General features: G+C 72.0%; 48 protein-coding genes and 1 pseudogene (2 of these 49 cut by a window edge). 33 read left to right on the plus strand and 16 right to left on the minus strand.

Annotated elements, in window-relative coordinates; translation table 11 throughout:
- From B7C62_32295 to B7C62_32385, 19 genes are all read left to right on the plus strand, one after another.
- On the plus strand, positions 1-231 hold the final stretch of the coding sequence (locus B7C62_32295) for a hypothetical protein (protein ARF76447.1). Its footprint begins 426 nt before the window's first position; 231 of the gene's 657 nt are visible here — the last part of the coding sequence; its start codon lies beyond the left edge, outside the window; the stop codon is at positions 229-231.
- Between the two features lie 305 nt (positions 232-536).
- Positions 537-2,042, plus strand: a complete 1,506-nt coding sequence (locus B7C62_32300) for a hypothetical protein (GenBank protein ARF76448.1) — start codon at positions 537-539, stop codon at positions 2,040-2,042.
- Positions 2,043-2,156: 114 nt separating this feature from the next.
- Entirely contained in the window at positions 2,157-3,155 is a 999-nt protein-coding gene (locus B7C62_32305; protein ARF76449.1) for an ABC transporter ATP-binding protein, read from the plus strand.
- Positions 3,152-4,030, plus strand: coding sequence for an ABC transporter permease (locus B7C62_32310; GenBank protein ARF76450.1), 879 nt, complete (start codon positions 3,152-3,154; stop codon positions 4,028-4,030). The genes B7C62_32305 and B7C62_32310 overlap by 4 nt, the downstream gene beginning before the upstream one ends.
- Positions 4,031-4,033: 3 nt before the next feature.
- Entirely contained in the window at positions 4,034-4,837 is an 804-nt protein-coding gene (locus B7C62_32315) for an ABC transporter permease (GenBank protein ID ARF76451.1), read from the plus strand.
- Complete coding sequence (locus B7C62_32320; GenBank protein ARF76452.1) at positions 4,837-6,117, plus strand: ABC transporter substrate-binding protein; 1,281 nt, start codon at positions 4,837-4,839, stop codon at positions 6,115-6,117. Before B7C62_32315 ends, B7C62_32320 begins: the two co-directional genes overlap by 1 nt.
- Positions 6,114-7,145, plus strand: a complete 1,032-nt coding sequence (locus B7C62_32325) for an MCE family protein (protein ARF76453.1) — start codon at positions 6,114-6,116, stop codon at positions 7,143-7,145. The genes B7C62_32320 and B7C62_32325 overlap by 4 nt, the downstream gene beginning before the upstream one ends.
- Complete coding sequence (locus B7C62_32330) at positions 7,142-8,158, plus strand: ABC transporter substrate-binding protein (protein ID ARF76454.1); 1,017 nt, start codon at positions 7,142-7,144, stop codon at positions 8,156-8,158. Before B7C62_32325 ends, B7C62_32330 begins: the two co-directional genes overlap by 4 nt.
- 1 nt (position 8,159) lies before the next feature.
- On the plus strand, positions 8,160-9,329 hold the full coding sequence (locus tag B7C62_32335; protein ARF76455.1) for an ABC transporter substrate-binding protein: 1,170 nt from the start codon (positions 8,160-8,162) through the stop codon (positions 9,327-9,329).
- A 101-nt stretch (positions 9,330-9,430) separates the two neighbouring features.
- Positions 9,431-10,612 carry a virulence factor Mce family protein Precursor gene (locus tag B7C62_32340; protein ARF77470.1) on the plus strand — a complete coding sequence of 394 codons (1,182 nt, stop codon included), beginning with the start codon at positions 9,431-9,433 and terminating at the stop codon, positions 10,610-10,612.
- Positions 10,609-11,883 (plus strand): ABC transporter substrate-binding protein, encoded by a 1,275-nt coding sequence (locus B7C62_32345; protein ID ARF76456.1) that lies wholly within the window; start codon positions 10,609-10,611, stop codon positions 11,881-11,883. Before B7C62_32340 ends, B7C62_32345 begins: the two co-directional genes overlap by 4 nt.
- Entirely contained in the window at positions 11,880-12,428 is a 549-nt protein-coding gene (locus B7C62_32350; protein ARF76457.1) for a hypothetical protein, read from the plus strand. The genes B7C62_32345 and B7C62_32350 overlap by 4 nt, the downstream gene beginning before the upstream one ends.
- Positions 12,425-13,114 (plus strand): hypothetical protein, encoded by a 690-nt coding sequence (locus tag B7C62_32355; protein ID ARF76458.1) that lies wholly within the window; start codon positions 12,425-12,427, stop codon positions 13,112-13,114. The genes B7C62_32350 and B7C62_32355 overlap by 4 nt, the downstream gene beginning before the upstream one ends.
- A gap of 20 nt (positions 13,115-13,134) precedes the next feature.
- Positions 13,135-13,665, plus strand: coding sequence for a hypothetical protein (locus tag B7C62_32360; GenBank protein ARF76459.1), 531 nt, complete (start codon positions 13,135-13,137; stop codon positions 13,663-13,665).
- A 49-nt stretch (positions 13,666-13,714) separates the two neighbouring features.
- Positions 13,715-14,464, plus strand: coding sequence for a hypothetical protein (locus B7C62_32365; protein ID ARF76460.1), 750 nt, complete (start codon positions 13,715-13,717; stop codon positions 14,462-14,464).
- Between the two features lie 51 nt (positions 14,465-14,515).
- Positions 14,516-15,847, plus strand: coding sequence for a hypothetical protein (locus B7C62_32370; protein ARF76461.1), 1,332 nt, complete (start codon positions 14,516-14,518; stop codon positions 15,845-15,847).
- 247 nt (positions 15,848-16,094) lie between these two features.
- Positions 16,095-17,675, plus strand: coding sequence for a serine/threonine protein phosphatase (locus B7C62_32375; GenBank protein ARF77471.1), 1,581 nt, complete (start codon positions 16,095-16,097; stop codon positions 17,673-17,675).
- A complete protein-coding gene (locus tag B7C62_32380; GenBank protein ID ARF76462.1) occupies positions 17,672-18,763 on the plus strand; it encodes a cobalamin-binding protein in 1,092 nt (363 codons plus the stop codon). The genes B7C62_32375 and B7C62_32380 overlap by 4 nt, the downstream gene beginning before the upstream one ends.
- Positions 18,760-19,167, plus strand: a complete 408-nt coding sequence (locus tag B7C62_32385) for an anti-anti-sigma factor (GenBank protein ID ARF76463.1) — start codon at positions 18,760-18,762, stop codon at positions 19,165-19,167. The genes B7C62_32380 and B7C62_32385 overlap by 4 nt, the downstream gene beginning before the upstream one ends.
- 15 nt (positions 19,168-19,182) lie before the next feature.
- Here the strand turns inward: B7C62_32385 and B7C62_32390 are convergent, their stop codons facing one another.
- Together B7C62_32390 and B7C62_32395 are read right to left on the minus strand one after the other, a co-directional pair.
- Positions 19,183-19,611 carry an ATP-binding protein gene (locus tag B7C62_32390; protein ID ARF76464.1) on the minus strand — a complete coding sequence of 143 codons (429 nt, stop codon included), beginning with the start codon at positions 19,609-19,611 and terminating at the stop codon, positions 19,183-19,185.
- 118 nt (positions 19,612-19,729) lie between these two features.
- On the minus strand, positions 19,730-20,791 hold the full coding sequence (locus tag B7C62_32395; GenBank protein ARF76465.1) for an ATP-dependent DNA ligase: 1,062 nt from the start codon (positions 20,789-20,791) through the stop codon (positions 19,730-19,732).
- 88 nt (positions 20,792-20,879) lie between these two features.
- Here B7C62_32395 and B7C62_32400 point away from each other — a divergent pair, with 88 nt between their 5' ends.
- Positions 20,880-21,902, plus strand: a complete 1,023-nt coding sequence (locus tag B7C62_32400; protein ARF77472.1) for an ATP-dependent DNA ligase — start codon at positions 20,880-20,882, stop codon at positions 21,900-21,902.
- Positions 21,899-22,969, plus strand: coding sequence for a hypothetical protein (locus tag B7C62_32405; protein ID ARF76466.1), 1,071 nt, complete (start codon positions 21,899-21,901; stop codon positions 22,967-22,969). The genes B7C62_32400 and B7C62_32405 overlap by 4 nt, the downstream gene beginning before the upstream one ends.
- Before the next feature lie 16 nt (positions 22,970-22,985).
- On the opposite strand, the gene B7C62_32410 is transcribed toward B7C62_32405, so the two are convergent.
- On the minus strand, positions 22,986-25,226 hold the full coding sequence (locus B7C62_32410) for a glycosyl hydrolase (GenBank protein ARF76467.1): 2,241 nt from the start codon (positions 25,224-25,226) through the stop codon (positions 22,986-22,988).
- On the minus strand, positions 25,223-27,673 hold the full coding sequence (locus B7C62_32415) for a transcriptional regulator (protein ARF76468.1): 2,451 nt from the start codon (positions 27,671-27,673) through the stop codon (positions 25,223-25,225). The genes B7C62_32410 and B7C62_32415 overlap by 4 nt, the downstream gene beginning before the upstream one ends.
- Positions 27,674-27,955: 282 nt before the next feature.
- Here B7C62_32415 and B7C62_32420 point away from each other — a divergent pair, with 282 nt between their 5' ends.
- Positions 27,956-28,996 carry a copper oxidase gene (locus B7C62_32420; GenBank protein ID ARF76469.1) on the plus strand — a complete coding sequence of 347 codons (1,041 nt, stop codon included), beginning with the start codon at positions 27,956-27,958 and terminating at the stop codon, positions 28,994-28,996.
- A gap of 51 nt (positions 28,997-29,047) precedes the next feature.
- Here B7C62_32420 and B7C62_32425 read toward each other — a convergent pair whose 3' ends face one another.
- The 3 genes and pseudogenes from B7C62_32425 to B7C62_32435 form a co-directional block, all read right to left on the minus strand.
- Positions 29,048-31,222 carry a helicase SNF2 gene (locus tag B7C62_32425; GenBank protein ID ARF76470.1) on the minus strand — a complete coding sequence of 725 codons (2,175 nt, stop codon included), beginning with the start codon at positions 31,220-31,222 and terminating at the stop codon, positions 29,048-29,050.
- 162 nt (positions 31,223-31,384) lie between these two features.
- Entirely contained in the window at positions 31,385-32,545 is a 1,161-nt protein-coding gene (locus B7C62_32430) for a hypothetical protein (protein ID ARF76471.1), read from the minus strand.
- A pseudogene (locus tag B7C62_32435) lies at positions 32,530-33,476 on the minus strand (hypothetical protein). The gene B7C62_32430 and the pseudogene B7C62_32435 overlap by 16 nt, the downstream one beginning before the upstream one ends.
- A gap of 397 nt (positions 33,477-33,873) precedes the next feature.
- On the opposite strand from B7C62_32435, the gene B7C62_32440 reads away from it, so the two are divergent.
- The 6 genes from B7C62_32440 (at position 33,874) to B7C62_32465 (ending at position 41,392) form a co-directional block, all read left to right on the plus strand.
- The gene (locus tag B7C62_32440; protein ARF76472.1) at positions 33,874-34,689 is read left to right on the plus strand and encodes a DNA-binding protein; all 816 of its coding nucleotides are present in this window, start codon (positions 33,874-33,876) and stop codon (positions 34,687-34,689) included.
- Positions 34,686-34,883: a DUF397 domain-containing protein gene (locus tag B7C62_32445; GenBank protein ARF76473.1), complete on the plus strand. Its 198-nt coding sequence runs from the start codon at positions 34,686-34,688 to the stop codon at positions 34,881-34,883. Before B7C62_32440 ends, B7C62_32445 begins: the two co-directional genes overlap by 4 nt.
- A gap of 241 nt (positions 34,884-35,124) precedes the next feature.
- A complete protein-coding gene (locus B7C62_32450) occupies positions 35,125-35,946 on the plus strand; it encodes a hydroxylase (GenBank protein ARF76474.1) in 822 nt (273 codons plus the stop codon).
- 46 nt (positions 35,947-35,992) lie between these two features.
- Positions 35,993-36,247 (plus strand): transcriptional regulator, encoded by a 255-nt coding sequence (locus tag B7C62_32455; protein ID ARF76475.1) that lies wholly within the window; start codon positions 35,993-35,995, stop codon positions 36,245-36,247.
- A 59-nt stretch (positions 36,248-36,306) separates the two neighbouring features.
- Positions 36,307-37,902, plus strand: a complete 1,596-nt coding sequence (locus B7C62_32460) for a choline dehydrogenase (protein ARF76476.1) — start codon at positions 36,307-36,309, stop codon at positions 37,900-37,902.
- A 109-nt stretch (positions 37,903-38,011) separates the two neighbouring features.
- Positions 38,012-41,392 (plus strand): hypothetical protein, encoded by a 3,381-nt coding sequence (locus tag B7C62_32465; protein ARF76477.1) that lies wholly within the window; start codon positions 38,012-38,014, stop codon positions 41,390-41,392.
- A gap of 75 nt (positions 41,393-41,467) precedes the next feature.
- On the opposite strand, the gene B7C62_32470 is transcribed toward B7C62_32465, so the two are convergent.
- From B7C62_32470 to B7C62_32495, 6 genes are all read right to left on the minus strand, one after another.
- Positions 41,468-42,442, minus strand: coding sequence for an acyl-ACP desaturase (locus B7C62_32470; GenBank protein ID ARF76478.1), 975 nt, complete (start codon positions 42,440-42,442; stop codon positions 41,468-41,470).
- Positions 42,443-42,613: 171 nt separating this feature from the next.
- Entirely contained in the window at positions 42,614-44,923 is a 2,310-nt protein-coding gene (locus B7C62_32475; protein ARF76479.1) for a daunorubicin resistance protein DrrC, read from the minus strand.
- Positions 44,924-45,045: 122 nt separating this feature from the next.
- Complete coding sequence (locus B7C62_32480; GenBank protein ARF76480.1) at positions 45,046-46,677, minus strand: ABC transporter; 1,632 nt, start codon at positions 46,675-46,677, stop codon at positions 45,046-45,048.
- Positions 46,678-46,916: 239 nt separating this feature from the next.
- A complete protein-coding gene (locus B7C62_32485) occupies positions 46,917-47,333 on the minus strand; it encodes a regulator (protein ARF76481.1) in 417 nt (138 codons plus the stop codon).
- 229 nt (positions 47,334-47,562) lie between these two features.
- Positions 47,563-49,230: a hypothetical protein gene (locus tag B7C62_32490; protein ID ARF77473.1), complete on the minus strand. Its 1,668-nt coding sequence runs from the start codon at positions 49,228-49,230 to the stop codon at positions 47,563-47,565.
- Positions 49,231-49,268: 38 nt separating this feature from the next.
- Positions 49,269-50,054: an ABC transporter ATP-binding protein gene (locus B7C62_32495; GenBank protein ARF76482.1), complete on the minus strand. Its 786-nt coding sequence runs from the start codon at positions 50,052-50,054 to the stop codon at positions 49,269-49,271.
- A gap of 125 nt (positions 50,055-50,179) precedes the next feature.
- Here B7C62_32495 and B7C62_32500 point away from each other — a divergent pair, with 125 nt between their 5' ends.
- Together B7C62_32500 and B7C62_32505 are read left to right on the plus strand one after the other, a co-directional pair.
- Positions 50,180-51,583, plus strand: coding sequence for a hypothetical protein (locus B7C62_32500; GenBank protein ID ARF76483.1), 1,404 nt, complete (start codon positions 50,180-50,182; stop codon positions 51,581-51,583).
- A gap of 56 nt (positions 51,584-51,639) precedes the next feature.
- Positions 51,640-52,326 carry a DNA-binding response regulator gene (locus B7C62_32505; protein ARF77474.1) on the plus strand — a complete coding sequence of 229 codons (687 nt, stop codon included), beginning with the start codon at positions 51,640-51,642 and terminating at the stop codon, positions 52,324-52,326.
- Here B7C62_32505 and B7C62_32510 read toward each other — a convergent pair.
- A complete protein-coding gene (locus B7C62_32510) occupies positions 52,323-52,622 on the minus strand; it encodes a hypothetical protein (protein ID ARF76484.1) in 300 nt (99 codons plus the stop codon). The two genes, B7C62_32505 and B7C62_32510, sit on opposite strands and share 4 nt — an antisense overlap.
- 78 nt (positions 52,623-52,700) lie before the next feature.
- Between B7C62_32510 and B7C62_32515 the strand changes: the two genes are divergently transcribed.
- Positions 52,701-53,393, plus strand: a complete 693-nt coding sequence (locus tag B7C62_32515; GenBank protein ARF76485.1) for an endonuclease V — start codon at positions 52,701-52,703, stop codon at positions 53,391-53,393.
- Between the two features lie 45 nt (positions 53,394-53,438).
- Here B7C62_32515 and B7C62_32520 read toward each other — a convergent pair whose 3' ends face one another.
- Both B7C62_32520 and B7C62_32525 read right to left on the minus strand, forming a co-directional pair.
- On the minus strand, positions 53,439-54,026 hold the full coding sequence (locus B7C62_32520; GenBank protein ID ARF76486.1) for a hypothetical protein: 588 nt from the start codon (positions 54,024-54,026) through the stop codon (positions 53,439-53,441).
- 282 nt (positions 54,027-54,308) lie between these two features.
- Positions 54,309-55,499: a saccharopine dehydrogenase gene (locus tag B7C62_32525; GenBank protein ID ARF76487.1), complete on the minus strand. Its 1,191-nt coding sequence runs from the start codon at positions 55,497-55,499 to the stop codon at positions 54,309-54,311.
- 234 nt (positions 55,500-55,733) lie between these two features.
- On the opposite strand from B7C62_32525, the gene B7C62_32530 reads away from it, so the two are divergent.
- Both B7C62_32530 and B7C62_32535 read left to right on the plus strand, forming a co-directional pair.
- On the plus strand, positions 55,734-56,870 hold the full coding sequence (locus B7C62_32530) for a carnitine dehydratase (protein ID ARF76488.1): 1,137 nt from the start codon (positions 55,734-55,736) through the stop codon (positions 56,868-56,870).
- 8 nt (positions 56,871-56,878) lie between these two features.
- On the plus strand, positions 56,879-57,671 hold the 5' portion of the coding sequence (locus tag B7C62_32535; protein ARF76489.1) for an acyl-CoA dehydrogenase. The gene runs 350 nt beyond the window's last position; 793 of the gene's 1,143 nt are visible here — the first part of the coding sequence; its start codon is at positions 56,879-56,881; its stop codon lies off the right edge, out of view.

Consider the following 57,671-nt stretch of genomic DNA (forward strand, 5'->3'; position numbering starts at 1 on the left):
CTGCTGGGCCCGTGCACCTTCGACGTCGCGGGCAAGGTGGCGGGCAAGTACAACAACCCGAGCACCGGCGGGAGCAACGGCACGCTGAACACGGCGGGCGGCGGTCTCACGCTGACCATCAGCAACAAGGTCGGCGGCGGCTGCGGCATCGTCGGCACCACCGCCGGATTCCAGGGCCTCTACACCATCAAGAACACGGCCTCCGGCAAGTCACCGGTCATCAGCGGCTGATCCGACGCCGATGATGCGCGGTTCGTGAGCGTGGTGCCCGGCCGTGCGGTCCGGCGGCCGGGCACCTGCCTGCTTTTCCGCTCACTCGCCGACAAGTCCGCGGGGCGGAATTGTCATCGCCTGCCAAGAATCACATTCCCGTGAAACGGCTGAATTCCCGGCCCTTCCCAGGCGGCCGGAAGGGTGCGTAGCGTACCCGTCGGTAGGGACCATTCGCGTCCGTCCGAAAGGCCGTTGCCGAGAAGCGGACCCCATTTCGCAGCCATCGCACCGATGGGCCCGCGCGCCGGAAGGACACCATCCGTATGACCGTCGACGCACGCGCCGCGGCGAGACGACCGCTCCACCTGGCCGTGGGCGGGGCACTCGTCGTCGCCACCGCGCTCATCCCGGGCGCCGAGTCGGTGGCGGCCGACCGGACGGCCGAGGTCACCGTCCCCTATACGTGCACGTTCCCCTCGGGCCCGGAGCGGGCGGACGTCGTGATCAGCGCCGTACTCCCCGCCTCGGCCACGACGGGCGAGGAGATCCACCCCGGTGACGTCTCCGTCGAAGTGGGCCTGGAGCAGTCGGCGCTCGGCCGGTTCACCGGTCTGGAGGCGGCCACCCTCGAGGCCACCGCCGACCTGACCGTACGCAACACCGTCGGGGAGCACACCGCCGACGCCTCGTGGCAAGGACTCCAGGCCCCCGGGATGCCCCTCCCCACGGAGGGCGGTGCGGTCCTCGCCGCCACCGGAGACGTCCCCACCGTCGCCTTCGGCAGCCCCGGCCCCGCGACCCTCGCCCCGGCCGGGCTCACCCTCACCCTCGCCTCCTTCACCGAGGACGGCGCCCCCACCACGCCCCCCGAGCTCACCGTCGCCTGCGAGCCCGCCGACGACGAGGAACGCCCGCTCGCCCGCATCACCGTCCGCGACAGCGCCGGGCCGACGGCCCCCGCGCCCCCGCCCGACGACCCCGCGCCCGGCAAGGAGACACCGGAGCCGCCCGCACCCCCCGCCCCACCGGCCCCCGGACTCGACCCGGGCGCCCACCGGAAGATCGAGGACCTCACCGATGAGCGGCTCGAAGCCCTCGACGAGGAGAACCCCGGCAGCTGCCCGATCGAGATCCCGCCCGAGTGGGTGATGACCACCGCCGAGACGTACGCGGCCGGGTACGCCAACGCCGCGAAGCTGGACGGGGCCGCCGCCCTGGGCCCCGCCTTCATGAAGGTGGTCCTCAACAAGCGGTACATCAACGACTCCTGCGCCTCGACCGTCGACGTCACCTCCGAGGTGGAGTTCGACCACGAGGGCAAGCGGCAGCTCCCGCCGACGAAGGCGACCTTCCTCAGCTACGGCTTCATGCCGACGACCGCCACGATGGTGCTGGAACAGGTGGGCCCCCCGGCCGTCGTCCGCACGCATACGGTCACCAACACCCCGACCTACCCCGAGGAATCCACGGTCACCGCCCAGCTCTCCCTGCGCCTGTACGACGTCGAGGTGAACGGCGTACCGCTGGACGTCGGGCCCGACTGCCGTACGGAACGGCCGTTCGAGCAGGTGCTGAAGGGATACGGCCAGAGCTATCCGCCGGCCGGTTATCTCGTGGCGACCGGCGGAAATCTGACCGGATACGCGCACATCCCGCCGTTCAAGGGATGCGGGGTCGGCGAGAACCTCGATCCGCTCTTCACCTCGGCCATCTCCAGCGTCGGCAAGAAGCCCGACAACTACACCAAGATGCGGCAGGCACCGCTCTGCGTGGCGACGAACCCGGACGGTCCCGACTGCCCGCCGAAGGTGCCGAAGCCCCAGAAGTGACCGCCCCCCGTCACCGGGCGGCCAGCAATTCCGCCCCACCACCCCTATCGCTTGATTCCGACCGCCGGAGCGCTGACAGATGACGATGGCCACCACCCCTTCGAAGGAGGTCCGATGGGAATCGAAGTAGTCGTCGAGGGCCTGACGAAGTCCTTCGGCAAGCAGAACATCTGGCAGGACGTCAGCCTCACCCTGCCCGCCGGTGAGGTGAGTGTCATGCTCGGCCCTTCCGGCACCGGAAAGACCGTGTTCCTGAAATCCATCATCGGACTGCTGAAACCGGAACAGGGACGCGTTCTCATCAACGGTGTCGACATGGTCAACAGCCCCGAGCGCGACATCATGGAGACCCGGAAGCTGTTCGGCCTCATGTTCCAGGACGGGGCCCTCTTCGGCTCCATGTCCCTCTTCGACAACATCGCCTTCCCGCTGCGCGAACACACCCGCAAGAAGGAATCCGAGATCCGCCGCATCGTCATGGAGCGGATCGACATCGTCGGACTGCTCGGCGCCGAGGGAAAACTCCCGGGCGAGATATCCGGCGGGATGCGCAAACGCGCCGGTCTCGCCCGCGCCCTCGTCCTGGACCCGCAGATCATCCTCTGCGACGAACCCGACTCCGGACTCGACCCCGTGCGCACCGCGTACCTCTCGCAGCTCCTCATCGACCTCAACGCGCAGATCGACGCGACGATGCTGATCGTCACCCACAACCTCGACATCGCGGCGACCGTCCCCGACAACATGGGGATGCTGTTCTGCCGCAACCTCGTCACCTTCGGGCCGCGCGAGGTGCTGCTCACCAGCGACACCCCGGTCGTCGCCCAGTTCCTCGCCGGACGCCGCGAGGGGCCCATCGGGATGTCGGAGGAGAAGGACGCCGCGACCCTCGCCGCCGAGCAGCAACGTAACGAATCCCTCGGCCATGCCGACACGATCGCCCTGCCGAGGACCGTCGTCCCGCAGCTGGAGCCCTCGCCCGGGCTGCCCGTACGCCAGGGAGCGCTGCGCCGCCGCGAGCGGGTCATGGCGATGATGGGCCAGCTGCCGGAGGCCGCCCGTACGGCCATCCTCAACAGCTACGCCCCGGCCGCCGGGGGTGCGAGAGCGTGACCGCCCCGATGCCGGTACGGCCGCCCGAGCCGCCCGGGAAACCCCGGCCGACCCTGTCCGATCCCTCGGCCGAAGCCTCCTCCGAAGCTCCCGGGCAGCGGCGCCCCAGCCGGTTGCTCGCCCCGCTCCGCGAGACCGGGACGCTGTTCGCGCTCGGCCTCGCCGTGGGCCGGGCCGTCTTCCGCAGACCCTTTCAATTACGCGAGTTCATCGAGCAGTTCTGGTTCGTCGCGAGCGTCACCATCCTGCCCGCCGCCCTCGTCTCCATCCCGTTCGGCGCGGTCATCGCCCTCCAGGTCGGCTCGCTCACCCAGCAGCTCGGCGCCCAGTCCTTCACCGGCGGCGCCAGCGTCCTCGCGGTGATCCAGCAGGCCAGCCCCATCATCGTGGCGCTCCTCATCTCCGGCGCCGCGGGCTCCGCGATCTGCGCCGACCTCGGCTCCCGCAAGATCCGCGAGGAGCTCGACGCGATGGAGGTCATGGGCGTCTCGCCCATCCAGCGCCTCGTCGTCCCCCGCGTCCTCGCCACCATGCTCGTCGCCGTCCTGCTCAACGGCCTGATCTCGGTGGTCGGCACGCTCGGCGGCTACTTCTTCAACGTGATCATGCAGGACGGCACCCCGGGCGCCTACCTCGCGAGCTTCTCCGCCCTCGCCCAACTGCCCGACCTGTACGTCAGCGAGTTCAAGGCCCTCATCTTCGGCTTCATCGCGGGCATCGTCGCCGCCCACCGCGGCCTCAACCCACGCGGCGGCCCCAAGGGCGTCGGCGACGCGGTCAACCAGTCCGTCGTCATCACCTTCATGCTGCTGTTCTTCGTGAACATGGTCATCACGGCGATCTACCTCCAGATCGTCCCCGCGAAGGGGGGCTGAGCCATGGCGATGCTCAGCTGGCTCGACCGGTCCGGCGACCAACTCACCTTCTACATCAGGGCCCTGGTCTGGATTCCGCGCACCCTGCGCCGCTACCTCAAGGAGGTGCAGCGGCTGCTGGCCGAGGTCGCCTTCGGCAGCGGCGGCCTCGGCGTGATCGGCGGCACCATCGGTGTGATGGTCGCCATGACCCTCTTCACCGGCACGGTCGTCGGCCTCCAGGGGTACGCGGCGCTCGACCAGATCGGCACCTCGGCGTTCACCGGGTTCATCTCCGCCTACTTCAACACCCGGGAGATCGCCCCCCTGGTCGCCGGGCTCGCCCTTTCCGCCACCGTCGGCGCCGGGTTCACCGCCCAGCTCGGCGCGATGCGGATCAACGAGGAGGTCGACGCGCTCGAAGCGATGGGCGTGCGGTCGATGCCGTACCTCGTCACCACCCGGATCATCGCCGGGGTCGTCGCGATCATCCCGCTGTACGCGATCGGGCTGCTCTCCTCGTACCTCGCCTCCCGCTACATCACCATCCTCTTCAACGGGCAGTCGGCGGGCACCTACGACCACTACTTCAATCTCTTCCTCTCCCCGGCCGACGTGCTGCTGTCGGTGCTCAAAGTGCTGATCTTCAGCGTGCTGGTGATCCTCGCCCACTGCTACTACGGCTTCCACGCCACCGGCGGACCCGCCGGGGTGGGCGTGGCCGTGGGCCGGTCGGTGCGCAACGCGATCGTGCTCATCAGCGTCACCGACTTCTTCCTCTCCCTCGCCATCTGGGGCGCCACGACGACGGTGAAGGTGGCCGGCTGATGAGTCCACGTGGAGCACGAACCGTCCGCCGCAGAACCGCCGGGGTCGCCTTCCTCCTGGTCCCCGCCCTCCTCATATGGGTCTCGGTCGCCGTGTACGACAAGAAGTTCACCGACGACGCCACCGTCACCGTACGGACCGGCGCGGTCGGCAACGAGATGCACGAGAACGCCGACGTGAAGCTGCGCGGGGTCGTCATCGGGCAGGTCAGGTCCATCGCCACCGACGGCGAGGGGGCCCGCCTCACCCTGGCCATCGACCCCGGCAAGCTGGACCGGGTCCCCGCCGACGTCACCGCGCAGATGCTCCCCACCACCCTCTTCGGCCAGCGGTTCGTCGCCCTCGTCCCGCCCCGCGTCCCCTCCGGGGAGACGCTGAGCGCCGGGGCGGTGATCCCGCAGGACCGCTCCAGCAACGCCATCGAGCTGGAACAGGTGCTGGACAACGTCCTGCCGCTGCTGACCGCGGTGAAGCCGGAGAAGCTCTCCGCCACCCTGAGCGCCGTCTCCCAGGCGCTCGAAGGACGCGGCGAGAAGCTCGGCGAGACCCTGACCACGCTGGATGCCCACCTGAAGAAGTTCAACCCCCAACTCCCCACGCTCAACGAGGACATCAAGCAGCTCGTCAAGGTCAGCACGCTCTACGCGGAGGCCGCCCCCGACGTCCTCGACGCCCTCACCGATGCCACCACCACGAGCGGCACCATCGCCGAACAGGAGGCGCGGCTCGCCACGCTGTACGACACCACCACCGCCTCCGCACGCGATGTCACCTCCTTCCTGCGGGAGAACAAGGACAACCTCATCCGGCTCTCCTCCTCCGGCCGCCCCACGCTCGAACTCCTCGCGAAGTACGCCGACTCGTTCCCCTGCACCCTCCGTACGGTCGCCGGATTCGTGCCCGCCATGGACAAGGCGCTCGGTAAGGGGACCAACGAGCCGGGACTGCATGTGACGGTCACGTCCGTTCCCGCGAAGGGGAAGTACGTCCCCGGCAAGGACACCCCGGCCTACAACTCCAGCGGCGGCCCGCGCTGTTACTCGGTGCCGTACGTCGGCAAGGGCGCCCCCACCGCCGACAACCGCCGGTCGGCCGACGCCACCGCCCCGCCCCCGGCCGCGCGCGACACCGACCTCGGCCTGCCCAACTCGCCCCAGGAGTCCCGGCTCGTCAACGAGCTGGTCGCCCCCTCACTGAAAGTGCAGCCGCAGACCCTGCCCGACTGGAGCAGCGTGCTCATCGGTCCGGCCTTCCGCGGTGCGGAGGTGAAGCTCAAGTGAATCGCCGCTCCCTCGCGGGACCGCTCACCAAGTCCCTCGTCTTCGTCCTGGTGACCGTCCTCGCCACCACCGTCCTCGGCCTCTCCATCGCCAACACGGGCGTGGGGGACACCACCACGTACAAGGCACGCTTCACCGACGCCACCGGGATCGTCCCCGGCGACAGCGTCCGCGTCGCCGGGGTGAAGGTCGGCCAGGTCGAGTCCGTACGGGTCGCCGACCGCCGGGTCGCCGAGGTCACCTTCGGCGTCCGCGAGGGGCATACGCTCCCCGCCTCGGTGACGGCGTCCATCAAGTACCTCAACATGGTCGGCCAGCGGTACGTGGACCTCGACCGGGGCGCCGGACCGGTCGGCCGGACCTTCGCGCCCGGGGCCACCATCCCGCTCTCCCGCACCACCCCGGCGCTCGACCTCACCCAGCTCTTCAACGGCTTCCAGCCGCTCTTCGAGGGCTTGTCCCCGCCGGACGTCAACCAGCTCGCCGGTTCCATCGTCCAGGTCCTCCAGGGCGAGGGCGGCACCGTCGACTCCATCCTGCGCCACGTCGGCTCGCTCACGAGCACCGTCGCGGCCAAGGACCAGGTGATCGGTGAGGTGATCAAGAACCTCAACACGGTCCTGAAGACGGTCAACGACCGGGAGGCCGGGTTCGACGACCTCGTGGTCACCCTGGAGAAGCTCGTCTCCGGCTTCTCCGGCGACCGCAAACCGCTCGGTGAGGCCGTCACCGCCATGGGCGCCCTGACGACCGTCACCGCGGACCTCTTCCAGGACGGCCGCAGGCCCCTCAAGGACAGCATCCGGCAACTGGGAAGGCTCAGCGGCGAGTTGGAGAAGGGCACACCACAGATCGAGAACTTCCTCGACAGGACCCCGGCCAAGATGGAGGCGATCAGCCGCCTCACCTCCTACGGCTCCTGGCTCAACCTCTATCTCTGCGAGGCCAGGGTCGGCGGGGTGGCCACCGACGACGGCTCCACGCCGCCCACCGGCATCGCCATCACCCAGCCGAGGTGCCTGGCATGACCCTCACCCCCGTCCGGGAACGCAACCCGGTCGCCGTCGCCCTCGTCGGCCTCCTCGTCCTCATCCTCCTGGCCCTCGCCGCCTGGCGCGCCGACTCCCTGCCCTTCATCGGCGGCGGTACGACGTACAGCGCCGACTTCACCGAATCCGCCGGGCTCTCCGAAGGCGACGAGGTGCGGATCGCCGGGGTCAAGGTCGGTGAGGTCGCCGGGGTCTCGCTCGACGGGCCCCGGGTCAAGGTCGACTTCACGGTCAAGGACGCCTGGATCGGCAACGCCTCCACCGTGGGCATCGCCATCAAGACCCTCCTGGGCGAGAAGTACCTCGCCGTCGACCCCCTCGGCAACGCCCCCCAGGACCCCGGCTCCCGTATCGCCGCGAACCGCACCACCTCCCCGTACGACGTCACCCAGGCGTTCAACGGGCTCGGCGAGACCATCGGGGAGATCGACACCGAGCAGCTCGCCAAGAGCTTCGAGACGATCTCCGCCACCTTCAAGGACTCCCCGCCCCACGTCCGCAGCGCCGCCGAGGGGCTCTCCGCCCTCTCCCGTACGGTGTCGAAGCGCGACGCCCAGCTCGCCACGCTCCTCCAGAGCAGCAAACGCCTCACCAAGACCCTCTCGGGGAAGAAGAGCAGCTTCGAGACCCTCCTGGAGGACGGGAACCTGCTCCTCGGCGAACTCCAGGCCCGCCGCGACGCCATCCACCTGCTGCTCACCGGCACCCGCGGCCTCGGCACCCAGCTCACCGGACTCGTCAAGGACAACGAGAAGCAGCTCGGTCCGACCCTGGCCTCCCTCGGCCGGGTCACCGCCGTCCTGGTGAAGAACCGCAAGAGCCTGGACAAGGTGCTCGCCATGACCGGCACCTACAGCAGGCTCGTCGGCAACACCCTGGGCAACGGGCGCTGGTTCGACACGTACGCCTGCGGGGTCGTGCCCGCGAACTACCTTCCGGCGGGCTCCCTCCCGGCGACCGGATGCATGCCACCGAAGCAAGGCGGCCGCTGACATGAGACGTACACGCATCATCGGTATCGGCGCCGGGCTCGCCCTCGTCGCCGTGGCCGCCACCACCGGGGTGAGCGCACTCCAGGAGGACGCCAGGACCACCGTCACCGCCTACTTCGAGCGGGCGACGGGCGTCTACGCCGGGTCCGACCTGCGCATACTCGGGGTCCGGGTCGGTACGGTCGCCTCCGTCACCCCCAAGGGCAAGGAGGTGGAGGTCGTCCTCCGCCTCGACCAAGGGGTCAAGGTGCCGGAGGACGCCCACGCGGTCGTCGTCGCCCCCAGCCTCGTCGCCGACCGGTACGTCCAGCTCGCCCCCGCCTACGACGGCGGCCCGCTCCTCGCGGACAACGCCGTACTGCCCGCCGCCCGCAACGCCACCCCGGTCGAGGTCGACGAGCTCTACGCGTCGATCACCGAGATCACCACGGCGCTCGGCCCGAACGGGGCCAACGCCGACGGGGCGCTCGCCCGGCTCCTGGAGACCGGGGCGAAGAACATGGACGGCAACGGGAAGGCCATCGGGGACTCCGTCGAGCAGTTCGGCAAGGCCGCCAAGACGCTCGACCGGAGCAGCGGCGACCTCTTCGACACCCTCACCCACCTCCAGTCCTTCACCACCATGCTCAAGGAGAACGACAGCGAGGTCCGCACCGCCGAGCAGCAGCTCCATTCGGTCACCTCGTTCCTCGCGGACGACAAGAAGAACCTCAGCGCGGCGCTCAAGGAGCTGGGCACGGCCCTCGGCCAGGTGAAGACGTTCATCGCCAGGAACCGGGGCGCGCTGAAGAAGAACGTCGACGCCCTGGTCCCCGTCACCCAGGCGCTGGTCGACCAACGTGCCTCGCTGGCCGAGGCGATGGACACGCTGCCGCTGGCGGCGGGCAACGTCCTGAACGCGTACGACCCCGCCCACCGGACCCTCAACGGGCGGGCCAACCTCAACGAACTCTCCATGGGCGGCCCCCTCGTCAGCCCGGACGCGGCCTCGGGGCCGCCGCCCGGCCTCGCCCCCGTGGACGCGAACCGCCGGAAGTCCCTGCCGGTGCTGCCGCTGCCGGAGGTCGGCACGGTCTTCGGGACCCCGGAGAAACAGCCCGCGGAACAGAAACAGAAACAGAAGCAGGAACAGGAACGGAAAGCGGACCGGAAGAAGGGGGCGGAACGATGAGCGGTTCCCCGGGCACCACCGGCACCGACCCCCGTAACGGCACCGGGACCGGCACCGGCACCCGTACCGGCGTCCGGGTGGCCACCGGAGCGGCCGCCGCGCTGGCCGCCGGAGTGCTGATCGCCCTCGTCGCCGTCCGCACCGACGGCCCGTCCTTCACCGGCATCGAACAGATCCCGCTGCCCGGCGGCGCCGACCTCGGCGACCACCCGTACGAGATCACCGCCGAGTTCGGCGACGTCCTCAGCCTGGCCCCGCAGTCCTCGGTCAAGGTCAACGACGTCTCCGTCGGGCGCGTCACCGGTATCGCCCTCGCGGCGGACGGCTGGAGCGCCAAGGTCACCATGCGGGTCAACGGGGACATCGACCTCCCCGCCAACGCCTACGCCCGCCTCGAACAGTCCAGCCTCCTGGGCGAGAAGTTCATCCAGCTCTCCCCGCCCGCCGAGGGCACCGCCCGCGGCTCCCTGGCCGAGACCGGCCGCATCCCGCTCAGCCGCACGAACCGCAACCCCGAGGTCGAGGAGGTCTTCGGCGCGCTGTCCCTGCTCCTCAACGGGGGCGGGGTCAACCAGCTCAAGACCATCACCACCGAGCTGAACAAGGCGCTCACCGGCCAGGAGCCGCAGATCCGCTCGATGCTCAACCGGGTCGACACCCTCGTCACCGACCTGGACAGCAACAAGGGCGACATCACCCGCGCCCTGGACGGCGTGAACCGGCTCGCCGCCACGCTCGCCACCCGCAAACAGGACGTCGGCACGGTCCTCACCGGGCTCAGCCCCGGACTGAAGGTCCTGGAGAAGCAGCGCGGCTCCCTGCTCACCATGCTGCGCTCCCTCGACACCCTCTCCACGGTGGCCGTCGACACCGTCAACCGCAGCAAAGCCGACATGATCGCCGACCTCAAGGCACTCGCCCCGACCCTGAAGGCGCTCGCCGACTCCGGAAAGGACCTCCCGGACGCGCTCCAGGCATCGCTGACCTACCCCTTCACGGACGAGGTCCTGCGCGGAGTGAAAGGCGACTACCTGAACGTCTATCTGGACGTCACCGCCGCACCCGGCACCCGGATCATCCCCGCGCTCACCCCGGACGACCCGACCCTGCCCCCGCCCCCGCACGAGCCGGGCGGGGACGACGGGGGAGGGGACGACGGTACGGAGGGTGCGGCGGCGGCCCGCGGCGCGCTGCCGCTCCCGCTGCCCCTGCCGGCCGTGTCGGGGACCGCGCGGCCCGAGGCTCCCCGCGCACCGGCCTCCGAGCAGGGGAGTACCCCGTGATCACTCCCGCCATCCGGCTGAAGAACATCGCCTTCCTCGTCATCGCCGTGCTCGTCCTGGGCTACCTGGGCGTGCGGTACGCCGGTCTCGGCCACTACGTCGGACTGCGCAGCTACTACACCGTCACGGTCCAGCTCCCGCAGACCGGCGGCCTCTACACCCACTCCAACGTCACCTACCGGGGCGTCTCCGTGGGCCGGGTCGGCCCCATCGAGCTGACCGACGACGGAGTGGAGGCCGAGCTGCGGATCGAGAAGGACGCCCCGCCCATCCCGGACCGGCTCCGGGCCGTCGTCGCCAACCTCTCGGCGGTCGGCGAACAGTACGTCGACCTGCGCCCGACCCGCTCCGAAGGCCCCTACCTCGGCAACGGTTCGGTGATCGACGAGGCCGACACCACGCTCCCGGCACCGCCCACCACCGTCCTCACGAGCGTCAACGACTTCGCGAGCTCCGTCGACCTGGAGCATCTGCGCACGGTAGTAGAGGAGTTCGGCACCGCCTTCGAAGGACGCGGCGACGACCTCCAGGTACTGCTGGACAGCGGAAGCGAGTTCATCGACGCGGCCGACAAGGCGCTGCCGGTCACCACCCGGCTGATGGCCGACGGCGAGACCGTGCTGCGCACCCAGGCCGAACAGGGCGCGGCACTCAAGGGCTTCGCCTCCGGCGCCAAGGAACTCGCCGCCGAACTCAAGTCGTCCGACGGCGACTTGCGGCGGCTGATCGCGACCACGCCGGACGCCGCCGTACAGATCAGCGGACTGCTGCGCGATCTCGACCCCGCCTTCGGGGTCGTCGTCGCCAACCTGCTCACCACATCGGAGGTCGCCGTCACCCGCCAACGCGGCCTGGAAGAACTCCTGGTGAAGCTCCCCGCCGTGGTCGCCGCCGGATCGAGCGCGGTCGACGAGGACGGCGCCCGGTTCGGGATGTCCGTCACGTTCTTCGAACCGCTGCCCTGCACCGCCGGGTACGGCGGTACGGCCTACCGCAACGGTCTCGACACCTCACCCGCGCCCGCCCTCAACACCCAGGCCCGGTGCGCCTCTTCACCCGGCACCGGCATCAACGTCCGGGGCAGCGCCAACGCCCCGAAGGGCGGCCCGGTCCCCGCCCCCGCCAAGCCCGGCTCGATGCTGCTGGGCGACGGCAACGGTGACGGTACGGGGGCGAAGGACCGGCTGCCCGGAGCGCTCGGCACCGAACCCCGGACCGCGCCGCCCGCCCCGGGCATGGCCGGGCTGCTCGGCCTGGGAGGCGGCTCATGAGACTCCGTACGAAGAGGAGGGGTACGCGCCGCCCCCGGAGCCTCGGCGGCTGGGCTGTCCTGCTGGCTGCCGCCCTCGTCTGCGGGCTCGGCGCCTGGTCGTACGCCCAGGCGCGTGGCGACCGCACCCTCGCCCACGCCAAGGCCCGCGACACCGCCCTCGCCCAGGGCAAACGGCACCTCGCCACGCTGAACAGCCTCGACGGCAAGGACACCACGAGCGTCTCCACCGGCCTGCGGGCCTGGCGCGACTCCTCCACCGGGCCGCTCCACGACCAGCTGGAGCGCACCTCGGCCGCCGACGCGAAGGCGCTCACCAGGTCGGGCGAGACCGCGCGCGCCAAGGTGACCTCGGCGGCGCTCACGGCGCTGGACGACCGCACCGGCACGGCGGAGCTGATCGCCACCGTGGACGTCCAGGTCACCCCGCGCGCGGGCGGCGCCCCCGGCACCCAGCGCAAACGCTTCACGGCCACGCTCGCCCGCACCGGGGACGGCTGGAAGGTCAAGGCGCTCACGGCGACGGCAGCGGGAGGCGGCGGATGAGCAAGCGAACAGCGTTGGCGAGAAAGGCTGTTGAGGAGGAGAGCCGCCTTGGTGGCCTCGGCCCGGACAGCACCGACGGCTCCGGCCCGGACAGCACCCAGGCTCCCGGGACGGACAGTACCCACGCCCCGGGCCCGGACCGCACCGACAATTCCGGACCGGGCGGCACCCACGACCCCGGTCGCCGCCGCAGGTGGCCCCGGATCGTCGGCGCGGTCCTGGCCGTCGCCCTTTTCGTGACCGGCGGGCTCCTCTTCGCCGAGGGGCAGCAGCTCCGTGACACCCCGGCCACCTCCAACCTCGCCCTCACGGACGCCGAGGCGACCGGCAGGGTGACCGGGGACGTCAGCAACGCGCTCGGCAGGATCTTCTCGTACGGCCCCGATGCCACCGGCCTCGCCAAGGAGGCGGCGCGGCAGGTCCTCGCGGGCAGGGCGCTCCAGCAGTACGCGGCCCTGTTCGGCCAGGTCGAGAAGCAGGCCGCCGACCAGAAGCTGACGCTCACGACCCATGTCGTACGGGCCGGAGTGACCCGGCTGACCGGCACCGGCGCCCACCTCCTGGTCTTCCTCGACCAGGTCTACGAACGCCGGGGCAGGCCCGCCACGACCGCCTCCGCGCAGCTCGACGTCACCGCCGAACTCCGCGACGGGCGCTGGCGGATCGTCGAGATCAGCTCCATATGACGCAACGGGAGAGGCAGCACATGGCACGGGCAGGGACGACGAGGAACCCGCTGGTGATCGCGGCGACGGCACTCACGCTCGTCGCGGCCGGGGCGGCGGGCTGGGGCGGCTGGCAGCGCTACGACGCCGCCCACGACGGTGCGGCCTCCTACGCGCAGGCCCGGGACGACGCCCTGGCGGCGGGCGAGCAGGCGGTGCAGAACATGAACACCCTGGACCACCGCACCCTGGAGAAGGGCCTCGACAGCTGGGAGCAGTCCACCACCGGCGATTTGCACCGCCAACTCGTGGACGGGCGGGACGCGTTCGCCGAGCAGATCGTGGCGGCGAAGACCGTCAGCACGGCGAAGGTCCTCTCCGGTGCGGTGACCGAGCTCGACGAACGGGCGGGCCGGGCCGGGGTGATGGTGGCGCTGCGGGTCACCGTCACCGCGCCCGAGGGGCGACCGGCGGTGAAGGAGAGCCGGATGCTCGGCACCCTGACCCGGACCTCCGAAGGGTGGAAGCTCAGCGCGCTCGGCCAGGCGCCCGTCGGCTCCACGGCCGGCTGACCCCGCCTCCCGAACCCGCTCCCGCCCCGCACCCGAGAGGACCCCTCCCATGTCGACGACCCGCCACCTCGTCAACCGCCGCCGCAGGCTGGCCACTTCACCGTCACGCCCGGTCGCGCCTCCCGTGGAGGGCCCGGCGGGGAACACGGAGGAGTCCGGGACCGTAACGCCGGTCATAGAGACACAGCCAGGGAAACAGCCGGAGACACAGACACAGACACAGCCGGAGACACAGGCAGAGGAACAACCGACGTCAGAGGCGGACGAAGTCGACGGCCCCGAGCGGAGCCGCCTCCGGCTCCCCGCCGTGCTCTGCGTCCTCACCGTCCTCCTCGGGACCTTCGCCGCCTGGGCGTTCGCCTCGGCCGCGAGCCTGCGGGACGAGCCCGCCCGGCAGAACACCGCGCTCACCGACATCGCCCGCACCAGCGAGGTGAAGGGCCGGATCAGCGAGGCGGTCGGTGCCGTGTTCTCGTACGACTACGCCTCGCCCGCCCGCTCCGACCGCGCGGCGAGCACCCATCTGACCGGCCGGGCCGTCCAGCAGCACCAGGACATGCTCGCGGAGGTCCGCGCCCAGGCGCCGCGGCAGAAGCTCGTCCTCACCACGACCGTGACCGGGAGCGGGGTGGAGTACCTGGACGGCGACCGGGCCCGGCTGCTGATCTTCGCGGACCAGAGCAACACCCGTACCGGCAAGGACGAGGAGACCACCTACGCGGCGGCCATGTTCGCCGTGGACGCCGTCCGCCGGGGGGACACCTGGCGGATCGCCGCCATCGACACGTTCACCCGGTGAACCGGAGTCCCGGGCGGCCCGGAAGGACGCCCGGGGGAGGGGAACACAGCTATGAGGTTCAACGGCACAGTGCGCCGCCAGTTCACCGGGACGGTCACGGCGGTGGCGGCCATGGCCGCGCTCACCGCCTCCCAGGCACCCGGCTTCGCCGACGCGGCCGCCGCCTCGCACGAGGGGCGCACGGCCTCGGGCACGGACGACGTGGTGTGGACCGAGGTGCCGGGCGACGACGCGTACCACACCGAGCTGCCCCCGCTGCGGAGCCCGGAACCCCCCGCCCCGCCGAAGCTGCCCCGGCCCGGTCCCGAACGGTCGGCCCCGGCGGTGGACCGGGTCCGGGCCGAGGCGGGCATTCCGGCGACCGTGCTCGCCGCGTACCGGAACGCCGAGGGCTCCCTGCGCCGCAGCGACCCCGGCTGCCGGCTGCCGTGGCAGCTGCTCGCGGCGATCGGCAAGGTCGAGTCCGGCCAGGCGGCGGGCGGCCGGGTCGACGCGCGCGGGACGACGCTCACCCCGATCCTGGGGCCCGCGCTCGACGGCGTGGGGTTCGCGCTGGTCCGGGACACCGACAACGGGGTGTACGACGGTGACCGCACGTACGACCGGGCCGTCGGGCCGATGCAGTTCATCCCCTCCACCTGGGTGAACTGGGCCAAGGACGGGAACGGCGACGGCCACAAGGACCCGAACAACATCCATGACGCGGCCCTCGCCGCCGGGCACTACCTGTGTGCCGGAGGCCGTGATCTGGGCGTCCGGGCCGACCTGGACCGGGCGGTCCTCAGCTACAACCGCTCCGCCGCCTACCTCCGTACGGTGCTGGCCTGGCTGGAGTTCTACCGCCACGGCGCCCACCCGGTCGCGGACGGCCAAGGGGTGCTGCCCATCAGCCCGGGACCGGGCGGCGTGAACCGGCCCAAGGCGCCGGTCGGCTCCGGGACACCGGCCGGGCCGCCCGGCAGCGGTGGCGGAGGCATCGTCATCGGCCCGCAGCCGACCCGCCCCCCGACGCCCAAGCCCACCCCCACGCCCACCCCCACCGACCCCGGCTCACCGAGCCCGACCCCTACCCCGACCGACCCAGGCCCCACCCCGACCGACCCCGGCCCCACCCCCACGCCCCATCCCACGGACCCGACCCCCGACCCGACCGACCCGGGCCCCAGCCCCACCGACCCCGGCCCGAGCCCCGACCCCACCGACCCGGGCCCCGGTCCGACACCCACCCCCACGCCCACCCCCACGGAGCCGGACCCCGGCCCGAGCCCCGACCCCAGCCCCACCGCCCCCGACTGCCCCAGCGCCGATCCCGCGAGCGGGACCGGCGGAGACGACCCCGCCGACCCGCGATGTGAAGACCCCGAGAAGGTCTCGAAAGGGTGAGGTGACCGTCCTGCGCTCCATGTGACCCGCACGGTGGACGGGTACGGGATCGGGTTGCTATTTCGGGAGCCCTCCGCGATGTTTGCCCCAGGGAAACAATCCGTTCGACCGGAAGGTGGTGCGACTCGCCGCAGGCGGGTCCCCCCTCATGGCTTCACCCAAGGCAGAGACCGGCACGACCACGAAGGGCGGCACACCCACCAAGGAGCGGTTCGCCGCGGCGGACTGGGGCTGCCCGCCGTGCGCGATGATCACCGTCGGTCCGGCCGGCACGGCCGTCCGGACCGATGGGGACATGGAACTGCTCCCGGACGTGGCGGAAGGCGCTCCGCTGCCCGACGGCCTCGCCTGGCTGGCCCGGGCGACGGCGGAGGTGGCCGCCGACGCGGTCCACCAGGGCGGTACGCGGCGGCCCGCTGTCGAGGGCGCGTACCGGGGCCGCCGCCTCGAGGCCCACCCGACCCGGCGCGCGGACGGCGAGGTGGTGTGGTGGCTGCTCGACCAGACCGCCCGGTACACCGCCGAGGAGGCCCTGACCGCCGAACGCGAACGCACCGCCTTTCTCGCCGAGGCGTCCAATGTCCTGCTCTCCTCGCTCAACGCCGAACGGTGCATGGCCGCGACGGTCAGGCTGGCCGCCGGGTTCTTCGCCGACGCGGCCGTCGTCGTGGCTCCGGCATCGGGCCGCAGGCTGCCCGTCACCCGGGCGGTCGCGGGCGGGGAGGTCACCCAGGGGACGGTCACCGCCGACCCCTCCACCGTGCCCGGCCTCGCCGAGGCGCTGAAGGGGTTCCCGCCCGTCCCGTCCCGGTGGATCGACCCGGCGTCGCTGCCCGACTGGCTCGTCCCCGACGGCCTTTCCGCGGTGGTCGGCTCGGTGGCCGTCACACCGCTGCCCGGCCACGGGGTGCCCGCCGGGGCGCTGGTCCTGCTGCGTACGGACACCCGCGGGCAGTTCAGCGAGACCGAGGAGACCTTCGCCCGGCTCTTCGCCGCCCGTGCCGGAGCCGCCCTCTCGGCCGCCCGCCTCTACGCGGAGCAGCACAGCATCACCCGGACGCTGATGCGGGATCTGCTGCCGCCCCGGCTCCACCGGGTGCACGGTGTGGAGTTCGCGGGCGGCTACCGCCCCTCCAACGCCCACGAGCGGGTCGGCGGCGACTTCTACGACGTCCACCCCGGGCCCACGGCCGCCGACCCGTCCCTGGTGGTGCTGGGTGATGTCTGCGGCAAGGGGCTGGACGCCGCCGTCCTCACCGGCAAGATCCGCAACACGCTCCAGGCTCTGATGCCGATGGCCGACGACCACGAGCGGGTGCTCCAACTCCTCAACGGGGCCCTGCTGAACTCCGACAACACCCGCTTCGCGACCCTGGTCCTCGCCTCCGTCCTGCGCGCCGGGAACCAGGTGCGCCTGCGCCTCACCTCGGCCGGCCACCCGGCGCCCCTGGTCGTGCGCAACGACGGCCGGGTGGAGGAGATCCCCACCCAGGGCAGCCTGGTCGGGGCGCTGGACCACGTGACGGCCCGTACGGTCGGGACCGTCCTGCTGCCCGGCGAGACGTGCCTGCTCTACACCGACGGCATCACCGAGGCGCGCGGCGGCCCGCTCGGCGGTGAACTCTTCGGCGACGAACGGCTGAAGCGGGCCCTGGCCGAGTGCGTGGGCATGCCCGGCGAGGCCGTCGTGGCGCACATCCGGATGCTGGCGGCCCAGTGGCTGGGGGACGGCGGCCACGACGATCTGGCGGTGGTCGCGATCACCGCACCGCCGACCACGCATCTCACCGCGGTGGACGGCCACACACGGGGCAGGTACACCGCATGACCACCACAGTCGACGTCACCGGTCTCGACACGCTCCGCGGCGATCTCTGGGCCGCGGTGACGGGCCGGGACGAATACCGCGCGGCCGACCTCGTGCTGACCGCCCTGGACACCGGGATCTCCGCCGAGACGGTCCTGCTCGATGTGATCGCCCCCGTGCAGGCCCGGGTCGGCCGCGCCTGGCAGGCCGACCGGCTGACCGTCGCCCAGGAGCACGCCGCGACCGCCATCGCCGAGCGGGTCATCGCCGCGCTCGCCCACCACCCCGCCCACCGCCCGGCCCCCTACGGCGGGCGGATCACCGTCGCCTGCGTCGACCAGGAGTGGCACGCCCTGCCCGCCCGGCTGCTGGCGGAGGTCCTCACCCTGCGTGGCTGGCGGGTCGACTTCCTGGGCGCCCAGGTGCCCACCCCGCACCTGGTGACCCATCTCCACAACACCGGGGCGGACGCGGTCGCCCTCTCCTCCTCCCTCGCCACCCGGCTGCCCACCGCCCACTCCGCGATCACCGCCTGCCAGGCGGTGGGGGTGCCGGTGCTGGCGGGCGGCGCCGCGTTCGGCCCCGACGGCCGCTACGCCCGGCTGCTCGGCGCCGACGCCTGGGCGCCCGACGCGCGCGCCGCGGCCCGCCGCCTGGCCGACGGCATCCCGTCCCCCGACCTGGCGGCGGGCCGCCCGGAGGACACCGGCCTGGCCCATCTCACCGACCAGGAGTACACCTTGGTCGTACGGGCCAGGGCCCGGCTCGTCCGGGTGGTGCTGGCGCGACTGGAGCGGGATGTCCCGGCGATGGCCGGCTACTCCGTCCCGCAGCGTGAGCGCACGGCCGAGGACATCGCCCACATCGTGGAGTTCCTCGGTGTCGCCCTCTACACCGACAGCGACGACCTCTTCACCGACTTCATCCGGTGGACCGCCGCCGTCCTGACCGCCCGCCGGGTCCCCGCCCGGTCCCTCCACCCCGCCCTGGACGCCCTCGCCACCGAGCTGAAGGACTTCCCGCGCGCCACCCGTATGCTCGACCGCGCCCGTCGCCACCTGGACGAGGCGGCGGCCACCACCGATCAGCCCCCCGGAGCCCCCGCATGACCGCCCTGCCGAGTCCCCTCCTCACCATCACCGTCGAGGAGGGCCGGGGCTGGGTCCGGCTGCGCCTCACCGGGGACCTGGACCACGACACCAGCGACGAGCTGGTCGCGCGCGCGACGGAACGGCTGGCGGCCCGGCCGGAGCCGGACGATCTCTACCTGGACTGCGCCGGGCTGGGGATGTGCGACTCGATGGGCGTCTCCGCCCTGCTCCAGGTCCACCGCGACACGGCGGCCCGGCGGGTGCGCCTGCACGTGGAGGAGGCTCCGCCCTTCCTGGACCGGATCATGCGGATCACCGGCATCGACCACCTCTTCGCCCGCCGGGACCAGGAGGACCGGCGGCCGGTCCGGGGCGCGGGGGAGGAGGGGCCGGCCGACCCGCACCCCTCGCCCGTCTCCTGAACCCCGCACCGGGGCTCAGGCCAGGGCGACCACGGCGGTGATGCGCTTGCCGCCCCGGTGCGGGGTGACGGAGAGCCGCGCGGTCAGCCGGTGGACCAGCGGCCAGCCGTAACCGCCCTCCCCGACCGAGCCCGGGACCGGCTCCTGGAGAACCGGATGGCGGGGGTCCGCGTCCTCGACCACCAGCTGGAGGTCGCCGCCGATGATCCGCGCCGAGAAGCCGGTGACCCCGTCGGCGTGCCGCAGCGCGTTGGTGACGATCTCCGAGGTCACCAGCAGGGCGTCCGCCACGACCACGTTCGCGAGCGTCTCGTCCGTCAGCCCGCCGAACTCGTCCGCCAGCAGCCGGGCCACGGCATCGCGGGCCTCGGCCGCGCTGCGGGGCACCCGGGCGGGTACGGCGTCGGCGTGACGTACGGGAGAGGTGTGCGGGGTAGGGTGCACGCCCGTACCTCCTTTCCACGCCGTTGATGAAGGGCGTATGGCGAATGCGGAACTTCCCGTGGAAACCACCGCATTCCCCCTCTCGCCGTCTCCACACCTCCTACGCCCCCGCGCCGGGTCAGCCGCCCGCCAGCACCTCCGCCAGGTCGTAGGAGACGACCTCCTCCAACTGCGCGTACGTACAGCCGGCCGGGGTCCGGTCCGGGCGCCACCGCCGGAACTGCGTCGTATGGCGGAACCGGTCGCCCTCCATGTGGTCGTACGCCACCTCGCAGACCCGCTCCGGCCGCAGCGGCACCCACGACTGGTCCTTCTTCCCCGTCCAGCGGTTCTGCGTACCCGGCAGCCGGGAGCTCTCGTGCGCCGCCGCCTCCGCCCACGCCCCCCACGGATGGTCGGCGAAGTCACAGCGCAGCGGGGCGAGTTCCTCGGCCAGCTCGGCGCGCCGCTTCATCGGGAAGGCCGCGCAGACCCCGACGTGCTGGAGTACGCCCCCGGAGTCGTACAGGCCCAGCAGGAGCGAGCCGACGACCGGGCCGCTCTTGTGCTCGCGGTACCCGGCCACCACGACATCGGCGGTCCGCTCGTGCTTGATCTTGTACATCGCCCGGGTGTCGGGCCGGTACGGCAGGTCCAGCGGCTTGGCCACGATCCCGTCGAGCCCCGCCCCCTCGTACCGGTCGAACCACTCCCGGGCCAGCTCGATGTCGGTGGTGGACGGAGCGAGGATCACGGGCGCGGAGGCGCCGGAGAGGGCGGCCGTCAGCACCGCCCGCCGGTCGGTCTGCGGGGTGCTCAGCAGAGAGGTGTCGTCCACCGCGAGGATGTCGAAGGCGACGAAGCTCGCCGGGGCCCGCTCGGCGAGCATCCGCACCCGGGAGTCGGCCGGATGGATGCGCTCGCTGAGCCGGTCGAAGTCGAGCCGCCCCTCGTGGGCGATGACGATCTCCCCGTCGAGCACACAGCGCGGCGGGAGGTTCTCCCGTACGGCGTCGACCAGATCCGGGAAGTAGCGGGTCAGCGACTTGCCCGTACGGCTGCCGAGCTCGACCTCGTCGCCGTCCCGGTAGACGATCGCCCGGAAGCCGTCCCACTTCGCCTCGTAACTCATGCCCGGCGGGATCTTGGCCACCGACTTGGCGAGCATCGGCTTCACGGGCGGCATCACCGGCAGGTCCATGGGCCGATTCTGGACCGGTCCCCCGGCCGTGTCTCCCGATATGCGGCATATGTGCGACCGGCCTACGGTGACCGTCATGGGAGCAGCGGTGGAGCTGGACGCGGGCGGGCGGGCCGTGAGGCTGTCCAACCCGGACAAGGTGTACTTCCCGGAGAAGGGCTACACCAAGAGGGACGTGGCCGAGTACTTCCTTGCCGTGGGCCCCGGCATCACCCGCGCCCTCAACCACCGGCCCACCACCCTCCAGCGCTTCGTGGACGGTGTGGAGGGCGACTTCTTCTACCAGAAGCGCGCCCCGAAGAACCTTCCCGAGTGGATTCCCACCGCCCGGATCGCCTTCCCCAGCGGGCGCCCCGCCGACGAGCTCTGCCCCACCGAGCTCGCCGCCGTGATCTGGGCCGCCAACCTCGGCACCCTCACCTTCCACCCCTGGCCGGTCCGGGCCGGGGACACCGACCACCCGGACGAGCTCCGCATCGACCTGGACCCGCAGCCCGGCACCGACTACGCCGACGCGGTCGCCGCCGCCCACGAGCTGCGCTCGGTCCTGGAGGACCACGGCGTACGGGGGTGGCCCAAGACCTCCGGCGGGCGCGGGATGCATGTCTTCGTCCCCATCGAGCCCGCCTGGACCTTCACCGAGGTCCGGCGCGCCGCCATCGCCGCCGGACGCGAGCTGGAGCGGCGGATGCCGGAGCGGGTGACCACGGCCTGGTGGAAGGAGGAGCGCGGCGAGCGGATCTTCGTCGACTTCAACCAGACGGCCCGGGACCGCACGATCGCCTCCGCCTACTCCGTACGCCCCTTCCCGCACGCCCCGGTCTCCGCGCCGCTGCGCTGGGAGGAGATCGACGACGCCGAACCGCGCGACTTCGACCTCCGGACGATGCCCGTGCGGTACGCCGAACTCGGGGACGTCCACGCCGACATGGACCAGGAGGCGTTCCGGCTGGACGGGCTGCTGGAGCTGGCGGACCGGGACGAGAAGGAGCGGGGGCTCGGCGATATGCCGTACCCGCCGGAGTACCCGAAGATGCCCGGCGAACCCAAGCGGGTCCAGCCCAGCCGCGCCCGGCACGACGACGATGACGACGACGGCGGGACCGCGTGAGCGGCAGCAGTGAGAGGCACGGCGCCCACGGCCGTCCGCCGACCCTGCGCGAGCGCTGGGAGGCGTACAAGAACTCCCCGTTCCTCCCCGCGACCGTCCTCGTCCTCATTGTGGCTGCGGCGGCCGGTCTCTTCGCCGGTTCCTACACCTACGCGATGGCCAACCCCACCCCGCACCGCATTCCGGCGGCGCTGGTCACCCAGCCCGCCGTGCAGCGCGGCGAGGCGTTCGTCGCCGGGATGGAGAAGGCCCTCGACGCCTCGCTCGAACTGCGCGACTACCCGGACGTGGCGGACGCCCGCCGCGCCCTGGACGAGCAGAAGGTCTTCGCGATCGTGCGCGCCTCCGGCAACGACGGTGTGGCGCTCGACGTGGCCGGGGCGTCCGGCGCCTCCGTGGCCGAACTGCTGGGCAAGGCGGGGCTTGAGGTCGGGGACGCCACCGGGGTGCCGGTCACCGTCCGGGACGTCAAACCGCTCCAGGAGGGCGACCCGCGCGGGCTCGCGCTCTTCTACATCTCGCTGGCCGCCGTGATCATGGGCTTCCTCGGCGCGATCCAGCTCAGCGTCCACGCCCATGGCCTCAACCCGGCGGAGCGCATCGCGTTCACCGCCGCGTACGCCCTGCTCGGCGGGTTCGCCATCGCGGCGGCCGTGGACTGGTGGCTCGGGGCGGTCGACCTGCCGTTCGTCCAGTCCTGGCTGATCCTCGCCTTCACGATGTTCACGTCGGGCATGGTCTTCACCATGTTCAACACCCTGATGGGCCGCTGGGCGATGATCCCCACCTGGGGTGTCATGGTGCTGCTCGGCAACCCGTCCTCCGGCGGCGCGGTCTCCTGGCCGCTGCTGCCCTCCGCCCTCGGGCACATCGGCCGCTGGCTCCCGCCGGGCGCCTCCGTCAACGCCCAGCACACGGCCGTCTACTACCAGGGCCACCAGTTCGTCTTCCCGTATCTGGTGCTCGCCGCCTGGGCGCTGGTCTCCTGCACGGTCTTCTGGGTGTGGCGCCACCGGCACCCGGGAGGCCGCGCCCGCACGCCCGAGCATGCGGCCACGGCCTCCTGAGACCTTTCCGTACGGCTTACAGCTCCTTGATCCGGATGTCGCGGTACGAGATGACGTCCGTGACCCCGTGGACCTGGAGGCCGATGTAACCGGAGGCGAACCGCCGGCCGTCGGTGCCCGGGTCGTCACCGCGCGGCGGCTCGAAGAGCTGGCCCCGGGTGTTGTCGAACTCGTTGATCAGGACACCGTTGCGGTAGATCTCGTAGTGCTGGTCCACCACCTTGATCTCGTAGTCGTTCCAGGTGCCCTTGGGCGTGACCCCGGCGCCGCCGAGCCCGACCCGGTCGAAGCCGTAGACGGACCCGGTCTTGTACATGTCGCCGTCCGGCCGGTCATTGACCTGGATCTCATGGCCGTACTTGATGGCGACCCACTCCGGACGCGACTCCTCCGGGTGGTCGTGGACCTTCGGGAAGCGGACGAAGACCCCGCCGTTGGCGTTGCCGGAGCCCGGGGCGTCGTCGCGCCACTGGAGCTTCAGCGAGAAGTCGCCGTACGCCCGGGTCGGGAACCAGAGCATGCCCATGCCGCCCACCGTGGTGGAGCTGGTGATGGAGCCCTCCTCCTCGTTCAGCCCGAACGCGCCGCCGCCCACGTGCTGCCACTTGGCGAGCGAGGCCGCCGTACCGTCGAAGAGCTTGGTGTACCCCTCGGACTGGCCCGGTGTCCCGATGCCCGACTGCTTGGCGGCCTGGTTGATCGCCTTGCGTTCGCGCTGGTCGATGACGCCGTCGGCCTTGAGCGTGTCGAGGACCGACTTCACGTGCTTGAGGAACAGCGCGTGCGAGGACCAGTCCTTCTCGTCCTCGATCAGCTCGTTGATCGTGCAGCGGTTACGGGTGATCCGGTTCGGGACGCCCGTGTCGACCGTGCCGACGAAGACGGTGTGCCGCTCGTCGAACTCCGCGCAGTTGGGCGCCGGGACCCCGCCGCCCTGGGCGACGGTGAACGACACCCGCTTCGCCTCGGAGGTGTTGCCCGCCTTGTCCGTCGCCCGGTGCGCGAACGTGTGGTGGCCGACCCGGTCGACGATCACGGGGGCGGTGTAGGCGAGGTACGGTCCGCCGTCGAGCGAGTACTCCACCTTGTCCACGCCCGAGTCGTCGTCGGTCGCGGTGACGGTGGCCTTGGCGCTGGTGATGAACGCGCCGTCGGAGTTCTTGCTCCCCTCGACCTTCACCGAGGTCTCCGGAGCCGTCTTGTCCTGCGACGGCGGCTCGATGACGGTGAACTGGACGGACTTCTCCTCCGCCACGTTCCCCGACCGGTCGGTGGCCCGGTAGCGGACGGTGTGCTCGCCGAGCTCGTGGACCATCACGGGGGCGGTGTACGGCTGCCACTCACCGGCCGCGCCGATCGCGTACTCGATGGTGTTGACGCCGGACCCCGTGTCGGACGCGGTCACGGTGACCGTGGCCATGCCCAAGTACGCTCCGTCGTCGTCCTGTTCGCCCGATACGGTCGCCGAGGTCTCCGGTGGTGTCTCGTCGTCGGTGGGCGGTGCCGCCACCGAGAAGTCGACGGACTTCTCCTCGGCCGTGTTGCCCGCCTTGTCGGTGGCCCGGTAGCGGACCGTATGGTCCCCGACCTCGCTCACCACGACGGGCGCGGTGTACGGCTGCCACTCACCGTCCGCCCCGAGGGCGTACTCGACGGTGTCGACGCCGGAGCCCGTATCGGTCGCCGAGACGGTGACGGTCGCCTGACCCAGGTACGCGCCGTCACCGTTCTGATCGCCGTCGACCTTCGCCGAGGTCGTGGGAGCCTCGGTGTCCTCCCCGCCGCCGCCCTCGGTGACGGTCAGGACGCCCTTCATCTCGCCGTGGCCGGGGATCGTGCAGTAGTAGAGGTACGTGCCCGGCGTCAGCGTGACCTCCACGCTGTGCCTGCCGCCCTCCGAGTCACCGGGGTTGGCCAGGATGTTCACCTGGACGTCGTTGTTGTGCTCCGGGTCCGAGACGCTGAACGTCAGCGTGTGCGGCATGCTCGTGGTGTTGCCGGTCGCCGTGCTGTTCTCGAAGACGATGGTCGCCCTGCCCGCCACCGCCGTCTCCGGCGCGGTCAGATAGCGGTCGATCGGGTCGCCCGCCGTCCAGGTCAGGACCTGGTCGGCGGCTCGGGGGGCGGGCCGGTCGCCGCCCTTGCCGTACGCGGCCGTGGACGTCAGCCCGAGGACCATGAGCAGGGAGGCCAGCAGGGCCACCCAGAGACTCGGCGGCCGGTGCCGCCGCCGTCCGGGGAGCAGGGGGTGTCTCACTGTGCCGCCGCCTTTCCGACCAGATCCTCGACGGCCGGAGTCGCCCCGCCGCCCTTGTAAGTGACGCGCCACAGAGCGGACTTGGCGTCGGAGGTGAAGAAGCCGCGCCCGTAGTCCAGGACGTACAGCGAACCGTCCAGCGCGAATCTCCAGTCCATGAGATTGCGGATGCCGTCGTTGCCGACCGGGATGATCTTCTTCAACGACTCGGCGTGCACGGGCAGTCCGCCCTTCCCGGCCGTCTTCGGGTCGGTGATCACCGCGTGGCGCGGCTGGGTGTCGTCGTAGAAGTCACCGACGAACCACTTGCCGTCCCAGTACGCGGGCCACTTCGCCGCCGACCCGCTCTGCGCGTCGTAGCGGTAGACCGGGCCGTTCATGGTCGCCTGGCCGCCGCCCTTGAGCCAGGGCAGCAACTCCTTCTGCTCCTCCGGCTTGTAGCTGGGGACGCCGTTGGCGTCACGCGGGTAGTCGACCCCGCCGCCCTGCGGGGAGTACCAGATGGTGTTGGGGGTCGCCGGGGGAAGCTTGACCAGCCCGTCGTTGTGCGGCGACTCGTTCTTGGGTGCGTTGCAGTCGTACCAGCCCAGCGGCTTGCTCGGATCGGGCAGATTGCGGTCCCGGTAGGGCTGGTTGTTGCCCATGCAGAACGGCCAGCCGTGGTTGCCCGCCTTGGTGATCGCGGCGAACGTGTCGTACTTCGCCGGGCCCCAGGTGGTGGACGCCTGGCCCGCGTCGGGGCCGACCCAGCCCGCGTACAGCGTGTCGGTGGCGGGGTCGACCGAGATCCGGGCCGGGTTCCGTACGCCCATCACATAGATCTCGCCCCGGGTCTTCCCGCCGCCCTCGTCCGGCTCCTCGCCGGTGAAGAGGTTGCCGGAGGGGAGGGTGTAGGTGCCGTCGTCCTCGGGATGGATACGCAGGATCTTGCCGTTGAGGTTGTTGGTGTTGCCCGAGGTGCGGCGGGCGTCGGCGAAGGAGACGCCCTTGAAGTTCGGCTCCGGGTTGTTGCCGGAGTAACCACTGCTGAAACCGGAGGAGTTGGTGTCACCGGTCGCGATGTAGAGGTTGCCCTTCGAGTCCCACGCCATACCGCCGCCCGCGTGGCAGCAGCTGTGGATCTGCACCGGCCAGCCGAGCAGCACCTTCTCCGAGGCGAGGTCCAGCTTCCCGGACGCCGAGTCGTAGGTGAAGCGCGACACCTGACGGACCGCCATGTGCTTGTCCCGGTCGATCTTCGCGTGCGGGGTGTAGTGGAGATAGACCCAGCCGTTGGAGGCGAAGTCCGGGTCCAGTTCGATCCCGAGCAACCCCTCCTCGTTCTTGGTCAGTTCGTCGCCGCCGCCCTTGTTGCCGAAGACGTCCAGGGCCCCGGCGAGGGTGACCTTCTTCGTCTGCGGGTCGTAGACGTGGATCTGGCCCTTGCCCTTGCCGATGTCCGGGTTGTTCCAGTCCGTGACGACCGGCTGCGAGCTGTCGGCGCCCCCGCGCCCGATGTAGAAGACCTTGCCGTCCGGCGCGGTGACCAGCCCGTGCGGCTCACCGATCTGGTCGTTCTGCCCCGGCTGGTTGGGCTGGGTGAGGCGCTCGGCGGTGTAGTTGGCGGTGATCGTCGCCTTGCAGTCGGCCTGCGAGGTCCGGTTGGTCCAGGCGAGCGCGCCGCGCAGATGGTCGCGGAAGTCGGTCTCGGCGAAGCTGTCCGCCGTACCGCCCATCGCCGTGTAGAAGGACCGTCCGCCGTCGTAGTCGCGGCACCAGGAGACCGGGTGGTCCCAGCCGTTGGCGCTCGCGCCCGGCCGGTACGTCAGCTCCCGGACGCGCGCCACGGTGTGGACCTCCCCGGACGGGTTCTTCGTCCAGTTCAGCCACTTGTCGGGGCGCTTCCACTCCAGCGGCAGGTTCTTGGTCGCCGGGTGCACCCGGTCCCCGACCTCGACGGTCGCCCGCTGTACGGCAGTTGGGCTGTTGGTCGCAGGGCGGGCGCCGATCAGACCGGTGAACCAGTCCGAGTACGGCTCGGTGCGCGCCGCGTCATGGATGCCGAGGAAGCCGCCGCCCGCCTCCATGTACGCCTCCAGGCCCGCTTCCTGCTCCGGGTCGAGGACATCGCCGCCGCCCGTGAGGAAGACGACCGCGTGGAAGGAGCCGAGCCGCTTGCCGTTGGTGAAGACGTTCGGGTTGGCGGTGGCCACGGTGGTGAACCGCCCGGCCTCCGGACCGGTCTGCCCGATCCGCTCGATCGCCGCGATCCCGGCATCCGTGTACGGTGCCTCGTCACCGGCCGACGCATGGAAGACCAGCACCTTCACCTGGTTCTTCGCGCCGGGCGGGGACGGGAGAGACAACGTTGTCGCCATCTTCTCGACCAGGTCCCGGTCCGGTGAGGTGCCCGCGCTGGCGGGGGCGCCGCCGCCCAGCAAGGACACGGTCAGTGCGCCGGCCGCCACGGCCGCCGCGAGTCCGCGTCGGCGTCGTGATCTGGACCGGTGATGCGATGCGCCTTGCACGTGGGTCACCCAACCCTTCTGTGGTCACTGGAGCGTTGACTGCGACAGCGCATGAAGCTAGACCTCTTTTCGCGGCCCGCCAATACCTATGGCGGCAATCGCACGAACTTTGTCCTGAGTGTGGATAAACGCTCGGCCCCCGGCTACGGTGTGGCCCGTTCCGGGGAGCACCGACGCCCCTTCCGGCTCCGCCGGTTTCCTTATCGCAGTGGGGAGTTCGACATGGACCGAAGGACTTTCAGCCGACGGATGCTGGTCGGCGGAGCGGCTGCGGCGGCGACCGGTGTGACATCGTTGTCACTCGGTGCGGTGGAGGCCAGTTCGGCGGAGAACCCGCCGCGCACGGCCCCGGCCGGGGGAGTGGTGCGCCGCATCAGGATGTACGCCGAGAAGCTGCCGAACGGGGAGCTGGGCTACGGCTTCGAGAAGGGCAAGGCGTCGATCCCCGGCCCCCTCATCGAGCTGAACGAGGGCGACACCCTGCACATCGACTTCGAGAACCTCACCGACGGCGACGTCAGCCTCCATGTCCACGGCGTCGACTACGACATCGCCAACGACGGCACCCGGATGAACAGGAGCCACGTCGAGGCCGGGGGCACCCGTACGTACACCTGGCGCACCCACGCCCCCGGCCGCCGCAAGGACGGTACGTACGAGCCCGGCAGCGCGGGCTACTGGCACTACCACGACCACGTCGTCGGCACGGACCACGGCACGGGCGGTATCCGCAAGGGGCTGTACGGGCCGCTCGTGGTGCGCAGGAAGGGCGACCCGCTGCCGGACCAGACGTGCACGGTCGTCTTCAACGACATGATGATCAACAACAAGACCGCCCACAACAGCGTCAACTTCGAGGCCACGGTGGGGGACCGGCTCGAATTCGTGATGATCACGCACGGCGAGTATTACCACACCTTCCACATCCACGGTCACCGCTGGGCGGACAACCGGACCGGCATCCTCACCGGCCCCGACGATCCGAGCCGGGTCATCGACAACAAGATCTGCGGCCCCGCCGACTCCTTCGGCCTCCAGATCATCGCGGGCGAACGGGTGGGCGCGGGGGCGTGGATGTACCACTGCCACGTACAGAGCCACTCCGACATGGGGATGGCCGGACTGCTGCTGATCAAGAAGCCCGACGGCACGATCCCGGGGTACGAACCGCACCATGCGGCGGGCGGGGCCGAGAAGAAGGCCCCCAAGGCCGCCGAGAACAAGGCCCCCGAGGACAAGGGAGCGGCGGAGCACCAGCACTGACCGGGTGCCGGGTCCGGCGTCCGGTCACTGCGAGCGGGACGGCCACTCCGGTCACTCCGGGCGGCCCAGCCGCTGCTGCTCCTCCTCCACGATCCGCCGGGCCAGGTCGCCGTCCGACACGTCCACGGCGTCCGGCGCGGCCTCCGCGAGATCGCTGCGCCGGGCGTACGCGTCGAACAGCCGGTCCTTGCGGGCGAGCAGCTCCACCATGCGCTGGTCCACGCTGTCCGCCGCCAGCAGCCGGTGCACCTGGACCGTGCGGACCTGGCCCATCCGGTGGGCGCGGGCGACGGCCTGGTGTTCCAGCGTCGGCTTGATCTGCGGTTCGCACAGGACGACCACCGACGCGGCCTGCATGTTCAGCCCGGTGCCCCCGGCCTGGATCTGGCTCAGCAGCACCGCGTGCCCGTCGGTCGCGGAGAAGGCGTCGACCAGCTCCTGCCGCCGGGCGGCGGGGAGACTTCCCGAGATCGGCCCGAACACGTCCGGCCCCAGCGCGTCGCCGACGGTGGCGAGCACCTCGCGGAAGTAGGAGAAGATGACGACCTTCAGCCCGTTGTCCCGTGCCTCCTCGACGAGTTCGCGCAGCCGCTCCAGCTTGGCGGATGCGGCGGGGTCGGCGTACGCGGCCCGGCGCATCCGCATGAACTGCCCGGATGCCACCGCTTCCCGGTACGCCACCAGGTCCCCGGCGCTGAACTCCTCCCACTCGTCCACGTGCACCAGCGCCGGGAGTTCGGCGAGGACGTCCACCTGGTTGCGGCGCAGATAGGCGGGGGCGACGGCCCGGCGGAACGCTTGCGAACCGGCGGCGCCATGCGTCGTACTCACCACATCGGCCAGTTCCGGGCGGAGTTGGCGGACGAGGCTCCGGAACTCCTCCACCCGGTTCTCCATCGGCGTCCCGGTGAGGAACAGGACGTGCTCGGCCCGCTCCGCCCACCCGGCGACCGCCTGGGCCCGCCGGGTGGCGGGGTTCTTCACGAAGTGGGCCTCGTCCACGACGAGCATCGACAGGGCGGTCCCGGCCTCGGGGAGCGTCCGCAAGGCGTCGAACGTGGTGAGGGCGACCCCACCCTTCGCCACCCACTCCGCGAACACCTCCAGCCGCTCCGGCCCGTGCACCGGCAGCGGGCGCAGGGTGGAGCGGGCCCGGACCTCCCGGTCCCAGTTGATCAGCACGCTCGCCGGGCACACCACGAGGAAATGGGTCTCGCCCCGCGCGGCGAGATGGGCGAGGGCGGCGATGGCCTGCACGGTCTTGCCGAGCCCCATCTCGTCCCCGATGATCACCCGCTTCTGTGCCAGCGCGAACCGCGCACCGAACGACTGGTAGCCGCGCAGGGAGACCCGCAGCCGCGCGTCGTCCAGCCGGAGCGCCCGCACCCGGTCCGCGATCCCGGCGGGCAGGAACCCCTCGGCGGCGTCCCGGTCCGGGCCGCTGCCCGACAGCTCGGCGAGCAGGCTGTAGTACTCGGCGGACCGCAGCTCGAAGTCCACCCACGCCCCGGGCGCCTGCTCCGGCGCCCGCAGCAGATCCACGGAGACCTGCCCGAAGAGCATGGGCAGCTCATGCTCCGCCGCCTCCGCGAGGGCTGTACGCACCCCGGCCACGGCGTCGACCGCCCGCCCCCGCGCCTCCTTGCCGCTGAACAGCATCCGCAGGCGACTCCCGGCCGGTGCGGCGGCGGCCACCAGCGGATCGAGCCGCTCGGCCAGCCGCTGTGCCGCCTCCACCGCCCGCCGCGCGTCGGGACCCGCCTCCACGAGCCGGTTCAGGGCGACGACCAGCGCGGTCGTGGTGTCGTCCGGGGCGTCCATGTCGATCCGTACGGAGACGGTCTCCCGCACCGCGTCGGCGATCTGCCCGGCCGCCGCCAGCGCCTGGTCGGCGGTGTGCGCCCCGACGCCGGGAATGAGCCGCAGCTCGTAGCGGGCGGTGCCGTGGACCTGCCCGACGGTGGTGAACCCGGCCTGTTCGAGGGCGGTGAGGCGGAGCCGGCCCTCGGTGACGTCCTTGAGCCGGGAGACGGGAATGGCGGTGAGCTCCTCCGCGACCAGGGAGGACAGGAGCGGGTCGAGGACATCCCGTACGGCCTCGACGGCACGGGCATGGTCCTCCCGTACGGCGGCCGCCCTGCCGAGCAGCGCCTGTGCCTCCGCGAGCAGCTCGCGGGCGGCACGGCCGGTGGCCGAAGGGCGGGCCTTCGCCCCGGTGTCCGTCATCGTCGGTCTCGCGTCTCGCCGCCATGGGAAGTGGTTCTTGTTGCCGTACGCCGCCGGGGGAAGTCCTCTTCCCCGCGTACGGTCATCGTCCCACGGCCCACTGACAGCCCCGGGCGCCGTCCCGCTTCGGCAGGCGGTCGGCACCTTCGAGGAGTCAAGGAGTCACGGGCGGGTCGGCACCCTCCAGGAGTCACCGTCCGGGGTCCGGTACCAGAGCGTGTGCTCCCCGTCCGGGGCCACGGTGAGGCCGAAGCGGTCCCACGTCGGCCTCGCGTGCGCGATCCACCAGGACCACGTCTGCTCGACGGTTTCCCAGAAGCCCCGGCCGTGATCCTGGTAGACGCCCCAGCCCTTGGCGCCTCCCTCCTCGTGGTATGTGACCTCGCCCCACCGGCCGTCCGGCAGGACCAGGCGGCGCATCGGCCCGCCCTCCTCCATGCCGTGCTGGAGGCTCAGGCCGGGCAGCCTCGTGGAGAGGAGGAATGCCAGGTGGGGGTTGTCGAAGTCCTCGATGGGGATGCCCGAGATCCCCTCGGAGCGCTCATCGAGATCTGCCGGTAGGGGCCGCACGGACCCGGCCTCCCGTCCGGCGGGCATGAAGGCCCCGCCGTCCTCCGTGAAGCGGCCGGAGAGGGCGCCGGTCGCATGGGCTTCCAGAAGTACGAGAGCGGCGCTCATCGGGCCGAACACGTTGGCGATGAGCCTGCCGCCCGGGGCGAGCGCCGTACGGATGGAGTCGGTGACGTACGGCAGCCCGAAGGAAAAGATCATCTTGTCGAACTGTCGCTGCCACCGCCACGAGGTGGCATCGGCCTCGATGATCCAGGGGTGGTGGCCCAGGGCCTCCAAGCGATCCCTTGCGGCGCCCGTACCGCTGATGTCGCACGCGGTGAGCCGGTCGGGCCCGGCCACCAGCTTCAGGATCAGCGCGGCCTGGTAGCCGGTGCCCAGCCCCGCGTCCAGAACGTCGTCCTCGGGTTCGATGCCGAGACCTTCGAGCATCCGCACCGTGAGGCTCGGCTGCGTACTGGACGAGATGGGCACACCGTGCCAACCGCCGTCCGCAGCCTCGGCCGACCCCAACTCCGTGACCAGGGAGGTGTTCGCGTAGATCGGCTCCAGCCACCGCGCACCGTCCTCCTCCGTGCGCCGCTGCCACAGCGTCGGCGAGCCGCCGCGCTGTTGGAAGTACGCCGGGACGAAGACATGCCGGGGAGTCGAGGCCACGGCCTCGTACACGGACCGCGAGGCGATGTCCCCGGACGCCCACAGGGAGACCGCCAAGGAGCGCGCCCCAGGGCCCCGGTTCAGAGTTCGCACCATTCCTCCAGAACAGTGGCGATGGCCTTCGCCACCGGCAGGTCGGGGGAGTCGGCCCAGGCCCACTGCCCGGACGGGTCGGCCCCCAGGAACAGCCACCTCCCCGAAGGCTGCACGATGAAGTCCGCCGCGAAATAAGCCAGATCCATCACGGCCCCGTACCGCCGCAACGACTGGAGCACCTCCTTCGGTGTCTCGATGGGGGTGAGCTCGATGAGTTGCAGTCCGAGCGCCAGTCGATACGGGCCTGATCGCTCGCTGCGTCGATACGGACGCAGAAGCACTCGTCCCCGATGAAGACGGCCCGGACCTCGAAGTCCTTCTCGATCCGCTCCTGGAAGAGGTGAGCCGTCAACTCGACTCCCTGGAGGGCGTCAAGGTCCGGTTCCCTGGTGTAGAGGGCCTCGTACCCGCCCGCATGGGCCACGACAGGTACACCCAGTGCCTTGGTGACGACCGAGCCGTTGACCATGCGCGAGAACCGCCGCACCGCGTCCGCCTCCGTGGTCACCAGAGTGTGGGGGACCGACAGACCCGCCGCGCGCGCCACTTGGAGCTGACGCGGCTTGAACTCGGCGGCCGACGCCTTGGCCGGATGGTTGAGATACGGAACGTCCAGGCTCGTCAGGATGCCGCCGAAACCGATGCTGGCGGCGCCTTGGGCGTACTGCTCGTCCGATGCGGACAGCCCCGAGAATCTGAACCCGTCCGGCCGGTTCCAGTACACGGCCTGGATGGCGGTCAGGTCGACGGTCCGCTCCCCCTGGGTGAGAACACCCTCCCAGTTCCACTGGGTGAACGTGGCGCGGAAGTTCAGCTCGGACGGGAACTCGGCCAGGTCCATACGGAACATGGGGACCCCCGCCGAGGCCAGCTCGCTGACGATCAGGTCGGTGCCGGCCTCGAACGGGTTGTCCACGATCAGGACCGTCACGCGATGGCCCCCTGGTCGCTGCCCTCACCCTGCGACGGCGGGGTGGTCGGGCCGCCGTCCGGGGCCGTCGTCTTCCGGCTCATGGCCATGGTGATCAGCGGCGTGCCGTCCACCATGGTCGCGGTCTGGGTCACCCGGTTGTACACGCGCGTCTCCCTACGCGGCACGGACAGGTCGACGGGCGTGAAACGCGCTCCTTGCAGCGCATAGGGGCGGACGGGTGCCGGGCGAAGCGCGACCGGCACCGGCCTGCCCAGGGGCAGTGGCACGATGATGTTCATGGAGTCCTCTCGAAGGGGTGAACTTCGTCGTTCAGCAACCAGGTTGGCCGCGTAGCCGTACGATCACCAGGGGTAATAGCTTCGAGTCCGTAACGCGGAAAAGTGGAGTCGCGCACATGGCGAGGCCACCGAAGGAGCTGACGCCCGAGAAGAGCGTGGAAGACCTGCTCGGGTCGAAAATCCGCAAGCTCAGACTGGCCCAGGGCTGGGAGATCACCGACCTGGCGGCGAAGGTGTTCGTCAGCCCGGGGCGGATCAGCTCGATCGAGACCGCGAACGACCCGCCGGGGCGGGACCTCACGGTGAAGCTTGAGCAGGTGTTCGGCGTGGACGGCGCCCTGCTGGAGCTTCAGATGCTCATCAAATCCGAGGCGTTCAAGAACTACGCTCAGCGGTTCCTGCGCGACCAGGCCGGTGCCCGGTCGATACATGAGTTCTCGCCCGGAGTTCCGGGGCTGCTCCAGACCGCCGACTACGCACGGGCGTTGATGGCGCTGGACTTCACGGACGATCCCGAAGGCTTGGAGGACTCCGTGGTCCGACGGGCCGAGAGGCAGGAGGTCTTCGGCCGGAAGAATCCGCCGTGGCTGTGGGTCGTCCTGGCCGAGCCCATTCTCTACCAGGGCCGTGGCAGTTCCGAGATCATGGCCCGGCAGATCGATCACCTGCTGGAGATGGGCGAACGCCCGTGCATCAACATCCAGGTGCTCCCGATCGACCAGCCCGCAGTGCCGGGCTCGATCAGTCTGCTGACGCTCCGGGACGGTACGCGAACCGCCTACGCCGAGGGGTTCAGCACAGGCACCTACTACCAGGAGCCCAGCGACGTCGATAGGCTCCAGAGGATCTACGATCACGTCCAGGCTGGCGCGTTGGACCTCGACGCGTCCGCACAGGTCATGAGGGACGCACGAAGGAAGCACCAGCGATGACACGGCAGTCTGATTGGCACATCAGCTCGTACAGCGGCACCAACGACAACTGTGTCGAGGTGAAGGTCATGGACGCGAGCCTTCCTGGTGTGGTCCGTGCCCGTGACAGCAAGGACATCAGCCTTCCCGAGGTGCGGGTTCCGGCTGCCGCGTGGGGTGCGTTCGTCGCGTACGTCAGTCACCCCGAGATCTGAGCCCAGAAGACACCCGAAACCTCCCCCCGGCCTGAGCCGGGGGGAGGTTTCTTCGGTTCCCGGCCACGGAACAGGCCGCCGCGATCCCCGCAGGCCCCGCACCTCGGCGTCACGGCCCCGCAGCCCGGACGGCCCTTCGCGGACTGCGGTTGTCAGTGGCCGGTGCGAGACTCGGAGAGGCAGGGAACAGCCTCGCACCGCCGTACGTCGGCGCCCCGGGATTCGCTGAAGGAGCCACGCCATGCGCAACCCCGCCTTCCCCGACGGAGCGCCCAACTGGGTCGATCTCGGCACGCCCGACCTGGACGGGACCACCGCCTTCTACGGGGGCCTTTTCGGCTGGGAGCACGTTCCCGGCGGGCCCGAGGTCGGGGGGTACGGGATGTACACCCTGGGCGGCCACACCGTCGCCGGGGTCATGACGGTCCCCGAGGAGCAGGCCGCCAGCGCCTGGTCGATCTACTTCCAGTCGCCCGACATCAACGCCACCGCCCAGCTGGTGACCCGGTCGGGCGGGCGCGCCGCGTTCTCGCCGATGGACGTGCTCGACTACGGGCGGATGGGCGGCTTCGCCGACCCGGCCGGGGCGTATTTCGGCGTCTGGCAGCCCCGGAAGAATCCCGGGCTCGGTGTGATCCAGGAGCCGGGCTCGCTCCTGTGGGTCGAGCTGTACACCCCTGACGTCCCGGCGGCGGCCGTGTTCTTCGCCGATGTCTTCGGCTGGCGGACCAACCCGTTGATCGTGGAGGGCACCCAGTACGTCTACACCACGGTCCACCCCGCGGGGACCGGCCCGGAGCTGTCGTTCGGCGGTCTGGTCACGATGAGCGACGTCCCGGCCGAGGCCGCGCGCGGCACCCACTGGCTGCCGTACTTCGCGGTGGACGACGTGGAGGCCACGGTGGACGCCGCGAAGCGGCTCGGCGGCGCGGAGTCGCTTCCGGCGATGGAGGTGCCCGGCGTCGGCACGATGGCCACCATCACCGATCCGTACGGGGCGGTCCTCGCGGTCATGAAGCCCCAGCCGAGGCAGGGGGAGGAAGGCGGCGCGCCGGGCGATTGATGAATCGTTGATCAGTCGTTTATCGCGGCCGGGCACGGTGGGTCCCATGCTGATCAATACAGTCACCGAGGACGCGCTCGACTGGCAGGAGACCGCGCTCTGCGCCCAGGCCGGGCCCGAGTTCTTCTTTCCGGCCCCCGGCAGTTCCACCCGCGAGGCCAAGCAGCTCTGCGGGGCCTGCGAGGGGCGCGTGGCCTGCCTGGAGTACGCACTCGCCAATGACGAGCGGTTCGGCGTCTGGGGCGGGCTCTCCGAGAAGGAGCGCGAGCGGCTGCGCCGGAAAGAACGCGAACAGGGCTGATCCACGTCCCGTACATGCCAGAATCCCGCTGTCATCCACCACCGGGCAGGGGAGTCGCGATGAGCACCGCGTACGACTACATCGTTGTCGGCGCCGGATCGGCGGGCTGCGTTCTGGCCGCCCGGCTCTCCGAGGACCCGACGGTCAGCGTCGCGCTCGTGGAGTCCGGCGGGGCCGACCGGAAGCCGGAGATCCGTATTCCGGCCGCCTTCCCGAAGCTGTTCAAGACCCCGTACGACTGGGATCTGCGCACTGTCGCCCAGCCGGGCCTGGACGGCCGCGAGCTGTACTGGCCGCGCGGCCACACTCTCGGCGGGTCCTCGTCCATCAACGCCATGATGTGGGTGCGCGGCCACCGGGACGACTACGACGCCTGGGCGCGGAGTGCGGGGGAGGAGTGGTCGTACGACGCGTTCGTACGGTACTTCCGGCGGGCGGAGCAGTGGACGGGGCCGACGGGCGCGAGCACCCCCCACGGCACCGGGGGGCCGCTCTTCATCTCACCGCCCCGCGACCCGAGCCCGCTGAGCGCGGCCTTCCTGGCCGCCTGCCGGGCCGACGGCCTCCCTGATCTGCCCGAGCTCAACGTGCCCGACCACAGCGGCTGTTCCCTCACCCCGCTCAACCAGCGCCGGGGCCGCCGCTGGAGCGCGGCCGACGGCTACCTGAAGCCGGCCGGCCGCCGGGCCAACCTCCACATCCTCACCGGTACCCGGGTCAGCTCCCTCGCTTTCGACGGGCCCCGGGTCACCGGGGTGTACACCGGGACCGCCCGCCCCGGCCGCCTCACCGCCCGCCGCGAGGTCGTCCTCAGCGCGGGCGCGATCGGCTCGCCCCACCTCCTGCTCCGCTCCGGCATCGGTGACCCCGAGGCGCTCCGGGCGGCGGGGATCGAGGTGCGGGCCGCCTCTCCGGACGTCGGCCGCAACCTCCAGGACCACCTGTCCTTCGCTCTCACCGTGCGCTGCCCGCAGCCGGTGACCCTGACCGGCGCCGACACCCCCGCCAACCTCGCCCGCTACCTCCTGGCCCGGCGCGGCCCGCTGACCTCCAACGTCGGGGAGGCCGTCGCGTTCGTCCGCTCCTCCCCGGAACTGGCCGCGCCCGACCTGGAGCTGATCTTCGCCCCGGCGCCCTTCATCAACCACGGACTGGCCGCCCCCACCGAGCACGGCATCACCCTCGGCGTTATCCTTCTCCAGCCCGGGAGCACCGGCCGCATCACCCTCGCCCCCGACTCCCAGGGTGTGCGGATCGACCCGGGGTACCTCACCGACGCCTCCGACCTCCGCCGCCTGATCGCGGGCGTCCGCCGCGCGGAGAGCCTGCTCGCCTCGCCTCAACTCGCCGCGCACACCGGGGAACCCATGGGCTTCTACCCCGGGGTGGTCGACGATACGGAGCTGGCCCGGGCGATCCGCGGTGCGGCCGAGACCCTGTACCACCCGGTCGGCACCTGCCGGATGGGCGAGGACGAGGACGCGGTGACCGACCCCCGGCTCCGGGTGCGCGGGGTGGCGGGGCTGCGGGTCGTGGACGCGTCGGTGATGCCGGGGATCACACGCGGCCACACCCACGCCCCGACCGTCGCCCTCGCGGAACGCGCCGCCGAACTCATCCGCGCGGACGCCCGGGTGGGGGCGGGGGCCCGGTAGCCGGGAGGGCCGCGCCGGTGCGCCGGTTCCTGGGCCCGGCGTGCCCCGGCCCGCCCCCGGCTCCGTAAACCCCTGGGGCAGGTCGCTCCCGGCACGGCACAATCGCTCCATGACCGACGCACAGCCCCTCGCCCTCGCCGCCGCCCTCCTCGATGCGCTCGAACCCCTCTCGCACCCGCGGCGCATGCGCGAACTCGCCGTACGGGCAAGGCGGCTGGCGGAACAGGGAGTGCTGCGTCCCGTGCTCGACGAGCTGGACGGCGGTGACCCGTACGAGCGGCGGATCGCCGTGGTCGCCGCCGCCGTCGGCCGGGACGCCGAGTGGATCGGGGCGCACATCACGGACGAGGACCGGATCGTACGCGGTCATGCCCTGCGCGCGGCCCGGAGCCTCGGGGTGCCGGACTCCGTGTACGAGGAGGCGTTCGCCGACGCGCCCGCCGTCGTACGGCGGCAGCTCGTCCGGGCGATCGTCCTGGACCGGCGCACCGCACTCGCCGACCGGCTGATCACCACCCTCCGCACGGTCTGGGGCGACACCGAGGCGGCCCGGCTGCTGCCCGGGTGCTCGGCCGCCGTGGTGGCGGACCTCCTGCCCGGGCTGCTGCGTTCGGTGGACGGCTGGTCCTCGCTCGGCCACCACCACCCCGGCCCGCTGCTCGACGCGGTGACGGCCGAGCTGGCCGCCCTCCCCGCCGCCGAACGCGACGGCTGGGGGCACTGGTACGGCTACGACCGGGGCATCGCCGCGGCGGCGAGGACCCTCCCGCACCGGGTGCTCGACCTCCTCGAGCGGTACGGCCCCGCCCGGCTCCCGACCCCGCTCCTCGGCGGCCTCGGGCACCTCGCCGCCGCCGACCCCGCCCGGTTCGCCCGGCTGCTCCACACCCCCGGCACCTGCGCCCTGCCGGACCGCGCGCTCAGCTGTACCCTGCTGCGCCGACTGGTGCGGGAGCTGCCCGACGGCCCCGTCGCCGAACTGGCCCGCGACACCCCGCGCCTGCTGCCCCGGCTGCTCCTCGCCCTGCCGCCCGCCCGCCGCGCCGCCGTCCACGAAGCGGTTCTGGCGGGCCGGGGGGAGGGTGCCGAAGTCGTCGTCGACACCGCCCTGCTGGACGCGTTGTCCCGTAACCATGTGGCGTCCGTCGCGCGTCGCCTGGCCGACCGCGCCCGGACCCGGGGCGCCGACCGCGCCACCGTTCTGCGCGCCGAGTCCTACCTGCCCTTCGGCGAGGTACGGGAACGGCTCCTGGCGGCCACCCGCGAACCCGCCGCCGACGACCGGGCCACCGCCTGGTCGCTGCTCGTCCGCAACGCGGGGCGCTCCGGCGACCCGGCCACCGCGGCCACCGTGCTGGAGGACCTGCTGCGGCTGCGCAACGAACAGGACCCCGTCCGCTCCGCCGCGCTGCGGGCCCTGCTCACCGTCCCGCCCGCCCTGTTCACCGACGCCGTGGAGCCGCTGCTCGACCGCATCGCCGCCGACGCGGTGGAGGCCCGCGACTCCTCCGCCGGGAGCCGTTCCGCCCTCAGCTCGCTCGCCGTGGCCGTCCTGCGCGAACACGCGGTCACCGGGGAACGCGCCCTGCTCAACTGGGCGCTGCGCACCCTGGTCCGGATCTCCGGCAACAGCGGCAGCGCCGACCTCGGCCGACTGGACCGGACCCTGCGCCGGGGTCAGGAGCACACCGTCCTCGAAGCGCTGCTGCCCTGGCTGGAGGCGGGCGCCGAACGCTCCGACTACGACCTGGTGCTGGCCCTCGCCCGGGCCCTCGGGCGCCGCGCCGACACCCTGCCCGGCCTTCAGGAGCTGCTGTGGCAGGCCGTGTGCTACGGCGGCGAGTCCACCGTCCGCACCGCCGTCGAGCTCTGGCTCCGGTCTCCGGCGGACCGGGACGCCCGGGTGGAGCGGCTGCTGACCCGCGACCCCTCCGCCGCCGCGCTGCCCGCCGTCCAGCGGGTCCTGACCACCCGGCGCACCGATCTGCTCGACGCGTACCTCTGGGGGACTCCGCCGTGGGGCCGCTTCCTTACCTCCGGCACGGTGTGGAGCGTCGGTACGGACTCCGCCGCGGCCTGCTGGGTCCCGCGCCAGCAGCGTGCCGTACAGATGCGGTGGGAGCTGACGGTGGCGGACGAGAAGCTCCCGCTGTACGCGCGCGGCGCGGCGCTCCGGCAGCTCGCCCGGCTCCCCGGGCGGGGCGCCGACGCCGTACGGGCCTGGACGGACGCCCCCGACGTGGTGCTCGCGGAAGCGGCGCTGGCCGCCCTCGCGCACACCGACCGGCCCGCCGACACCCTGCCCGATCTGCTCGCCCACGCCGGGGACGACCGGGCCCGCGTCGCGCTGTACGCGGCGGGCCGGGCCGCCGCCCACGCCCGCCCCTCGCGGCTCCGCGCGCTGCTCGCCGAGCGCACGGCACCCGGCGCGGGGAAGGTGACCTCCCGCAAGGAGACGGTCCGGCTGGCCGCGGCCCTGCTGCCGCTGCCCGACGCCGCCGCCGTCCTCGCCGACGCCTACGCACAGCCGGAACAGCACCCCGATGTACGGGCCGCCTGTGTGGCCTCCGGTACGGAGCTGCTCGGCGACGAGCGGATGTGGGAAGTGCTGGCGGACGCGGCGACGGGCGAACGCGCGCTGCGCAAAGCCGTCCTGCTGACCCACCCGAACGAGCTGGACCCCGGCCACCGGCCGCGCTACGCGAAGCTGGTGCGGAGCGTCTGCGCGTCGGACGACGACGAAGTCGTCTCCCTCGGCCACCAGGCACTGGTCCGGTGGCTGCCCTGGGCGCCCGGAGCCGTCACCGTCCTGGTCGACGCGCTCACCGACATGGACCGGCGCGGAACCTGGCGTTCCACCGCCGTCGCCCTGGCCGAGGCCGCCCCTGCCGGTGAGCAGGCGGCCAACGCGCTGAAGCGCGCGCTGACCCTGCTGGCCACGGGAGAGACGGCGGACGACGCGGGAGCCGAGCGGGACCGGCCCGCCCGGCAGCGCCTCCAGGGGCTGACCGACGCGCTGACGCGCTGGTCCGGTCCGCCCGACCCCTCACGCGGGGCCGTCCTCGCCGAGGCCGGGCGGACCCTCGCGGGCCACCGCGACCTCGTACCGCAGGCGGTGTCCCTGCTCATGGAGTCGCTGGAGTTGGCGGGCCGGGACGCCGACGCGCTGCACGCGGCCCTGGTGGAGCTGGCCGCCCTGCACACGGACCGCCCCGCGCTCGCCGCCCGCACCGCCCGTACCGTCGGGCAGCGGGTCCAGCACGCCCGCGGGGCCGACACCGGTGATCCGGAGGTGCTGCTCGACGTCGTCGCCCGGCTGGCGGCGACCGGCGGTCTCACGGAGGGGCTGTTCGCCGCCGAGCTGACAGTGGCGTGCGGTCGGCGCACCGAATGGCCCGGCCCCTGGCGTACGCAGCTGAGGATGCTCCGCCTGCACCCCTGCGGCGATGTGCGCGATGTGGCGTACGCGCAGTTCACCGCGGCGGAGTGACAGGACGCGCGCCACCGGGGCGGCGGGGGAACGTCATGCGTCGCGCGTGCTGTGAGGGGCGGTGCAGCAGGCGCGTCAGGCGCGGCCCCGGGCCGCCATCCGGGCCTTGCGGGCGGCGAGCTTCTCGTCGAACTTCGCCGCCTCGCTGTCCAGCCCGCCCATGTACAGACCGAGCTCCTCCTGCGCCTTTGCACCCTCCGGGCCGAGGCCGTCGATGCTCATGACCTTCAGGAAGCGCAGCACCGGCTGGATCACGTCGTCGTGGTGGATGCGCATGTTGTAGATCTCGCCGATCGCCATCTGCGCGGCGGCCCGCTCGAAGCCGGGCATCCCGTGGCCGGGCATCCGGAAGTTGACGACGACATCGCGCACGGCCTGCATGGTCAGGTCCGGGGCCAGCTCGAAGGCGGCGCCCAGGAGGTTGCGGTAGAAGACCATGTGCAGGTTCTCATCGGTTGCGATCCGGGCCAGCATCCGGTCGCAGACCGGGTCGCCGGACTGGTGGCCGGTGTTGCGGTGCGAGACGCGGGTGGCCAGCTCCTGGAAGGCGACGTACGCGACGGAGTGCAGCATCGAGTGCCGGTTGTCCGACTCGAAGCCCTCCGCCATGTGCGCCATGCGGAACTGCTCCAGCTTGTCCGGGTCCACGGCGCGCGAGGTGAGCAGGTAGTCGCGCATCACGATGCCGTGGCGGCCCTCCTCCGCCGTCCAGCGGTGCACCCAGGTGCCCCAGGCGCCGTCACGGCCGAAGAGGGAGGCGATCTCGTGGTGGTAGCTGGGGAGGTTGTCCTCGGTGAGGAGGTTCACCACGAGCGCGATCTTGCCGATGTCGGTGACCTTCGACTGGTCCGCCGCCCACGCCTCGCCGTCCTCGAAGATGCCCGGGAAGTTCCGGCCGTCGGAGAACGGCACGTACTCGTGGGGCATCCAGTCCTTCGCGACCTTGAGATGCCGGTTGAGCTCCTTCTCCACCACCTCTTCCAGCGCGTACAGCAGCTGGGCGTCGGTCCACGCCTTCGAACTGCCGAGGTGGGGAGAGGTGATCGTCACGGGGAGCTCCTGGGGACGGGAGGTGGGGACGGGAATTACCTACGGCTTCGTAGGTTACGAGACCGTAGGTTAAGGCGACCGTAAGGGCAAAGCCAAGCCCGTCCCCGGCGGTACCCGGTCACGTACCGTTATCCGCGCAGCTCAAGGTGGTCTTTCACGGGGTTCCGGGGGTCACCGGGCGGCTCCGGGCAGGCCCAGGTCCCGCCGCAAGTACTCGGCGGTAACCGAGGTGCGGTCCGCCAGCAGCCCCTTCGGCGTCCCCGCGAAGACCAGCTCCCCGCCCTTCTTCCCGCCGTCCGGGCCGAGATCGATCACCCAGTCCGCCCGCTTCACCACCTCCAGGTTGTGTTCCACGCAGATCACCGTGTTCCCCGCGTCGACCAGCCGGTCCAGCAGATCCACCAGTGCCCCCGTGTCGGCCAGGTGCAGCCCGGTCGTCGGCTCGTCCAGGACGTACACGCCGGAGGTGTGGTGCAGCTGCGTGGCGAGCTTGATCCGCTGGCGCTCGCCGCCGGAGAGGGTGCTGAGCGGCTGCCCGAGCGTCAGGTAGGTGAGGCCGACCTCGTCGAGCGTGCGCAGTCTGCGCAGCAGGGCGCGGTCCTCGAACAGCCCGACCGCCTGCGCCGCCGTCATCTCCAGTACGTCGGCGATGGACCGGCCGCCGACCCGGTGTTTCAGCACGTCGTCGTGGAACCGGCGGCCCTCGCACTCCCGGCAGGTCGTGCTGACCGGGTCCATGAACGCCAGGTCGGTGGTGATCACCCCCCGGCCCGAGCAACCCGGGCAGGCGCCCGCGGAGTTGAAGCTGAACAGCCCCGCGTCGACGCCGTTCTCCCGGGCGAAGACCTTGCGGATGGTGTCCAGTGCGCCGATGTACGAGACCGGGGTCGAGCGGGACGAGGCGGTGATCGCGCTCTGGTCGACGACCACCGCCTGCGGGTGGGCCGCCGTGAACACCTCCGAGACCAGCGTCGACTTGCCCGAACCCGCCACGCCCGTCACCACGGTCAGCACCCCGGTGGGGAACGAGACGTCCAGCTTCTTCAGATTGTGCAGATCGGCTCCACGGACCGGGAGCTGACCGGTGGGGGAGCGGAACTCGCTTTTGAGGGAGGTGCGTTGCCGCAGGGACCGGCCGGTCAGTGTGTCCGCCTCACGCAGCCGGTCGAACGGCCCCTCGAAGACGATGTGCCCGCCCTCCGAACCGGCCCGGGGGCCCATGTCGACGATGTGGTCCGCCACCGCCATCACATCCGGGTCGTGCTCGACGACCAGCACGGTGTTGCCCTTGTCGCGCAGCCGTACCAGCAGATCACCGAGCCGCCCCACGTCCCGGGGGTGCAGCCCCACGCTCGGCTCGTCGAAGACGAAGGTCAGCCCGGTCAGCGAACTCCCCAGGTGCCGCACCATCTTGAGCCGCTGCCCCTCCCCTCCCGACAGCGTGCTCGTCTCCCGGTCCAGGCTCAGATAGCCGAGCCCGATCCCCACGAGCCGCTCCAGCCGCTCACGGGCCGCCGCGGCGATCGGGCCGCCCACCGGATCGTCGATCCGGCCCAGGACGCCGACGAGATCGGCCACCTCCATCCGCCCGTAGTCGGCGGGCGAGAGCCCGTCGATACGGGTGGCGAGCGCCGCCGCGTTCAGCCGCGCCCCGCCGCAGGAGCCGCAGACCCGCTCGACGGTGAACCGGGCCGCCGACTCGCGCCGCTTCTCCGACAGCGTGGCGGTGTCGCGCTTGAGGTAGAGCCGCTCGAACCGCGTGACCACCCCCTCGAACCGCATCTCCGCCGAGGAGGCCGGCGCGCCGACCCGGACGGTGAACCCGGAGCCGTACAGCAGCAGTTGCCGTTCCTCCTCGCCGAACTCCCGGATCGGCAGGTCGTTGTCGAACCGCCCCGACCCGCCGTACAGGCTCCACTCCCAGCTGCCGACCCCCAGCCCGGGCAGCAGCAGCGCCCCCTCGTTCAGCGACTTCGACCAGTCCACCGCCCGGTCCAGGTCGAGCCGGACCGTACGCCCCACGCCGTCGCACGCGGGGCACATGCCGGTCGGGTCGTTGAAGGAGTACGCGGTCGCCCCGCCCGCGCTCGGCGTGCCGTACCGGGAGAACAGCACCCGGATCACCGACCAGATGTCCGTCGCCGTGCCCACGGTCGAGCGGATGTTGCCACCCAGCGGCTTCTGGTCGATGACGACGGCCACGGACAGGTCCTCCATGGACTCCGCCCGGGGCCGTTCGTACTTCGGCAGCCGGTTCCGCAGGAACGAGGTGAAGGTCTCGTTCAGCTGCCGCTGGGACTCCACGGCGATCGTGTCGAAGACGACCGACGACTTCCCCGAACCGGACACGCCCGTGAAGACGGTGATCCGGCCCTTGGGCAGGGTGAGGGAGACGTCCCGCAGATTGTTCTCGTGCGCTCCGGTGATGGTGATGCCGCGTTCGGTGCCGTGCCGCAGGCCGGTGGTGGTGTGGTGATCCATACCGGCGACGCTAGGCGGGATACCCGACAGCTTCTGTCGCCTTTTCCCGTGGACCTTCTACGGATCTTCCACGGGCTCTCTGTGGATCTTCCGCGGGCCTTCTGCCGACCTTCCGTCGCCCCTCACCGCCCCGCCCGTACCTCCTCCGGCGTCGTGTCCCGCAGCTCCCCGTCCAGCCGCAGCCACCGGGTGACCCCGATCGACTCCAGGAACGGCACGTCGTGGCTCGCCACGATCAGCGCCCCCTCGTACGCCGCCAGGGCTTCGGTGAGCCGTCGTACGCTCGCGAGGTCCAGGCTGTTCGTCGGCTCGTCCAGCAACAGCAGCCGGGGCGCCGGGTCCGCCAGCAGCAGCATCGCCAGCGCCGCCCGGAAGCGCTCCCCGCCCGACAGCGTCCCGGCCGCGTGGTCGGCGGCGCCCCCCTTGAACAGGAAGTGCGCCAGCCGGGCCCGGACGCCGTTGTCCGTCAGCCCGGGTGCCGACCGCTGCACGTTCTCCACCACCGACAGCGCCTCGTCCAGCACGTCCAGGCGCTGCGGGAGGAACCCCAGCGGCACCAGCGCCTCCACCTCGCCGGAGACCGGGGCGAGCTCACCCGCGACCGTCCGCAGCAGCGCCGTCTTGCCCGCCCCGTTGCGCCCGGTCAGCGCGATCCGCTCGGGGCCGCGCACCGCGAACTCCCCGCGCAGCGGAGGACCGTAGGGCGGCACAGGATCACGCAGGAGCAGCACCTCGCTCCCCGGATGCACCCGGGTCCTCGGCAGCGCGATGCGGATCTCCTCGTCCGCGCGGACCGCCGCCTCCGCCTCGCCGAGCCGCTCCCTGGCCTCCGCCAGCCGCTCGGTGTGCAGGATGCGGTGCTTGCCCGCCGACTCCTGGGCGGACCGCTTGCGCTGGCCCATCACCACTTTGGGCTCCCGCTTGGTGTCCCACATCTTCTGCCCGTACCGCCTGCGCCGGGCCAGCTTCATATGGGCGTCGGCCAGTTCGCGCTTCTGCCGCTGCACATCCGACTCGGCGGCCCGCACCATGCGCTGCGCCGCCTCCTGCTCGATCGCGAGCGCCTCCTCGTACGCCGACAGGTTCCCGCCGTACCAGGTGACCGAGCCCTCCCGCAGATCCGCGATCCGGTCCACCCGCTCCAGCAGCTCACGGTCGTGGCTCACCACGAGCAGCGCCCCGGTCCAGGCGTCCACGGCGTCGTACAGCCTCTTGCGGGCGACCGCGTCCAGGTTGTTCGTCGGCTCGTCCAGCAGCAGCACCCCGGGGCGGGCCAGCAGCAGCGCGGCCAGCCGCAGGAGGACGCACTCGCCACCGGACATCTCCCCGACCGTGCGGTCCAGGCCGATGTGCCCGAGGCCGAGCCCGTCCAGGAGGGCGCGGGCGCGCACCTCCACGTCCCAGTCGTCACCGATCACCGTGAAGAGCTCCTCGCGGACGTCACCCGCCTCGACGGCGTCGATCGCCGCCCGCCGCTCCGCGATGCCCAGCGCCCGGTCGACCCGCAGGGCGGTGTCCAGGGTCACGGTCTGCGGCAGATACCCCAGCCCGCCGACGGTCCTGATCTGCCCCTCCAGCGGGGCGAGTTCACCGGCGATCAGCCGCAACAGGGTGGATTTGCCGCACCCGTTGAGCCCGATCAGCCCGGTACGGCCGGGGCCCATGGCGAAGTCGAAGCCGGAGAAGACCTCGGTGCCGTCGGGCCAGGAGAAGGAGAGGGAGGCACAGCTGATGTGGGTGTCGGACGCTGACATACGGGTCTCCCGTGTACGTCGGAGGAGAGGGTGAGGGGACGGCTGAGAGGCTGAGATCGCACACGGGCGCCTTCGGCCACGACGGGGCGTGGCGGCGCCGCACGGTGCGGGGGGCCTCAGATCAGCAACGTCCTTCTCCGATCCGACGACTACAGGGACAACACGACGGTAGAGCCGGGGCGCACGGCCCGGCAACGGGTTTTCCGGCTGTCCGGCTCAGAGGGTCGGCGGTCCGCCGGTCAGCAGGCGCCGCCGAGCAGATCGGTCAGGTCCCGGTCCAGATCCAGATAGCGGTACTCGTCGCCCACCGGCACCAGCTCCTGCGCCCGCTCCAGGAAGTGACGCAGCTCCGCCGTGCGTACGTGGACCATGGCGATGCCCTCGGCGGCGTGGAACTCCAGCACCGTCCGCTCGTACCCGAACGGCCGGACCCGGACGTCACCCTCCCCGGCCGGAGTGTCGATGCCGGCCGTCAGCAGCTCGCGGGAGAACTCCCAGGACACCTCGGTCCCCTCCAGGGTCGCCGGGGCCGGGAAGGCCATCCGCACGGCGAAGGGGTCCTTGAAGTCGTAACTCAGAGTGGCCGGCAGGGTTTCCATCCGCGGTGCGGACGCGACCATGCGGGCCTGCACGGACTGCTCGATAACGCTGGACAAGACCTGCTCCCTTTCGCGGCTGGGTGAACGGTTCCCGGCATTGGAGTAGACGACGGAAAGCATCGATCCGTGCACCGGCTGGTGGCGTGAGCTGCGTCACCGCCTTCAGCGGCTCGCCCACACCCGCCACACACCTGCACTCCTGCCCCGTCGGTGGCGAGGCACCCCAAGGGCCTCGCCACCGATCACCCCCTGAGGGCCGTCCTCTCCCTCAGAGCCTTCAGGTCCCTCAGGTGCCCACCGGCTTCCGCTCCTGGTTCCCCTTGACGGACCCGCGCTCCATCCGGTCGAGCCAGCCGCCGCCGTCCGGCTGCTGCTGGGAGGCGATGGACTTGCCGTACCGCAGTCGGACGAACGTCTCCGGGAGCCGCGCCTCCAGCCGCCGGTACGCGATACGGCCGAACAGCCACGCGGCCACCGCCCCGTTCAGCACACCGACGGGCACCGCGGCCCACGCCAGGAGGGTCCGGCCCGTCAGCAGCGCGGGCACCGCGAGGGCGACGGTCGGCAGCGCGGACAGCAGCGTCCCGTACAGGGCGATCCAGAGCTGGTACGAGATGTCCCCCGCGTCGTTCGGCCCGACCCGGTATTTGGGGTCGACGCCCGGTGTGGCCGCGACGACCGACAGCAGCACCGCCACCCCCGCCGCACACCCCAGCACCGCCGGGAGCAGCGCCGACGCGAGCGCCCAGAAGCGGTGCTCGCCCGAGAACAGGGTGAACGCCGCCGTCAGGACGACCGACGCCGGGCCGAAGAGGACCAGCAACGCCGCCTGGCGGCCCCGGATGTCCGCGCGCACGGCCCCCCGGCCCGCGCCGACCACCGTAAGCCAGAGCGCCGTGCCGTCCTGGCCCAGCAGGTTGCACGAGGTCAGCGCGGTCATCAGCGCCAGCGCGAGCCCCGTGAAGGCCAGCAGTTCAGGCACCCGGGAGACCAGCCCGATCAGCCCGATGAACAGACCGGTCCAGGCGCCGGACTGGAGCTCCAGCGACCGCCAGGGGTCGCGCCACCACTGCCGCAGCTCCCTCCCCATGACCGCCCCCGTCGCCGTACCGGGCAGGACCGGCCGCCCCGTCAGCACCTGGCTGCCCAGCGGCCGGAAGCGCCGCCGCGAGGTGCGGACCGGGGTGCGCGGGGTCAGCACGAGCGCGCACACCCCCGCCATCGCGACGGCGGCGGCCGTCAGGGCCAGCAGCCACCCGAGCGCCGCCCCCCACCGGCCCCCTGCCGCCGCCTCGACGGCGAGAACCGGCCACGCCGTCGGGAACGCCTCCAGGACCCGGGCCGCCGTTCCGCCCGGCAGCCCGTCGCGCACGACCGCCGCCACCCCCTGCTGGGTGCTGGAGACCGCCAGCCACCCGGTGAACAGCCCCGCGATGAGGAGCCCGTACTGGATCGCCGACATGGTCACCCCGAGCCGGGAGCCCATCGCCGAGCCCATCAGCGCGTACACCGTCCGCGACAGCGCCACCATGAACACCAGCAGCGGCGGTACGGCGAGCAGCGCCACCGGCAGCACGGGAAGAGACCCCCGGTCGACGGCGTGCACGCCCACGGCCCCCAGTGACAGCACGGTCACGGCGGGGCCGTAGCCGACGCACGCCGTGGCGAGCAACGCCAGGCCGAGACGGCGTCGGCCCACCGGCAGCAGAGAGAAGAACGCCGGCCGCAGCACCCCCGCCCCCGACGCGAAGACCGGGCCGAGCATCCAGCCCACCCCCCACACCGCGAGCACCAGCAGCAGCACGTCACGCCGGGCGTCCGCCCCACCGGCCGACAGGACCGCGCCCCAGGTGGCGAGGACGGCCCCCGGCCAGAACACCACCCGGCTGAGCCGCACACCGTCGGACGAGTGGCCCAGGACCGTGAACTTCAGCCGCACCAGCGGCTGGACGATCCCCAGGAAACCGGTCGGCGATCCGCCACCGGCCCCGGTCAGGAATCCAGCCATGTCAGCTCCTCCTCGGCGACGGAGCGCTGACCGACCAGCGTGACGAAGGCGTCCTCCAGACTCCCCGCGCCGCTCACCTCCGCGAGCGTGCCGTCCGCCCGCACCTTTCCGTCCGCGATCACCGCGACCCGCTCGCAGACCTGTTCCACCAGCGGCATCACATGACTGGAGATGACCACCGAACCGCCCGCGGCGGCGAACCTCCGCAGAATCGCGGTCAGCACCCGTGCCGACACCGGATCGACGGCCTCGTACGGCTCGTCGAGGACGAGCACCTTCGGCGCGTGCAGCAGCGCCGTGGCCAGACCGATCTTCTTCCGCATCCCCGTCGAGTACTCGATGAGCAGGGTGCCCGCCTTCTCCGCCTCGTCCAGTTCGAGCACGCGCAGCAGCTCCACGGTCCGCGCCCGCACGATCTCGCGGTCGATCCCGCGCAACTGCCCCCAGTAGGTGAGCAGTTCACCGCCGGTCAGCCGTTCGGGCAGCGCCAGACCGTCGGGCAGCACCCCCAGCAGGCGCTTCGCGTCCTCGGGCCGCTCCCATACGTCGACACCGAGCACCCGCGCCGTCCCCGCGTCGGGCCGCAGCAGCCCGACCGCCATGGACAGTGAGGTGGTCTTGCCCGCGCCGTTCGGTCCGACGAGCCCCATCAGACAACCGCGCGGCACCGCGAGGGTCACCGCGTCGGCGGCCGGTCTGCCGTTGAAGGACTTCGTCAGACCGGCCAGTTCGAAGCCGGGGCCGATCGTGTCGGCAGTCGTGTCTTCCATACGCCGAGCCTGGCCGCTCCCCGAGGCCCCGGTCCATCGGCCGACCGGCCAGAGGGCCCTGGCCGACCGGCCAGAATCCGCACCGCCGGACGGAACGGGCGGCCGGGCGTGCTTACGCTTCCCCGGTGAGCGAACCCGGTGCCCGTCACCCCCTTCCGCGGTCGCCGCTGCCCGGGGAGCTTGCGGCGGCGGGCCGCACCGGCCCGCCGGAAGCAGGACGCGTACGCCGTACGCCGCGTGACTGGGCGGTCGACTGCCTCGCCTTCGGCTGGGCCCTTCTGTGCGGTGCGGTGCTCCTCCGGGTCGTCGCCGACTACGACCACCTGCCGCTCTGGATCAGGGCGCTGGACGTACCGCTCGGCGCGCTGGCCTGTCTGGCCCTGTGGTGGCGGCGGTCGTATCCGGTGACCGTCGCCCTGATCGGGATACCGGCCATGTCGTTCGCCAACACCTCGGTGGGCGCCGCGACGGTGATCCTGCTCAATCTGGGGCTCCGGGTCCCCTGGCAGCGGGCGCTGCCGGTCGTCGCCCTGTGCATCGTGACGGTGGCCCCCTACGTGCTCGTCTACAGCGTCCCCCACGAAGGCGGCTGGGCCGTCGCCTCCTTCATCCTCGCCTACTACCTGGCCTTCTTCTCCTGGGGCAGCGCGCTGCGGGCCCGTCGGCTGCTGGTGCTGAAACTGCGTGAGGACGCGGACCGGGAGCGGGCGGAGCATGCCCGGCGGCTCGCCGACAGCCGCCGGGCCGAACGGGCCGCCATCGCACGGGAGATGCACGATGTGCTGGCCCACCGGATCTCGCTGCTCTCCGTACACGCCGGGGCCCTCGTCTACCGGACGAAGCAGACGGACGCAGGCCGGGCACCCGCGCTGAGCGGCGCCGAGATCGTCGAGAGCGCACAGGTCATCCGTGACAACGCGCACCAGGCCCTGGAGGAGCTGCACGACATGCTGCGTGTGCTGCGCTCCGACGAACGCCATGAGCCGGGCCCGGGGGACCGGCGCGGCGCCACGGCCGACAGCACGGCGGCCCCGCAGCCGAGGATGGCCGACATCGCGCACCTGGTCGAGGAGGCGCGGGCCGCGGGCCAGCAGATCGATCTACGGGCCGAGGGCCGCGCGGCGACCTGCGTACGGGACGAAGCTCCTGATTCCACCGGCCTACGGGACGAAGTCCCCGATCCCGACGACGTACGGGACGACCCCTCCGGCCCCACCGGTCCGCAGCGCCCCGTCCCGCGCTCCCAGGTCCAGCGCACCGCCTACCGTCTGGTCCAGGAGGGCCTGACCAACGCCCGCAAGCACGCCCCGGGCGCACGGGTGACGGTACGGGTCGCGGGCGCGCCCGGCGCGGGGCTGACCGTGGAGGTCCGCAGCCCGCTGCCGGTCGGGGTCACCACCTCCGAGATCCCGGGTGCCGGCGCCGGGCTGACCGGGCTCCGCGAGCGGGTGGAACTGGACGGCGGCTCCCTGGAACACGGCAGCAGGGAAGGCGCGTTCGTCCTCCGGGCGCGGCTACCGTGGCCCTGACCGTGGAGCCGTGGCACGACCGTCATGAACACGGGGTTCAGGCGAAGGGGAGCTGGATGGTTCGGGTGCTGCTGGCCGACGACGACGCGCTGGTCCGCGCCGGGCTGCGGCTGATGCTGCGCGGGGCGGCCGGGATCGAGGTCGTCGCCGAGGCGGCCGACGGCGCGGCGGTGGCGGACGCCGTACGGGACAGCGCGCCCGATGTGGTGCTGATGGACATCCGGATGCCGGTGATGGACGGGATCACGGCGACGCGCGAGGTGACCGGCGCCCCGGAACCGGGCCCGCGCGTGATCGTCCTGACCACGTTCGACGCCGAAGGGCTGGTGCTGCGGGCGATGCGTGCCGGTGCGGCCGGGTATCTCCTCAAGCACACCGACCCCGAGGAGATCGTCGAGGCTGTGTACCGCGCGGCCCGCGGCGAACCGGTCCTCTCGCCCTCCGCCGCCCGCGCCCTGATCGACCACGCGGCCGCCGGGGACGGCACCGACACGCGTACGGCCGACGCGGCACGGCGGCTCGCGCTCCTGTCGCCGCGCGAACGCGAGATCGCGGACGCCGTCGCCGACGGACGCTCGAACGCGGAGATCGGGGAGCGGCTGTTCCTCTCCGTCGGCACCGTCAAGGCCACGGTCTCCAGCGCCCTGGCCAAACTGGGCCTCGACAACCGCATCCAGCTGGCCCTGCTGGCCCACGACGCCCGCCGCCATGACGCCGTGGACGCCCCTGAGGAGTTCTCCTAGCCGGGCAACTCCTGCTTGAATGGCGCGAGTTCCGGTGCCGTCTTCGTCGCGATGAACTCCGTGATCCGGTACGCGCAGACCCCGTGCGCGGCGAAGGGGTCGGCCGCGGCGATCTCCTCGATCCGCGCCCGGTCGTCCCCGACGGCGAGGATCACCCCGCCGTCCCGGGGGTTCTTGCGGCCGGAGGCGATGAAGACGCCCGCCGTGTACTGCTCGTCCAGCCATGCGATGTGCTCCCGCATCAGCGCGTCCGCGCGCTCGACCGGGGCGGTGTAGGTCAATTCGAGTACGAACATGGCCGCCAGGCTACGGGACCGGGCCGCCCGCCGAGGGCCGCCCCCGGCACCCCTCCGGCACCGCCTAAGCTGCTGGTCATGACGATGCAGCCCCCTCCCGCCCACGAGACCCCCGCCGACGAAGCCGAGGGCCGGGCGATCCAGGACCGCCTGCGCGGCCTGGTGGTGCTGGACGAGCCGGGCCCGGCGCCCGGGACCGGGCTGGTGACCGGGGTCGACGTGGCGTACGACGACGAGAAGGACGTGGTCGTCGCGGCGGCCGTCGTCCTGGACGCCGAGACCCTGGAGACCGTCGACGAGGCCACCGCCGTCGGCACGATCACCTTCCCGTACGTCCCCGGGCTGCTGGCCTTCCGTGAGATCCCCACCGTGCTGGAGGCCCTGGAGTCGCTGACCGTCGACCCCGGCCTCGTCATCTGCGACGGCTACGGCCTCGCCCACCCCCGCCGCTTCGGCCTCGCCAGCCACCTGGGGGTGCTCACCGGACTGCCTGTGATCGGCGTCGGCAAGAACCCGTTCACCTTCTCGTACGAGGCCCCCGGCCCCCGGCGCGGCGACTTCTCCCCGCTGCTGGACGGCGACGAGGTGGTGGGCCGGGCGCTGCGCACCCAGGAGAACACCAACCCGATCTTCGTCTCCGTGGGCCACCGCATCGGCCTCGACAACGCCTGCGCCCACACCCTGCGCCTGGCCCGCCGCTTCCGCCAGCCGGAGAGCACCCGCCGCGCGGACGCCCTGTGCAGGCAGACCCTGCGGGAAGCGACCGCCTGAGGCGCACCGCGCCCTCACCGGCCGGGCCGCCACCGCGCCGCGCCCTCACCAGCCGAGCTGTACCTCGCCCAGCACCTCGCTGCCGATGTGCGCGGCGAGCTTCCGGGCCCGGGGCAGGTCGCCCCACTTGTCCACGTGGACGAAGACCGTGTGCTCCTCGGTCCACCGCTCCCACTGGGCCTCGTCCCCGTGGAACACGATCTGCACCCCGTCGTACTTGCCCACGCCGGACAGCTCCGCCGCCGGGTCGTCCGGCCACAGGCCGTGCCAGTCGACGGAGGCCATGCCCCGGCCGAGAGCGGCGGTGAAGCGTTCCTCCACGCTTCCCGCCGGGGCCTTCGCCATGAGGTCCAGCGGCAGGTGCGGCCGGAGCGCCGTGTCGTCCGTCGCCGCCACGTCCAGGTCGAACCAGAGGTCCTCGCCCTTCGGGCCGGTCCGCTCCTCCGCGTACTCGAAGACCGGCCGGGGCAGGATCTCGGCCATCCGGCGCACCTCCGTGACCGTTCGCAGCTCCGCGAAGAGCTCGACCTCCTCTTCGCGTGTCGCCAGGAGGGCGCACAGGCGCTCGGCCTGCGCGTACGCCAACGAGGCGTCGGTGGTTCTGAAGACGGGATACGCCTGGGAGTTGCCCATGGGGCGAAGCGTCACACGCCCCTGGCCGCCCGTGCCACCGGATTTCCCCGGCGGCCGGTGACGTACCGGCGGCCGACTGAGTATCTGTACGGATGGCGTAAACCGATCAGGCTGGGCAGTCTGACTGTATGAACAACTCCCGTGCGGCCGCCCACCCCCTGCCCCTCGACCCCGCCCAGCGACGCGTCGCGCTCGGTATGGTCCTCGGCGGGGCCGTCGGTCTCGTCTGGCTGGGCGCGATGCTTTACACACTGGCCGGCTGGATCTTCTAGCGGGGGCTGTTCACCGCACCGCCGCCACCCGGAAGCGCAGCCCCGCCGCCGTCAGCCTCTCCAGCAGCGCGTCGCCCATTGCCGCCGCCGTGGTGACCTGGCCGGAGGTCTCCGGCAGCTTGTCCAGCGCGAGGCAGAGCGCCGACTCGGCGAGGATCTTGGCCGTCTCGTCGTAGCCCGGGTCGCCGCCGGACACCTCGGTGAAGACCCGTCGGCCCCCGCCCTCCCCGATGAAGCGGACCGTGAACCAGCTCCGCTTCCGGCGCTCCGCGTCCGGCCCCTGCCCCGCCTCGTACCGCCCCATCAGCCACTCCCGTACGCCTTCGATCTGCGCGGCGGCCACCAGCGCACCGATCGCCGCCGGGCCGCCGAGGGCCATCGGCAGGGTCTTGACCGAGGCGAAGTGGCGGTAGCGGAAGTCGGGGCCGTACCGCTCCAGCGCCCGCGCCGAGCGGCCCACGACCGCCGGGTCCACGGTCGGCAGCGGCAGCGCCCAGGCGCCGGTGGCCCCGTTGAAGTGCGGCGGTCCGGCCGGGGTGCGGACCCGGCGGCCCACCTGGCGGGGCTCGTACAGGCGCCGCTCCCTGGCGGCGAGCAGCGCCTGCGGGCCGCGCCCCATCGCGGTGAGCGCCGAGGCGAACGTACCGCCGGAGAACACGGCGTTGCTGCGGACGAAGCCGTCGACGGTCAGGGGGACGTCCTCCGGCAGCTGCTTGACCGTGAAGTACGCCCCCAGGTCGTGCGGTACGGAGTCGAAGCCGCAGGCGTGCACGATGCGGGCCCCCGTCTCCCGGGCCCGCGCGTCGTGGCGCACATAGGTGCGGTCGATGAACTCCGTCTCGCCGGTGAGGTCCAGGTAGTCCGTCCCGGCCTCGGCGCAGGCGGCGACGAGCTTCTCCCCGTACAGGATGTACGGACCCACGGTGGTGGCCACCACCCGTGCGGAGGCGGCCAGTTCGCGCAGGGCGTCCTCGTCGTCGGCGTCGGCCTCCAGCAGCGTCAGCTCCGCGCAGCCCGGGTCGATGGCCGTCAGCCGTTCGCGCAGCCGCTCCAGCTTGGTGCGGCTGCGGCCGGCCAGGGCCCAGCGCAGCCCCTCGGGGGCGTGTGCCGCCAGGTACTCGGCCGTGAGCACTCCCACGAAGCCGGTGGCACCGAAAAGGACGACGTCCAGGGGGCGTGCCGCCCCGTTCTGGCTGTGCACGAGTACCTCCGGGGAGCGCGGGGGCGGGCGGGGACGTGGCAGGCAGGCTAGCGGAGGGCGGCGGGTGGTGTGCGGCCGGGCGGGGCTCGGGCGTGGAAGGCCGGGCGGGGATGCGAGAGGATCGCGGGAGAAAGAACTAAGCGCTTGCTCGGCCCGGGGGGTTGTGCGGAGGGAGGCGCGTTCTTAGCATCACTGATGTTACATCGGTTGTGTCACACCCCTGGGGGCTCACGGATGGCAAGGACCGGGCAGCACGGCCCGCTGACAGGAGTCCGGGTCGTCGAGCTGGCGGGGATCGGCCCCGGACCGTTCGCGGCGATGCTGCTGGCGGACCTCGGCGCCGATGTCGTACGCGTCGACCGGCCCGGCGGAGCCGCGCTCGGCATCGATCCCGCGTACGACCTCACCAACCGCAACAAGCGCTCCGTCCTTGTCGACCTCAAGAGTGAGGGCGGCGCCGACCGCGTGCTGGACCTGGCCGAACGCGCGGACATCCTGATCGAGGGGTACCGCCCCGGAGTCGCGGAACGGCTCGGCGTCGGGCCCGACGCGTGCCTCGCCCGCAACCCGCGGCTGGTCTACGGGCGGATGACGGGCTGGGGCCAGGACGGGCCGCTGGCGCAGCGGGCCGGGCACGATGTCGCGTACCTCGCGCTCACCGGCACTCTCTCCATGATCGGTAAGCCGGACGAACCGCCGGTGGTCCCCGCCAACCTGGTCGGCGACTACGCGGGCGGCTCGCTCTACCTTGTCGTCGGCGTCCTCGCCGCCCTCCAGCACGCCCGCACCCCGGGCGGCGCGGGGCAGGTGGTGGACGCGGCGATCGTGGACGGCGCCGCCCACCTCGCCTCGATGATCCACGGCATGCTGGCCGCCGGGAGCTGGCAGGACCGGCGCGGCACCAACCTGCTGGACGGCGGCTGCCCCTTCTACGGCACCTACGCCACCTCCGACGGCGGCCATATGGCGGTCGGCCCCCTGGAAGGGCAGTTCTACGCCGAGTTCGTCCGCCTCCTCGGCCTGGCCGACGCCTTCCCCGACCGCTGGGAGCTGGCCCGCTGGGACGAGCTGCGCGCCGCCGTCGCCGAGCGCTTCCTGACCCGTACGCGTGCGGAGTGGACCGAGGTCTTCGAGGGCACCGACGCCTGCGTCGCCCCCGTCCTCTCCCTCCGCGAGGCGCCGCACCACCCGCACCTCGCCGCCCGCTCCACCTACGTCGAGCACAGCGGCATCACCCAGCCCGCCCCCGCCCCGCGCTTCTCCGCCACCCCCGTCTCCGTCCGCGGCGGCCCCGCACGGCCGGGCGCCGACACGGACGCCGTCGCCGCCGACTGGGACGTACCGGGGCTCAGGACCGACCACCAAGACTAGGAGACCCCGTGCAGCGGCAGATCTTCACCGAGGAGCACGACGCGTTCCGCGAGACCGTCCGGGCCTTCCTGGCCAAGGAGGTGCTCCCGTACTACGAGCAGTGGGAGCAGGACGGCATCGTCTCCCGCGACGCCTGGCTCGCCGCCGGGCGCGCCGGGCTGCTCGGCCTCGCCGTCCCCGAGGAGTACGGGGGCGGCGGCTCCACCGACTTCCGCTACAGCGCGGTCCTGGCCGAGGAGTTCACCCGGGCCGGGGCGCCGGGCCTCGCGATCGGCCTGCACAACGACATCATCGGCCCCTACCTCACCGGCCTCGCCACCGACGAGCAGAAGCGGCGCTGGCTGCCCGGCTTCTGTTCCGGCGAGACCATCACTGCCATCGCCATGACCGAACCGGGCGCCGGCTCCGACCTCCAGGCGATCCGTACGACGGCCGAGGACAAGGGCGACCACTGGCTGCTCAACGGCTCGAAGACCTTCATCTCCAACGGCATCCTGGCCGACCTGGTGATCGTCGTCGCCAAGACCACGCCCGACGGCGGCGCCAAGGGGCTCTCGCTGATCGTCGTCGAGCGCGGGGCCGAAGGGTTCGAGCGGGGCCGCAACCTCGACAAGATCGGCCAGAAGTCGCAGGACACCGCCGAGCTGTTCTTCAACGACGTCCGCGTCCCCAAGGAGAACCTCCTCGGTGAACTCGACGGTGCCTTCATCCACTTGATGACCAACCTGGCCCAGGAGCGCATGGGCATAGCGGTCGCCGCCATCGCCGCCGCCGAACACCTGCTGGAGATCACCACCCAGT

The organism is Kitasatospora albolonga (assembly GCA_002082585.1).
Classification (GTDB): domain Bacteria; phylum Actinomycetota; class Actinomycetes; order Streptomycetales; family Streptomycetaceae; genus Streptomyces; species Streptomyces stephensoniae.

Excerpts from the sequence above, each read along its gene's own strand:
- B7C62_32425 (ARF76470.1), bottom strand. The coding sequence starts at position 31,222 with ATGACGGACACCGGGGCGAAGGCCCGCCCTTCGGCCACCGGCCGTGCC.
- B7C62_32465 (ARF76477.1), top strand. The coding sequence starts at position 38,012 with ATGACCGACGCACAGCCCCTCGCCCTCGCCGCCGCCCTCCTCGATGCG.
- B7C62_32335 (ARF76455.1), top strand. The coding sequence starts at position 8,160 with ATGAGACGTACACGCATCATCGGTATCGGCGCCGGGCTCGCCCTCGTC.
- B7C62_32420 (ARF76469.1), top strand. The coding sequence starts at position 27,956 with ATGGACCGAAGGACTTTCAGCCGACGGATGCTGGTCGGCGGAGCGGCT.
- B7C62_32330 (ARF76454.1), top strand. The coding sequence starts at position 7,142 with ATGACCCTCACCCCCGTCCGGGAACGCAACCCGGTCGCCGTCGCCCTC.
- B7C62_32510 (ARF76484.1), bottom strand. The coding sequence starts at position 52,622 with ATGTTCGTACTCGAATTGACCTACACCGCCCCGGTCGAGCGCGCGGAC.
- B7C62_32360 (ARF76459.1), top strand. The coding sequence starts at position 13,135 with ATGGCACGGGCAGGGACGACGAGGAACCCGCTGGTGATCGCGGCGACG.
- B7C62_32300 (ARF76448.1), top strand. The coding sequence starts at position 537 with ATGACCGTCGACGCACGCGCCGCGGCGAGACGACCGCTCCACCTGGCC.
- B7C62_32350 (ARF76457.1), top strand. The coding sequence starts at position 11,880 with ATGAGACTCCGTACGAAGAGGAGGGGTACGCGCCGCCCCCGGAGCCTC.
- B7C62_32430 (ARF76471.1), bottom strand. The coding sequence starts at position 32,545 with ATGGTGCGAACTCTGAACCGGGGCCCTGGGGCGCGCTCCTTGGCGGTC.
- B7C62_32515 (ARF76485.1), top strand. The coding sequence starts at position 52,701 with ATGACGATGCAGCCCCCTCCCGCCCACGAGACCCCCGCCGACGAAGCC.
- B7C62_32530 (ARF76488.1), top strand. The coding sequence starts at position 55,734 with ATGGCAAGGACCGGGCAGCACGGCCCGCTGACAGGAGTCCGGGTCGTC.
- B7C62_32505 (ARF77474.1), top strand. The coding sequence starts at position 51,640 with ATGGTTCGGGTGCTGCTGGCCGACGACGACGCGCTGGTCCGCGCCGGG.
- B7C62_32445 (ARF76473.1), top strand. The coding sequence starts at position 34,686 with ATGACACGGCAGTCTGATTGGCACATCAGCTCGTACAGCGGCACCAAC.
- B7C62_32450 (ARF76474.1), top strand. The coding sequence starts at position 35,125 with ATGCGCAACCCCGCCTTCCCCGACGGAGCGCCCAACTGGGTCGATCTC.
- B7C62_32305 (ARF76449.1), top strand. The coding sequence starts at position 2,157 with ATGGGAATCGAAGTAGTCGTCGAGGGCCTGACGAAGTCCTTCGGCAAG.
- B7C62_32475 (ARF76479.1), bottom strand. The coding sequence starts at position 44,923 with ATGGATCACCACACCACCACCGGCCTGCGGCACGGCACCGAACGCGGC.
- B7C62_32370 (ARF76461.1), top strand. The coding sequence starts at position 14,516 with ATGAGGTTCAACGGCACAGTGCGCCGCCAGTTCACCGGGACGGTCACG.
- B7C62_32480 (ARF76480.1), bottom strand. The coding sequence starts at position 46,677 with ATGTCAGCGTCCGACACCCACATCAGCTGTGCCTCCCTCTCCTTCTCC.
- B7C62_32380 (ARF76462.1), top strand. The coding sequence starts at position 17,672 with ATGACCACCACAGTCGACGTCACCGGTCTCGACACGCTCCGCGGCGAT.
- B7C62_32385 (ARF76463.1), top strand. The coding sequence starts at position 18,760 with ATGACCGCCCTGCCGAGTCCCCTCCTCACCATCACCGTCGAGGAGGGC.
- B7C62_32355 (ARF76458.1), top strand. The coding sequence starts at position 12,425 with ATGAGCAAGCGAACAGCGTTGGCGAGAAAGGCTGTTGAGGAGGAGAGC.
- B7C62_32395 (ARF76465.1), bottom strand. The coding sequence starts at position 20,791 with ATGGACCTGCCGGTGATGCCGCCCGTGAAGCCGATGCTCGCCAAGTCG.
- B7C62_32455 (ARF76475.1), top strand. The coding sequence starts at position 35,993 with ATGCTGATCAATACAGTCACCGAGGACGCGCTCGACTGGCAGGAGACC.
- B7C62_32495 (ARF76482.1), bottom strand. The coding sequence starts at position 50,054 with ATGGAAGACACGACTGCCGACACGATCGGCCCCGGCTTCGAACTGGCC.
- B7C62_32440 (ARF76472.1), top strand. The coding sequence starts at position 33,874 with ATGGCGAGGCCACCGAAGGAGCTGACGCCCGAGAAGAGCGTGGAAGAC.
- B7C62_32375 (ARF77471.1), top strand. The coding sequence starts at position 16,095 with ATGATCACCGTCGGTCCGGCCGGCACGGCCGTCCGGACCGATGGGGAC.
- B7C62_32315 (ARF76451.1), top strand. The coding sequence starts at position 4,034 with ATGGCGATGCTCAGCTGGCTCGACCGGTCCGGCGACCAACTCACCTTC.
- B7C62_32460 (ARF76476.1), top strand. The coding sequence starts at position 36,307 with ATGAGCACCGCGTACGACTACATCGTTGTCGGCGCCGGATCGGCGGGC.
- B7C62_32365 (ARF76460.1), top strand. The coding sequence starts at position 13,715 with ATGTCGACGACCCGCCACCTCGTCAACCGCCGCCGCAGGCTGGCCACT.
- B7C62_32520 (ARF76486.1), bottom strand. The coding sequence starts at position 54,026 with ATGGGCAACTCCCAGGCGTATCCCGTCTTCAGAACCACCGACGCCTCG.
- B7C62_32320 (ARF76452.1), top strand. The coding sequence starts at position 4,837 with ATGAGTCCACGTGGAGCACGAACCGTCCGCCGCAGAACCGCCGGGGTC.